This is a genomic window from Mesorhizobium sp. P2_C4, from assembly GCF_056404575.1.
In genome coordinates this window covers 112,568-168,737 of the sequence record NZ_JBFUDT010000003.1, presented here as the reverse complement: position 1 = coordinate 168,737, position 56,170 = coordinate 112,568, and the positions used below count along the sequence as shown (strand labels likewise).

Annotated in this window: 54 protein-coding genes and 1 tRNA gene (2 of these 55 cut by a window edge); 24 read left to right on the top strand and 31 right to left on the bottom strand. The window is 62.2% G+C overall.

The features are described 5' to 3' along the window. A protein-coding gene (locus AC1DX6_RS13330) for a glycosyltransferase family 4 protein (RefSeq protein WP_477314002.1) crosses the window boundary here: on the top strand, positions 1-137 show its 3' portion. 1,054 nt of this gene lie to the left of the window's left edge; 137 of the gene's 1,191 nt are visible here — the last part of the coding sequence; the start codon falls outside the window, past its left edge; it ends in the stop codon at positions 135-137. Here the strand turns inward: AC1DX6_RS13330 and AC1DX6_RS13325 are convergent. Next, on the bottom strand, positions 130-1,398 hold the full coding sequence (locus AC1DX6_RS13325; RefSeq protein WP_477314000.1) for a glycosyltransferase: 1,269 nt from the start codon (positions 1,396-1,398) through the stop codon (positions 130-132). The two genes, AC1DX6_RS13330 and AC1DX6_RS13325, sit on opposite strands and share 8 nt — an antisense overlap. Before the next feature lie 210 nt (positions 1,399-1,608). Here AC1DX6_RS13325 and AC1DX6_RS13320 point away from each other — a divergent pair, with 210 nt between their 5' ends. The 3 genes from AC1DX6_RS13320 (at position 1,609) to AC1DX6_RS13310 (ending at position 4,337) form a co-directional block, all read left to right on the top strand. Further along, positions 1,609-2,481, top strand: a complete 873-nt coding sequence (locus AC1DX6_RS13320; RefSeq protein ID WP_477313998.1) for a glycosyltransferase family 2 protein — start codon at positions 1,609-1,611, stop codon at positions 2,479-2,481. Between the two features lie 14 nt (positions 2,482-2,495). Next, positions 2,496-3,812, top strand: a complete 1,317-nt coding sequence (locus AC1DX6_RS13315; RefSeq protein WP_477313996.1) for a polysaccharide biosynthesis/export family protein — start codon at positions 2,496-2,498, stop codon at positions 3,810-3,812. Positions 3,813-4,106: 294 nt separating this feature from the next. Next, complete coding sequence (locus AC1DX6_RS13310; protein WP_477313994.1) at positions 4,107-4,337, top strand: hypothetical protein; 231 nt, start codon at positions 4,107-4,109, stop codon at positions 4,335-4,337. 12 nt (positions 4,338-4,349) lie between these two features. Here the strand turns inward: AC1DX6_RS13310 and AC1DX6_RS13305 are convergent, their stop codons facing one another. From AC1DX6_RS13305 to AC1DX6_RS13295, 3 genes are all read right to left on the bottom strand, one after another. Next, positions 4,350-5,144, bottom strand: a complete 795-nt coding sequence (locus tag AC1DX6_RS13305; RefSeq protein WP_477313992.1) for a sugar transferase — start codon at positions 5,142-5,144, stop codon at positions 4,350-4,352. Between the two features lie 170 nt (positions 5,145-5,314). Then, a complete protein-coding gene (locus tag AC1DX6_RS13300) occupies positions 5,315-7,153 on the bottom strand; it encodes a GumC family protein (protein ID WP_477313990.1) in 1,839 nt (612 codons plus the stop codon). A 174-nt stretch (positions 7,154-7,327) separates the two neighbouring features. After that, positions 7,328-7,663: a hypothetical protein gene (locus AC1DX6_RS13295; protein WP_477313988.1), complete on the bottom strand. Its 336-nt coding sequence runs from the start codon at positions 7,661-7,663 to the stop codon at positions 7,328-7,330. Positions 7,664-7,817: 154 nt separating this feature from the next. Here AC1DX6_RS13295 and AC1DX6_RS13290 point away from each other — a divergent pair, with 154 nt between their 5' ends. From AC1DX6_RS13290 to AC1DX6_RS13245, 10 genes are all read left to right on the top strand, one after another. After that, the gene (locus AC1DX6_RS13290; RefSeq protein ID WP_477313986.1) at positions 7,818-9,401 is read left to right on the top strand and encodes a phosphomannomutase/phosphoglucomutase; all 1,584 of its coding nucleotides are present in this window, start codon (positions 7,818-7,820) and stop codon (positions 9,399-9,401) included. A 13-nt stretch (positions 9,402-9,414) separates the two neighbouring features. Then, positions 9,415-11,715, top strand: a complete 2,301-nt coding sequence (locus AC1DX6_RS13285; protein WP_477313985.1) for an AGE family epimerase/isomerase — start codon at positions 9,415-9,417, stop codon at positions 11,713-11,715. Between the two features lie 265 nt (positions 11,716-11,980). Further along, positions 11,981-12,262, top strand: a complete 282-nt coding sequence (locus AC1DX6_RS13280) for a hypothetical protein (protein WP_477313983.1) — start codon at positions 11,981-11,983, stop codon at positions 12,260-12,262. Positions 12,263-12,515: 253 nt separating this feature from the next. Then, positions 12,516-13,160: a Crp/Fnr family transcriptional regulator gene (locus tag AC1DX6_RS13275; protein ID WP_477313981.1), complete on the top strand. Its 645-nt coding sequence runs from the start codon at positions 12,516-12,518 to the stop codon at positions 13,158-13,160. A 204-nt stretch (positions 13,161-13,364) separates the two neighbouring features. Continuing rightward, a complete protein-coding gene (locus AC1DX6_RS13270; RefSeq protein WP_477313979.1) occupies positions 13,365-14,246 on the top strand; it encodes a cytochrome c oxidase subunit II in 882 nt (293 codons plus the stop codon). Between the two features lie 21 nt (positions 14,247-14,267). After that, positions 14,268-16,031 (top strand): cytochrome c oxidase subunit I, encoded by a 1,764-nt coding sequence (ctaD, locus tag AC1DX6_RS13265; protein ID WP_477313977.1) that lies wholly within the window; start codon positions 14,268-14,270, stop codon positions 16,029-16,031. Then, positions 16,028-16,732 carry a cytochrome c oxidase subunit 3 gene (locus AC1DX6_RS13260; protein ID WP_477313975.1) on the top strand — a complete coding sequence of 235 codons (705 nt, stop codon included), beginning with the start codon at positions 16,028-16,030 and terminating at the stop codon, positions 16,730-16,732. The genes ctaD and AC1DX6_RS13260 overlap by 4 nt, the downstream gene beginning before the upstream one ends. A gap of 13 nt (positions 16,733-16,745) precedes the next feature. Next, a complete protein-coding gene (locus tag AC1DX6_RS13255) occupies positions 16,746-17,468 on the top strand; it encodes a heme-copper oxidase subunit III family protein (RefSeq protein WP_477313973.1) in 723 nt (240 codons plus the stop codon). A 9-nt stretch (positions 17,469-17,477) separates the two neighbouring features. Next, positions 17,478-17,876 carry a cytochrome C oxidase subunit IV family protein gene (locus tag AC1DX6_RS13250; protein ID WP_477313971.1) on the top strand — a complete coding sequence of 133 codons (399 nt, stop codon included), beginning with the start codon at positions 17,478-17,480 and terminating at the stop codon, positions 17,874-17,876. Positions 17,877-18,049: 173 nt separating this feature from the next. After that, a complete protein-coding gene (locus tag AC1DX6_RS13245; RefSeq protein ID WP_477313969.1) occupies positions 18,050-18,523 on the top strand; it encodes an aminoacyl-tRNA deacylase in 474 nt (157 codons plus the stop codon). Positions 18,524-18,578: 55 nt separating this feature from the next. Here the strand turns inward: AC1DX6_RS13245 and AC1DX6_RS13240 are convergent, their stop codons facing one another. The 4 genes from AC1DX6_RS13240 to tig form a co-directional block, all read right to left on the bottom strand. Beyond that, the gene (locus AC1DX6_RS13240; RefSeq protein WP_477313967.1) at positions 18,579-19,397 is read right to left on the bottom strand and encodes a DUF2189 domain-containing protein; all 819 of its coding nucleotides are present in this window, start codon (positions 19,395-19,397) and stop codon (positions 18,579-18,581) included. A 149-nt stretch (positions 19,398-19,546) separates the two neighbouring features. Beyond that, positions 19,547-20,485 (bottom strand): heme o synthase, encoded by a 939-nt coding sequence (locus tag AC1DX6_RS13235; RefSeq protein WP_477313965.1) that lies wholly within the window; start codon positions 20,483-20,485, stop codon positions 19,547-19,549. Positions 20,486-20,536: 51 nt separating this feature from the next. Continuing rightward, entirely contained in the window at positions 20,537-20,917 is a 381-nt protein-coding gene (locus tag AC1DX6_RS13230) for a c-type cytochrome (protein ID WP_477313963.1), read from the bottom strand. Positions 20,918-21,329: 412 nt separating this feature from the next. Continuing rightward, positions 21,330-22,796: a trigger factor gene (gene tig / locus AC1DX6_RS13225; RefSeq protein WP_477313961.1), complete on the bottom strand. Its 1,467-nt coding sequence runs from the start codon at positions 22,794-22,796 to the stop codon at positions 21,330-21,332. Positions 22,797-23,136: 340 nt separating this feature from the next. On the opposite strand from tig, the gene AC1DX6_RS13220 reads away from it, so the two are divergent. Beyond that, positions 23,137-23,221, top strand: a tRNA-Leu gene (locus AC1DX6_RS13220). Between the two features lie 5 nt (positions 23,222-23,226). Here the strand turns inward: AC1DX6_RS13220 and AC1DX6_RS13215 are convergent. From AC1DX6_RS13215 to AC1DX6_RS13205, 3 genes are read right to left on the bottom strand one after another with little or no spacing between them, the layout of a single operon-like run. Further along, entirely contained in the window at positions 23,227-24,675 is a 1,449-nt protein-coding gene (locus AC1DX6_RS13215) for an aromatic amino acid lyase (protein ID WP_477313959.1), read from the bottom strand. A 24-nt stretch (positions 24,676-24,699) separates the two neighbouring features. Further along, positions 24,700-25,284 carry a GDYXXLXY domain-containing protein gene (locus tag AC1DX6_RS13210; protein WP_477313957.1) on the bottom strand — a complete coding sequence of 195 codons (585 nt, stop codon included), beginning with the start codon at positions 25,282-25,284 and terminating at the stop codon, positions 24,700-24,702. Then, positions 25,281-26,399, bottom strand: a complete 1,119-nt coding sequence (locus tag AC1DX6_RS13205) for a DUF2157 domain-containing protein (protein WP_477313955.1) — start codon at positions 26,397-26,399, stop codon at positions 25,281-25,283. Before AC1DX6_RS13205 ends, AC1DX6_RS13210 begins: the two co-directional genes overlap by 4 nt. A gap of 239 nt (positions 26,400-26,638) precedes the next feature. On the opposite strand from AC1DX6_RS13205, the gene AC1DX6_RS13200 reads away from it, so the two are divergent. The 3 genes from AC1DX6_RS13200 (at position 26,639) to trmFO (ending at position 28,795) form a co-directional block, all read left to right on the top strand. Then, complete coding sequence (locus tag AC1DX6_RS13200; RefSeq protein ID WP_477247546.1) at positions 26,639-26,779, top strand: DUF1127 domain-containing protein; 141 nt, start codon at positions 26,639-26,641, stop codon at positions 26,777-26,779. 47 nt (positions 26,780-26,826) lie between these two features. Next, positions 26,827-26,967 carry a DUF1127 domain-containing protein gene (locus AC1DX6_RS13195; protein ID WP_477247548.1) on the top strand — a complete coding sequence of 47 codons (141 nt, stop codon included), beginning with the start codon at positions 26,827-26,829 and terminating at the stop codon, positions 26,965-26,967. Positions 26,968-27,376: 409 nt separating this feature from the next. Beyond that, on the top strand, positions 27,377-28,795 hold the full coding sequence (gene trmFO, locus AC1DX6_RS13190) for a methylenetetrahydrofolate--tRNA-(uracil(54)-C(5))-methyltransferase (FADH(2)-oxidizing) TrmFO (protein ID WP_477313953.1): 1,419 nt from the start codon (positions 27,377-27,379) through the stop codon (positions 28,793-28,795). A 45-nt stretch (positions 28,796-28,840) separates the two neighbouring features. Here trmFO and AC1DX6_RS13185 read toward each other — a convergent pair whose 3' ends face one another. The 4 genes from AC1DX6_RS13185 to yajC are packed head-to-tail and all read right to left on the bottom strand — an operon-like array spanning position 28,841 to position 33,050. After that, positions 28,841-29,689, bottom strand: a complete 849-nt coding sequence (locus tag AC1DX6_RS13185; RefSeq protein ID WP_477313951.1) for a phytoene/squalene synthase family protein — start codon at positions 29,687-29,689, stop codon at positions 28,841-28,843. Between the two features lies 1 nt (position 29,690). Next, entirely contained in the window at positions 29,691-30,080 is a 390-nt protein-coding gene (locus tag AC1DX6_RS13180) for an Mth938-like domain-containing protein (RefSeq protein ID WP_477313949.1), read from the bottom strand. A 14-nt stretch (positions 30,081-30,094) separates the two neighbouring features. Beyond that, positions 30,095-32,647 (bottom strand): protein translocase subunit SecDF, encoded by a 2,553-nt coding sequence (gene secDF, locus AC1DX6_RS13175; protein WP_477313947.1) that lies wholly within the window; start codon positions 32,645-32,647, stop codon positions 30,095-30,097. A gap of 52 nt (positions 32,648-32,699) precedes the next feature. Then, complete coding sequence (gene yajC / locus AC1DX6_RS13170; protein WP_477247557.1) at positions 32,700-33,050, bottom strand: preprotein translocase subunit YajC; 351 nt, start codon at positions 33,048-33,050, stop codon at positions 32,700-32,702. A gap of 275 nt (positions 33,051-33,325) precedes the next feature. On the opposite strand from yajC, the gene AC1DX6_RS13165 reads away from it, so the two are divergent. Both AC1DX6_RS13165 and AC1DX6_RS13160 read left to right on the top strand, forming a co-directional pair. Next, on the top strand, positions 33,326-34,201 hold the full coding sequence (locus AC1DX6_RS13165) for an ATP-binding protein (protein WP_477313945.1): 876 nt from the start codon (positions 33,326-33,328) through the stop codon (positions 34,199-34,201). Between the two features lie 120 nt (positions 34,202-34,321). Continuing rightward, a complete protein-coding gene (locus AC1DX6_RS13160; RefSeq protein ID WP_477315093.1) occupies positions 34,322-35,152 on the top strand; it encodes an isocitrate lyase/PEP mutase family protein in 831 nt (276 codons plus the stop codon). Positions 35,153-35,317: 165 nt separating this feature from the next. Here the strand turns inward: AC1DX6_RS13160 and AC1DX6_RS13155 are convergent, their stop codons facing one another. The 13 genes from AC1DX6_RS13155 to AC1DX6_RS13095 form a co-directional block, all read right to left on the bottom strand. Then, positions 35,318-36,859, bottom strand: a complete 1,542-nt coding sequence (locus AC1DX6_RS13155) for a peptidoglycan DD-metalloendopeptidase family protein (protein ID WP_477313943.1) — start codon at positions 36,857-36,859, stop codon at positions 35,318-35,320. A 261-nt stretch (positions 36,860-37,120) separates the two neighbouring features. Continuing rightward, positions 37,121-37,774, bottom strand: coding sequence for a protein-L-isoaspartate(D-aspartate) O-methyltransferase (locus AC1DX6_RS13150; protein ID WP_477313941.1), 654 nt, complete (start codon positions 37,772-37,774; stop codon positions 37,121-37,123). A gap of 26 nt (positions 37,775-37,800) precedes the next feature. Next, on the bottom strand, positions 37,801-38,562 hold the full coding sequence (gene surE / locus AC1DX6_RS13145; protein WP_477313939.1) for a 5'/3'-nucleotidase SurE: 762 nt from the start codon (positions 38,560-38,562) through the stop codon (positions 37,801-37,803). Further along, entirely contained in the window at positions 38,562-39,866 is a 1,305-nt protein-coding gene (gene serS / locus AC1DX6_RS13140) for a serine--tRNA ligase (protein WP_477313937.1), read from the bottom strand. Before serS ends, surE begins: the two co-directional genes overlap by 1 nt. Positions 39,867-39,973: 107 nt before the next feature. Next, a complete protein-coding gene (gene tatC / locus AC1DX6_RS13135; protein WP_477313935.1) occupies positions 39,974-40,846 on the bottom strand; it encodes a twin-arginine translocase subunit TatC in 873 nt (290 codons plus the stop codon). Then, positions 40,843-41,598, bottom strand: a complete 756-nt coding sequence (gene tatB / locus AC1DX6_RS13130) for a Sec-independent protein translocase protein TatB (protein WP_477313933.1) — start codon at positions 41,596-41,598, stop codon at positions 40,843-40,845. Before tatB ends, tatC begins: the two co-directional genes overlap by 4 nt. Positions 41,599-41,627: 29 nt before the next feature. Beyond that, positions 41,628-41,849 (bottom strand): twin-arginine translocase TatA/TatE family subunit, encoded by a 222-nt coding sequence (locus AC1DX6_RS13125; protein WP_013895102.1) that lies wholly within the window; start codon positions 41,847-41,849, stop codon positions 41,628-41,630. 179 nt (positions 41,850-42,028) lie between these two features. Beyond that, complete coding sequence (gene scpB / locus AC1DX6_RS13120; protein WP_477313931.1) at positions 42,029-42,796, bottom strand: SMC-Scp complex subunit ScpB; 768 nt, start codon at positions 42,794-42,796, stop codon at positions 42,029-42,031. Continuing rightward, a complete protein-coding gene (locus tag AC1DX6_RS13115) occupies positions 42,793-43,593 on the bottom strand; it encodes a segregation and condensation protein A (protein WP_477315091.1) in 801 nt (266 codons plus the stop codon). Before AC1DX6_RS13115 ends, scpB begins: the two co-directional genes overlap by 4 nt. 62 nt (positions 43,594-43,655) lie before the next feature. After that, positions 43,656-44,675, bottom strand: coding sequence for a beta-N-acetylhexosaminidase (gene nagZ / locus AC1DX6_RS13110; protein WP_477313929.1), 1,020 nt, complete (start codon positions 44,673-44,675; stop codon positions 43,656-43,658). 134 nt (positions 44,676-44,809) lie between these two features. Continuing rightward, positions 44,810-48,109 carry an SPOR domain-containing protein gene (locus AC1DX6_RS13105; protein ID WP_477313927.1) on the bottom strand — a complete coding sequence of 1,100 codons (3,300 nt, stop codon included), beginning with the start codon at positions 48,107-48,109 and terminating at the stop codon, positions 44,810-44,812. A 103-nt stretch (positions 48,110-48,212) separates the two neighbouring features. After that, positions 48,213-49,976: an arginine--tRNA ligase gene (gene argS / locus AC1DX6_RS13100; RefSeq protein WP_477313925.1), complete on the bottom strand. Its 1,764-nt coding sequence runs from the start codon at positions 49,974-49,976 to the stop codon at positions 48,213-48,215. Between the two features lie 62 nt (positions 49,977-50,038). Then, positions 50,039-51,253, bottom strand: a complete 1,215-nt coding sequence (locus AC1DX6_RS13095) for a deoxyguanosinetriphosphate triphosphohydrolase (RefSeq protein WP_477313923.1) — start codon at positions 51,251-51,253, stop codon at positions 50,039-50,041. A 76-nt stretch (positions 51,254-51,329) separates the two neighbouring features. Here AC1DX6_RS13095 and erpA point away from each other — a divergent pair, with 76 nt between their 5' ends. From erpA to AC1DX6_RS13075, 4 genes are read left to right on the top strand one after another with little or no spacing between them, the layout of a single operon-like run. Further along, complete coding sequence (gene erpA / locus AC1DX6_RS13090) at positions 51,330-51,677, top strand: iron-sulfur cluster insertion protein ErpA (protein WP_477313921.1); 348 nt, start codon at positions 51,330-51,332, stop codon at positions 51,675-51,677. A 2-nt stretch (positions 51,678-51,679) separates the two neighbouring features. Further along, on the top strand, positions 51,680-52,072 hold the full coding sequence (locus tag AC1DX6_RS13085) for a VOC family protein (protein WP_477313919.1): 393 nt from the start codon (positions 51,680-51,682) through the stop codon (positions 52,070-52,072). Positions 52,073-52,080: 8 nt separating this feature from the next. Then, on the top strand, positions 52,081-52,875 hold the full coding sequence (xth, locus tag AC1DX6_RS13080; RefSeq protein WP_477313917.1) for an exodeoxyribonuclease III: 795 nt from the start codon (positions 52,081-52,083) through the stop codon (positions 52,873-52,875). A gap of 53 nt (positions 52,876-52,928) precedes the next feature. After that, a complete protein-coding gene (locus AC1DX6_RS13075) occupies positions 52,929-53,264 on the top strand; it encodes a hypothetical protein (protein WP_477313915.1) in 336 nt (111 codons plus the stop codon). A gap of 52 nt (positions 53,265-53,316) precedes the next feature. Here AC1DX6_RS13075 and AC1DX6_RS13070 read toward each other — a convergent pair whose 3' ends face one another. The 3 genes from AC1DX6_RS13070 to AC1DX6_RS13060 form a co-directional block, all read right to left on the bottom strand. Then, on the bottom strand, positions 53,317-54,141 hold the full coding sequence (locus tag AC1DX6_RS13070; protein WP_477247588.1) for a tetratricopeptide repeat protein: 825 nt from the start codon (positions 54,139-54,141) through the stop codon (positions 53,317-53,319). Then, the gene (gene ilvD / locus AC1DX6_RS13065; RefSeq protein ID WP_477313913.1) at positions 54,128-55,852 is read right to left on the bottom strand and encodes a dihydroxy-acid dehydratase; all 1,725 of its coding nucleotides are present in this window, start codon (positions 55,850-55,852) and stop codon (positions 54,128-54,130) included. The genes AC1DX6_RS13070 and ilvD overlap by 14 nt, the downstream gene beginning before the upstream one ends. A 290-nt stretch (positions 55,853-56,142) precedes the next feature. Then, positions 56,143-56,170: the final stretch of an outer membrane protein transport protein gene (locus tag AC1DX6_RS13060; protein WP_477313911.1), read on the bottom strand. 1,214 nt of this gene lie beyond the right edge of the window; the window shows 28 of its 1,242 coding nt (coding positions 1,215-1,242); its start codon lies off the right edge, out of view — the gene reads right to left on this strand; its stop codon occupies positions 56,143-56,145.

Here is a 56,170-nt window from a genome sequence, read left to right as displayed (position 1 = left end):
AGATGAAAAGCAAGGGACGGGTGAGAGCCTCGGCATACAGCTGGAGAGCGACGGCCTTGCGCTATCTCAAGGCGATGGCGGCCGCAGACGGCGTCGACACGGAAACGAAGGTCGTCAGGGCTCGAGAGTTCACATGATCTCGTGCAGTGCCTGGACGGCCCCGAGCGATTCCAGGATGGCGCGGTCGAAATTATCTTCGGAAAAACGTTCTGCATTCCTGGCGCAAGCGCGGGGCGCGATGGCATGGCGGTTCTCTTCGAACCGCTCGACTGCCTCCTTGAGGTGGTCGACGGTTTGAGCCTTGAACAACACCCCTGTCGGTTCGGGCGATGACCCAAGGCGTCGCACAATGTCGACCGCTCCGCCGCGGCCGAAGGCGATCAGCGGCGTTCCGCAGGCCTGCGCCTCGGCCAGTGCTATGCCAAAATCCTCGCAGCCCGCAAAGACCATCGCCTTTGCGCGTGCCAGGGTGTTCACATAGTCTTGCCGGGGCAGATAACCCGAGAAGGTGACATTCGGGCCGGCAAGCGCCCGCAGGGTGGCTGATTGCTGCCCTTCGCCAACGATGACCAGCCGCCGCGACGGCATCTCGTTGAAGGCCCGGATGACGAGGTCGGTGCGCTTGTACGGCGCGAGGAAAGATGCCGAGACATAGTAGTCATGCTTGTCCTCGACACAGGGCAGTTCTGCGAGGGCAACCGGCGGGAAAACGACGCGGGCCTCGCGCCCGTAAATGTGCTGGATACGGGAGCGGACATAGTTCGAATTCGCCAGCATCAAGTCCGGACCGTGCGCGGTTCGCGTGTCCCACGTCCTCAGACGATGGAGCATGTACCGGTAGAGCATTCCCTTGGGGCCAAAGCCAAGGTGACCCTGCTCAAGATAGGAAAACTGCTCGTCCCAGGCGTAGCGGACCGGGCTGTGTACGTAGCAAAGATGCGGTTGGTCCGGCCTGGTGATCACGCCGCGCGAAAATGCGGCCGAAGACGAGATCACCGCATCGTAGCCTGTCACGTCGAACTGCTCGATCAGGAAAGGGCACAAGAAGAAGAGGGACCGATAGAATTTCTGCACCATCGGGATCCGGTTGGCAGCGGAGGTATGGAATTCCACGTCGCGGAAATATTGCTCCTTCACCTCGGCCGGCAGGAAATCGAAAAGCGTGAACACTTCTGCATTGGGGAACTGCTTGCAGATTTGCGCCAGAACCCGTTCACCGCCTCGGAAATTCGGGCACCAGTCGTGAACGACCGCTATCTTCGCGTACCTGTCGACGCGAAGCTCCGGCGCGGCCGGCAACTCCTCGATGGGCACATCGACCTTGGCCGCGACCGTCAGATCGGAAGAACGTTCGTGGAGCATGGGTCCCCTCGCACCAGCAGACCCGGCAGTCTCCATTCCACGTCATCGTCCCGGCAAGTTGTCCGATCGGCTACAGGCTGCTCCGGGCGCGCGCCAGCCTAGTACTTCCGGCTGTGTGTCGTCCGATGGGAATACTCCAAAAGCCGGTGTCAGGAGGTAGGCAAGCTCATTCCGTCCCCTTTTATGCAGGCTGTTTTGCTGCTCTCGTCGGTCTAGCGTCGGCGACAACCGAAACCTGGATCGAGCATGAAACTCGCAGTGATCATCGCGACTGTCGGCCGCAGGGAACAACTCACGCGCCTGATCGAGTATCTGGGCGGCCAGACGAGACTTCCCGACGAGGTCATTTTGTCGGCGCCCGACGCTGCGCATGTCGAGTTGCCAGAAAGCTGTCCTTTCCCGTTGTCGCTCGTTTTCGGACCAAAGGGATCGTCCGTCCAGCGGAACACGGCTCTCGTGCCTTCCCTGCAGCGCTTCGACGTCATCACATTCTTCGACGACGATTTCATTCCGTCCGCCGAATACCTGGAGCAGGTCGAGAAAGCTTTTGCGGAAAATGACGGATGGGCAGTGGTGATGGGAAGGGTCGTCAGAGACGGGGCCACGAATGCCGGCCTCACCTGGGAAGATGCCGAAACCGCCCTGCGCGAAGCCAAGGGCAAAACATATCATGGACCGCTGGTGGTCGACCATGTCGGAGCTTACGGCTGCAACATGTCCGTCCGTTCCTCGATTGTGGGCGATGTACGTTTCGACGAGCGCCTCGTCCTCTACGGCTGGCAGGAAGACATCGACTTCACCAGCCAGCTGAGGTGCAGAGGTCGTGTGGTCTGCGTGACCTCGATCACGGGCGTCCATCTCGGCATCAAGTCGGCGCGCACCAGCGGAACGCGGTTCGGCTACTCCCAGGTTGCCAACCCGATCTACCTGATCAGGAAAGGCACAGTTCCCGCCTCTTTCGCGCTGTCCCTGATGTTCAGGAACATAGCGGCCAACCTGGCAAAGAGCCTGCGGCCGGAGCCTTATGTCGACCGAAGAGGCAGGCTCAGGGGCAACATGCTGGCGATCCTGCATGTCGCCATGGGACGGATCGAACCCGAATACATCCTGAAAATATGACGGCGGGGAAGATAATGCGGAAATGGCTTGTGACGGTGGCGGCTTCATTGGCGGCGGCAACTGCCTGCGCCTTGCCGGCGGTGGCTGCCGAGTATCTCCTCGGACCTCAGGACAAGGTCCGGCTCAAGGTTTACGAATGGCGCGCCTCACGCGATGTGATCTTCGAGTGGACGGCTCTCAACGACAGTTTCGTTGTCGGTGCCGACGGCATGCTCTTCCTTCCATTTGTCGGTCAGATACGCGCGCAGGGCACCGCCCCCGGCGACCTCTCCCGCGCGATCGGCGACCGCCTGATGCAGAACATGGGCCTCGGCCGCCAGCCGGATGTCGCCGTCGAGATCGTCCAGTACAGGCCGTTCTACATAGTCGGCTACGTCACGCAGCCCGGCGAGTTTCCCTACAGGCCCGGCCTGACGGTGCTGCAGGCTCTAAGTATCGCCGGCGGCCTGCGGACACACGAAGAAGACATGTCGAGGCTCGAGCGTGAAGTCATCTCGGGCCAGGGCGACGTGGGTTTGTTGGCGCTGAGCAACGTCAATCTGCTCGCGCGCAAAGCGCGGTTGGAATCCGAACTCGCTGGCAGCGACGAAATCGCTTTCCCTGCGGACCTGAAAGACAGGGCTTCGAACGAGACGGTCGCGATGGCGATGGAGCAGGAGCGCAAGATCTTCGCCGTCCGCAAGGACGCGATGACGACGCAACTCCGTTCCCTCCACGAACTCAGGGATTTCCTGGAAAAGGAACTGGCTTCGCTCGAGGAGCAGCTGACCTTCCGCGACAAGCAGATCGAACTCATCCAGAAGGAACTTGCAGGTGTTTCGACCCTTGTCCAGAAGGGTCTGGCGGTTGCACCGCGGGAACTTTCTCTGGAGGGGACGGTCGCACAGATGCAGAGCGACAGGTTGGCTGCCGAGACCTCGCTTTTGCAAGCCAGGCAGGAGATAAGCAAGACCGACATCGAGATCCTCAACCTCGGCAACAGCCAAGCCAACGAAGTCGCCGCGGCCTTGCGCGAGACGCAGCTGCAGCTCAATGAAGTTACCAGCAAAGCCGACACCGCAGTGCAGTTGCTGCACGAAACCGAAGTCACCGCCCCTGCCCTGCTCGCCCTTAGGGAGCGCGCCGAAAGGGCCAAGCCGATCTTCAAGATCGTGAGGACGACGGACAGCGGCTCGGAAGAACTCGCGGCTGAGGAAACGACGCCGATCGAGCCAGGCGATACCGTGAAGATCGAGATCCCTCCGCCGCAGTCGGGCTTGGCCGCCTTCCCTGTAAGCGGCACAAGCGGCGGCATTCAGGCAGAGACGCTTCCGGTTCAGGGTACCAACTGATCAAGCTCGTATGGTTCAACCAGGGCGGCAGCTCGCGGCGGCCCGTTGGCATGGGCTTCTGACGCTGAAACCACGGCTGCTGGCAGCCGCGGGGAAGGACGAAGAACACGAGGGCGTAAGGCTAGGTTCGACCATCAAGCGGACCATCTGTGCACTACCCCTGGCAGCGCTTGCCTTGCACTTTGAGGCCGCATATCAGTGAGCACACACACTTGGCCCCTTGGACCCCTGCCGGAACCTTCCTGCCGCAGTGAGCCATCAGTCCTGCGGGCGCCACTGGAGATGTCAGTGCTCATGAGCATAATAGCCGTATCGGCAGCAGGCGTTCTGATGGGGCTGCGGTTCAAGGTTCCCGCCCTGATAGCAGCGACTGCTCTGCTTCTGATCGGAAGCTTTGCCTGGAATGGCCTTGGGTTGCCGGGCTATGTGACCGTCACCAGATTCCTGATCCTGGCGTTCGCGTTGGCTTGCGCCTACATCATCGGCCTGTCCCTGTCCGTCCATCGGAAGCGGGACGAAACGTAGCCCGTCGGGACTTCAGGAAGCCCTGTCGAAGCGCATCACAGCGAAGATAGTCCTGAACAAGATCACAATGTCGAGCCAAACTGACCAGTTCCGCACATACTGGCTGTCCAGCGCCACGCGGCTGGCGTAGTCCATGCTGCTCCTTCCGCTCACCTGCCAGAGGCCGGTGAGTCCCGGCCTTGTCCGAAGGTATTCCCCCAGATGGTCGCCGTAGCGGTTGAGTTCGTCCTTCACGATGGGCCTTGGGCCGACGCAGCTCATGTCGCCGCGGATGATGTTGAAGAGCTGGGGGAGTTCGTCGACGCTCGACTTGCGGAGCATCCACCCAAGGAGCGTGACGCGCGGGTCGTTCCTGATCTTGTGGGTCTCCTCCCACTCCACGCTGAGGTGCGGATTGGCTTCGAGATGTGCTTTCAGGACTTCTTCCGAATTGGCAACCATCGAGCGGAACTTGTAGCAATTGAACGGCTTTCCGCCGAATCCGACGCGGCTGTGCGAGAACACTGCCGGGCCTCCTGCCGTCATCCTGATCAGCAGGGCAACAACGATCATCACTGGCGCAGCCATGACAAGTGCCGTGACCGCTATGACCAGATCCATGATCCGCTTCAGGAGACCTCCCAGAGGAGGGTTCGTCGTTCCTGCCCTGATGGCAGGCGACATCTCTGTCAACACTGCCCCGGCGCTGTTGTGGTCGGGTGCAGGAACAACGTGCAGCACTGCCGTTCGGCCTTCCGCTGCCACGGGCACAGGCGTCTGAACCCAGATCGGGGTTTTCTGATGCGACTCGAAGGCGTTCGTTGTCATGGGACGGTTGCTGTTTCGAATTGTTCCCGACACTCTTCCAAGGTCGGGGCTTGTCGGCAAGAATGGCAAAGGAGGTAGCGTGACGCTCCGGGGCTATCCCCCTAATCCCAAGGAATGATCCCCCTGCACGCTTTTGCGACTTCCGAAGGAGGAATATCCCGCTACCTGTTTCATGCTTTGCGGTGGTTGGACGTCATCGTGCGGGCCTTGGTCAGGAGTACGCCAAGTACCGGCGTCCTGCTGGCCTGCAGCGTCCTGACAAGCCCCCGCAGCGTTTCGACATGTGTCTTACCCCACTCGGCAACGATCACGACGCCATCCAGGACCGATCCGACAGTCAGTTCATCGGCGCCCGAGGCAAGTGTCGGCAGGTCGACGATGACGATGTCGTAGGCGGCAAGTTCGTGGGCGGCAAGGTCGCAATCGGCAAGCTCCGAGAGGAACGCCTCCATATTGCCTGGGGCCAACAGGTGCTTGGCGTCCACGACCGAACTTGGAAGCATGTCGAACGGCCGCCCCGGGGCGCGGACGATGTTGAGCCGGACAGGATCCTGGAAGGATTGGAGGCTGCCCGACCAGCCGAGCAGCCGCGTGGTCATGGTCGGTCGCCGGACGTCGGCGTCAATCACCAACGTCTTCAGACCGGACATCGAGTAAAGCGTGGCAAGATTGCTGGCGACGGAACTCTTCGAACTGTCGTTGGATACAGCGGTCAACCCAAGGAACTTGATCGGGCGGCTGGTTTGCGCAAGGCTGATTTCGGTTCGCGCTTTCCTGAGACTGTGGCTGTATCGGGAGTGCGGGTATCTTACCACTTCGTCGACGTGGCCGGATTCCCTTCTCCTGCTGGTGGGCGGCAGTTCTCCGACGCATTCGATACCCAGATTGTCCCGGATGTGTCGTGGCGACCTTACGGTCCAGTCGAACGTATGCCTTGCGAACGAAAGTCCGACGCCGAAAATGAACCCGGCAACCGTCGCAAAGGCCAGCATCAGCTTCGGCCTTGGAGCGCTCGGATAGAGCGGCGCCGTCGCGGCCGTGATCACCCTTGCGTCGGCAACCGGATAGGATTGCTGGCTTACCGAGTTGGTGTAGGCCTGCAGGAAGCTCTCATACATCTTCTGGTAGGTTTCGGCAGTCACCTCGAGCTCTTCGAGCGTCGGCACAGCGCTTGTCCCGTCTTCCCCTGTGGCGTCACTCCCGACACTGTAGTCGTGCCGTGAACGGAACTCCTGCGCTTTCGCCATGGCCTCGTTCATCTGGGTGCGCAGCTGCTGCAGGCGCTTCTCGAGCCACGCGCCGCCTTCCTTTGCGGCGTCGGCCTTGGTTTCTATCTGCTCGCGCACGAAGGCATCGGCCGTGGCGTTCGCAACCGTGGCTGCCCCCTCCGGATCAGGAGAGGTGAAGGATATGTCTATCGCGTAGGAAACGCCGACCCTGCGGATGTCGAGGCCCTCGCGGAAAATCAGCATGGTGCGCCGGGCCTTTTGATACTCGGTCAGCGTCGCCGGCGTTTCAGGCGCGCTCAGGCCGAAACGCTCCCAAAGCGAGGTGAACCAGGCGCTATTCCGGAGCCCGAAAGCGTCAAGCAGGACCGCTCCGATCCTCCTGAACCTCTCCAGCAAAATCGGAGCCTGCGGACGGTTGAATTTGGGGTCGTCGACGAGTTTCAGCTGGTCGAGGACCATCGCAGCGATCTTTTCCGACTGCATCACTGCAATCTGGCTTTCCACTTGGGCGGTATCCAATGACAGATTTACTTCGCCGCCCTCCTGCAGGTGTTGCGGCAATTTCGGCTCGATCAGGATCTGTGTGCTGGCGGTGAACACCGGGTCGGTGGTCAAATTGTAGAACCCGGCCACCAGGAGCGCCGCGGCAACGCAGGCGATGATCGTCCCAACATAGCGCCGTAGAAATTCGGTTATGTCGGAGAGGCCAATGAACTCCTGGTCGATGGAAGCCTGCTGATCCGTTGTCAATGGCCATTGATTGGGGAACATGCGGTTCATTCAGCGTCTCCTGCAGGCGTGCGGGGAGATCCAGCGCGTACGCCGTCCCCGTGCAGGCGTCCATGGCATTCGGCCGATGTTTTCATTGAAAGCTAAGGCCCCGCGATCCCAGACTGCCGCGAAAGACTACGCCTGCGCCGCGCAAGGTAAACGCCGCCAATTGGCGTATGGGCCCTACGTCCCATGGGAAGGAACAATGCGCAGCAGCCCTTCTCTCGTCCTGTCGACAAATGACATCTGCTGTTCCAGCAAGACCTGCCGTCTGCGGTTGAGCGCCAGGTTCCGCGCCAGCGTATCGATCCGCGCGGACATGCGTTCGGGGCCCTCGCCATTTTCCATCGCCTCCGAAGAGAAGGCAGCGCAGTCCGTCATCCTTTCCACGGACGGACGGAGTTCCGCGGATTCCCTCTCGATTTCCACCTGAATGACAGTGAGAAGGCGAGCCAGGCGACCGAACCGCCTTTCGTCGACATTCTCGCGGAACGTGAGCCTGAATGCGGTCAGCGGCATCTTGCAGCCATCCTTGTCGCCGGCGCCCGACCGGGACGCACCCTCCCAGAATACAAGCCCCCCATGCCTGGACGAGACATCCTTTCGGCCATCGGCGGGCATGCTCCTATTGGATGAGGGGGCGCAAACCAGGGCGTTGGGGTTACTCGAATTCATGAAGAGGCCCGCGTCCGGCAGCGTGCTACGACTCTTCCCCGCAATTGCAGAGCGGGAACCCGCGACCGTGAACATAGTCGGCCAAGCCACGCCAAACACATTCACCTTCGAAACCAGTGCTCTCATCAAAGCCACTGGCTTCCGGGAGTACGACGCGCGCTGGTGGTTCGGGCATCCAGGCTCGGAGAAAGAACCCGAACTCAACCTGATGGGCGTACAGGCGATCGGCATGGGGCTCGGCACATTGATCCGCCGAATGGGTGTCGGCCCGGACATCGTCACTGGCCACGACTTTCGTAGTTATTCCATGGCCATCAAGATGGCACTGGTCTCTGGCCTGATGGCGGCCGGCGCGCGCGTCAAGGACATCGGTTTGGCACTTTCTCCTACAGCCTACTTCGCCCAGTTCGCACTCGACGTTCCGTCGGTGGCCATGGTGACGGCCTCCCACAACGAGAACGGCTGGACCGGAGTGAAGATGGGGGCGCAAAGGCCTCTGACATTCGGCCCGGAGGAGATGACAGCTTTGAAAGCGCTCGTGCTGGACGGCGATTTCGATCTCGTCGGTGGGGGAAGCTATGAACTCGTGCCGGGATTTCGCGAGAGATACATCGAGGACCTGACAGCCGGAAAGAACGTCGGCCGAAAGCTGAGGGTGGTGGCTGCATGCGGCAACGGCACCGCGGGCGCTTTTGCGCCGCAGGTGCTGGAACGCATCGGCTGCGAAGTGATCCCGCTGGACGTAGAGCTCGACCACACCTTTCCCCACTACAACCCCAATCCCGAAGACATGCAGATGCTGCACGCGATCCGGGACAAGGTTCTGGAGACGGGCGCCGATCTCGGACTCGGCTTCGACGGCGACGGCGACCGCTGCGGCGTGGTCGACAACGAGGGTAACGAGATTTTCGCAGACAAGGTCGGCGTCATGCTGGCGCGAGACATTTCCGGGCTGCATCCGAATTCCGTCTTCGTGGTGGACGTCAAGTCGACGGGACTTTTCATGACGGATCCCGTTCTGGCGCAAAACGGAGCAAGGACGGATTACTGGAAGACCGGGCATTCCTACATCAAGAGGCGCGTCGCCGAACTCAATGCCATAGCTGGCTTCGAGAAGTCGGGTCATTTCTTCTTCAACCCGCCGATCGGACGCGGCTACGACGACGGGCTGCTCACAGCGATCGCCGTCTGCGAGATGCTCGACCGCAACCCGGGCAAGACACTCGCGGACCTTTACCGCGATCTGCCGCTGACCTTCGGCACCCCAACGATGTCACCCCACTGCCCCGACGAGGTGAAATACGGGGTGGTCGCGAAAGTTGTCGGGGAATTCACAAAAATGAAGGGGGATGGGATCGAATTCGCCGGCCAGCCTCTGGCCAATCTCGTCACAGTGAATGGAGTGCGTGTCGTTGCCCAGGACGGCACGTGGGGTCTGGTCAGGGCCTCGTCAAACAAACCGGAAATTGTCGTCGTGGTGGAGAGCCCTGTCTCGTCGGAGCGACGTCGCGAGATGTTCGAGGCTCTCGATGCCGTGCTGCGCCACAATCCAGAGGTCGGAGTCTACAATCAGACATTCTGAGAGGAACTGGACCATGCCGGGCCGGATCGTAAGTTTTGTCATGAGCGGGGGCGTCGGCTCACGGCTATGGCCGCTCTCGCGCGAAGACAATCCCAAGCAGTTCCATGACCTTTCGGGCGACGGCTCCATGCTCGCCAAGACGGTCCGCCGCCTCAAGGCGCGGCCGGGAGATGAAACGCCGATCTACCTGATCGCTTCCGAACGACACGCCGACCGCGTTATCTCGGACATCGGTCCGCTCGGCCTGCACGGCGGCAAGCCGATTTTCGAGCCTGTCGGCCGCAATACCGCCGCAGCGGTCGCCATAGCCACCTTGCAGACGATCTCCGAGCATGGCGGCGACGCGCTTGTGCTGGTGGTTCCCTCCGACCATGAGATATCGACCGAAACGCAATTCTGGGAAACCGTCGAGGCGGGCAGGCCTGCCGCCGATTCAGGAAGCATTGTTGTGTTCGGCATCAAGCCGACACATCCCGAAACCGGGTACGGTTACATCGAGGTTTCGGCGAATGGTGGTGGAGTTGCCGCCGTTTCGCGTTTTGTCGAAAAACCCAATGCCGAGACAGCCGCCCAATATGTGTCTTCGGGAAGATTCTACTGGAATGCCGGCATCTTCCTGTTTCGCGCCGATACGATGCGGCAAGCATTCCTCGACCTCCGACCCGACATCTGGGAAAGCGCGGAACGCGCCTACAGGACCGCACGGACCGATGTCTCGGGCATCTACCTGCCCCAGGGCTTCTACTCGGCTGTCCCTTCGACATCGATCGACTACGCAGTCATGGAGCGTGCACAAGGCATCGCGATGGTCACGGCCTCCTTCCGCTGGAACGACCTCGGATCGTGGCAATCACTACTCGAAGCCAGCCCGACGGACCGCGACGGCAATGTCGTCATGGGCGACGTCGTCGCCATGGATTGCGGCAGCTCCTACCTCAGAAGCCAGGGCAGGCTACTGACCGTTATCGGAATGAAGGATGTGGCGGTGGTGGCGACACCCGACGCGGTATTCGTCGCTCCCGTCAGCCACAGCCAGAACGTGAAGAAAGTCGTCGAACAGTTGGAGAAGAGCGGACGCCTCGAGACGAAGTTCACGGCGTCGGAAGACCGGGTCATTATCAGCGGGTCATGGCGCAAGCGCGTCGACCACTGGCTCTTCGAGGAGACCCTGCCGCTGTGGTCCACCGCAGGTGTCGACGATGTGCACGGTGGCTTCCACGAGGCTCTCGGTTTCGATGCAAGGCCGTTGGGCAAACCCAAGCGCATGCGCACGATGGCTCGCCAGATCTACGCTTTCGCGGTGGCCAAGGAACGCGGCTGGGACGGACCTGCCGACAGGCTGATCGACCACGGCATCGACTTCATCGCCAAATACGGCCGGACCGACCGCGGCGGCTGGGTGCGGACGCTGAATGCAGACGGCAGCGTGGCCGACCGGGCCGAGGACGCCTACGACCATTCCTGCGTGCTACTGGCGCTTGCCCATGCTCACCGTTGCGGTCATCAGGACGCCCTGCGGCTCGCAGAAGAGACATTCCAATTCATCGACGCCCATCTTGAAGACGACAGCCTGAACGGTTTCCTCGAGACCCCGGGTTGGAAGGGGGTGCGGTTCTCGAACCCGCACATGCATATGCTGGAATCCTTCCTTGCCTGGCATGGCGTCACCGGCGACCGCGCATATCTGCGTCGAGCGGCACGTGTCATCGATCTCTTCCGGTGCCATTTCTTCGACCAGGAAAGCTGGACGCTTGGGGAACATTTCGATGTCGATTGGCTGCCATTGCCGGGTGACAAGGGACAGTGGACCGAACCAGGGCACCATTTCGAATGGGCCTCGCTCCTCGTCGATTTCGCGCGAGCGAGCGGGCAGAAGGACTTGGCAGCCTACGCAAGGAAGCTCTATTCGTCGGCGGTCGCCAGCGGATTGAACCGGGCCACAGGTCTGGCCTATGCAGCGGTATCGCGGCAGGGATTGCCCCTCGACCGGCTCTCCCGCAGTTGGCCACAATGCGAGGCCATCAAGGCGGCAGTCGCCCTGGACGGCATTGGCGGCCCGGATCTGAAACCCGAGATCGAAGCTCGTGTCGCCCGCCTCTTCCGATGGCACATCGATCCGGCACCGCTCGGCTTGTGGGTCGACAGGATTGACGAGCGCGGAAGGTCACTGGCGACGGAGGTCCCCGCGAGCATCTTCTATCATCTGGTGACGGCGTTGATGCAGTATCTGGACAAGACTGGAGGACAGGTCGCACCTTTCCCTCTGCCTGCTTTGGAAAAGGGCGAGACGCTTCCGAAGCAGATTTACGGCTGACTGGAACTGGGCTGCTTTCTTCGACGGCGGAACCCTGCGCCGGCTGTGACCGCAGTGATGCTCCAAGGGGTAGGGAAGTAGTAGCTACGGCGAATTCGGTATCCCCTGCCCCTGTGTCGCGGCTGCAAACCGGGATAGTATACTCATGAGAAATGCCAAAAAGAGAGCATCGAACGCCCCCCAATCCTGGAACTCTGGTCAGCTCGTCGAGGCGTCGCAATTTTGAGCCTGTGAACCTTCTTGTCCGAACGGTTGAGACGCAACTATGGCAAAAAAAAAATCGCGTGCCAGACCCAGCGGTGATCTCCTGAAACTGCTTGCTACCAGGCCGAGAGCGGTTGCGCTTGCTGCGCTGCACGTGAGTGAATCCGTGCTGCTGGAACTCGAAGCATCCCATCTGTTGTCGGCAGCAGAGATCAGAGGATTGCTCAAGGACGCGTCAACGACGCTACGCAACGCCGCAGATCAAGTGGACAACCGCAGCTGTGCCGTTGCCAGCGAAATAGTCGAGTCCATGCGGGAAAATTTCAAGAGAAATAAAGCCTGACCAGTGCCCGGAGCGATTTCAAATCGTGCCTTCGGCAAGCAAGCGGAACTGTCCATTGCAACGAAAAGTGGCGGTAACGACACCTTGCACTCGAAAGTTACCATTGACCGGATACTCATCGCATCAAATCTGATGTACATTCCATCGGAGGGGAAAGGAAATTTGGGCGGGGTGGTAAATGACGTATGCTTCACATCCTCCTTTGCGCGGAAGTGAAAATCGTCCAACGTACGTCGGTCTCAACGACGACGATATGGCACTTATCAAGGCACTGGGGTTCACGCCGAAGCGCTATTCGGCGGAGACGGTCATCGTCAGTCAGGGCGAGGACAGCGATCGCGTATTCATAGTCGAGTCGGGCTGGGGTTGCATTTCTCATGAGCTCGCGGGCGGGCAGCGGCAGATTCTGGACTTTGCGCTGAGAGGCGATATCGTCCTGCCTCAGTCATACCCAGGCAGCGCTCTTGAAACGTTTGTGGCTCAAACCGACCTTTTGGTTTTGGTGGCTTCGACCAAGACATTTACCCTTGCTGCGATGAAGTCGCCCCACCTCTTTTCCCTTATTCTCGAAACGCTCGTGCACCACGGGGCAGTTGTCGCTCAACATCTCACCAATGTGGGACGACGCAGCGCCTTGGCGCGGACGGCGCATCTGTTCCTCGAACTGAGGGCGCGTCTGGAACGGATCGGCTCTGTCACCCGCAACAGCTATGAATGCCCCCTCACCCAGTACGATCTCGCCGACGCTCTCGGCCTCACGCCTATTCATGTCAATCGAATGCTGCGGGAACTGCGCGAGCGCAAATTGCTCGAATTCCGCCAAGGCCATGTTCGCGTGCTCGATCAACCGGGCCTGACGAAGTTTGCTGGATTCGAGCACGATTATATCGAAAGTTGAGGCATACCGGCCCCGCTCGATCTACCCCGGGCTTCCATCCCTGATGCAGCATTCGAAACGGGGACAGTCGGTTCCGTGTCCCGCAAAAAGCGATTTTTGCGCCTTCCACAGCCGGCTCTAGAATTTCGATTGCAAATCACGCATGATGCTTGCGGCATTCGCCGGGACGGCTTCGCGCCCCCTCGAATGCCGGGAGGACGGGACATGCCCATCGTGGTTGTACTCGTTTTGATCGTCGTGGGCTCAGTGGTGTTCCACTTCCTGAGCCCATGGTGGTGGACCCCGATTGCCTCCAATTGGGACTATATCGACAACACCATCATCATCACCTTCTGGATCACCGGCATCGTCTTTTCCGCCGTCGTGCTGTTCATGGCCTATTGCGTCTTCCGCTTCCGCCACCGGGAAGGCAGCCGGGCTGCCTATGAACCGGAGAACAAGCGCCTCGAATGGTGGCTGACGATCGTCACCGGAGCCGGCGTCACCGCCATGCTGGTCCCCGGCCTGTTCGTCTGGAGCCAGTTCGTCAACGTTCCCAGCGACGCAACCGTGGTCGAAGTTGTCGGCCAGCAATGGCAGTGGAGTTTCCGCTTGCCCGGCAAGGACGGCAAACTCGGCACGTCCGACACGCGCGACGTCACCGCCGAAAATCCGCTGGGCGTGATCGCCAAGGATCCCAACGGCCAGGACGATGTCGTGGTCGAAGCGGCCGACCTGCATCTGCCGGTCGGCAAGCCGGTCAAGATGCTGCTGCGCTCGATCGATGTGCTGCATGATTTCTATGTGCCGGAATTCCGCGCCAAGATGGACATGATCCCGGGCTCGGTCACCTATTTCTGGTTCACTCCGACCAAGACCGGAACCTTCCAGGTGCTGTGCGCCGAGCTTTGCGGCCAGGGTCATCCGATGATGCATGGCGTCGTCATGGTCGACACAGAGCAGGACTATATGGCCTGGCTTGGCCAGCAACAGACGTTCGCGCAATTGTCGGCACCCGAGCAGACTGGCTCGACGCAACAGTCGGGCAACGCGACGGTGTCAGCTCTTAAAGTTGCGGCAAAACTCGAAACTGTCGGGTCCCGCTAAAAAGGGCACGGAGGTGCTCCTATGGTCGATGTCACGCCTGCAGATGCCGTACCGCCCGCCGAAGTCGCGGAGATGGAACTCTACCATCCGCACAGTTGGTGGACGAAGTATGTCTTCTCGCAGGACGCCAAGGTCATCGCCATCCAGTATTCGGCAACCGCTACGGCCATCGGCCTGGTCGCGCTGGTGCTGTCCTGGCTGATGCGGCTGCAGCTCGGCTTCCCCGGCACCTTCAACTTCATCACCCCGGAGGCCTACTACCAGTTCATCACCATGCACGGCATGATCATGGTGATCTACCTGCTCACGGCGCTCTTCCTCGGCGGCTTCGGCAACTACCTGATCCCGCTGATGGTCGGTGCCCGCGACATGGTCTTTCCCTATGTCAACATGCTGAGCTACTGGATCTATTTGCTCGCCGTGCTGGTTCTGGTGTCGAGCTTCTTTGCGCCCGGCGGACCGACGGGGGCCGGCTGGACGCTCTACCCGCCGCAAGCCATCATGACCGGCACACCGGGTGGCCAGGAGTGGGGCATCATCCTGATGCTCGTCTCGCTGATCCTGTTCATCATCGGCTTCACCATGGGCGGCCTGAACTATGTCGTGACGGTGCTGCAGGGCCGCACGCGCGGCATGACACTGATGCGCCTGCCGCTGACCGTCTGGGGCATCTTCACCGCCACCGTCATGGCGCTGCTCGCCTTCCCGGCGCTGTTCGTCGCCTGCGTGATGATGCTGCTCGACCGCGTGCTCGGCACCTCCTTCTTCATGCCGGCGGTGGTCGAGATGGGTGAACAGCTGCAGCACAATGGCGGCAGCCCGATCCTGTTCCAGCATCTGTTCTGGTTCTTCGGCCACCCAGAGGTCTACATCGTCGCGCTTCCGGCCTTCGGCATCGTTTCCGACCTGATCAGCACGCATGCACGCAAGAACATCTTTGGCTACCGGATGATGGTCTGGGCCATCGTCGGCATCGGCGCACTGAGCTTCGTGGTCTGGGCGCACCACATGTATGTCAGCGGCATGCACCCCTATTTCGGCTTCTTCTTCGCCACCACGACGTTGATCATCGCCATCCCGACCGCCATCAAGGTCTACAATTGGGTGCTGACGCTGTGGCGCGGCGACATCCATCTCACCATACCGATGCTTTTTGCCATGGCCTTCATCGTCACCTTCGTCAATGGCGGGTTGACCGGGTTGTTTCTCGGCAATGTCGTGGTCGACGTTCCGCTGTCGGACACGATGTTCGTCGTCGCCCATTTCCACATGGTCATGGGCGTCGCCCCGATCACCGTGATTTTCGGGGCGATCTATCACTGGTACCCGAAGGTCACCGGCCGGATGCTGAACGAAACGCTGGGCCGGTTCCATTTCTGGGTCACGTTCCTTGGCGCCTATCTGATCTTCTTTCCCATGCACTATCTCGGCCTGATGGGCGTGCCGCGGCGCTACAACGAACTGACCGACATGGCGATCATGACGGAGTCGGCCCACCATCTGAACTCCTTCATCAGCATCATGGCGTTCATCGTCGGCTTTGCTCAGATCGTCTTCCTGTTCAATCTGATCTGGAGCATCCGCCATGGCCGGGATGCCGGCGGCAATCCATGGCGGGCGACCACGCTCGAATGGCAGACGCCACAGACACCGCCGGCACATGGCAATTTCGGCAAGGACCTGCCGATCGTCTATCGCTGGGCCTATGACTACAGCGTGCCGGGCGCCAAGGAGGACTTCATCCCGCAGAACATGCCAGGCGGCCCCTCGAGGGAGCCGGCATGAGCGTCATCCTGGTCTTCCTCCTGGTGATTTTCGGCATTGCCGGCTGGTGGCTCTCCCACCAGCGGCTGATGGCAAAGCCATGGCTTGAGCAAGGCATGGCCGGCGACTATATCGCCCTCGACCGCTCGGCGCTGCCGACCGCCAAGATCGGCCTCGGCGTCTTCCTTGCCGTCGTCGGCTGCCTGTTTGCGCTGTTCACCAGCGCCTACTTCATGCGCATGGCACTGTCGGATTGGCAGCCAATGCCATTGCCGCGCATCCTCTGGCTCAACAGCGGTGTGCTGGTCTTGAGCAGCATCGCGCTGCAATGCGCTGCGGTCGCGGCGCGCAAGGGCCAACTGGACACGGTCCGGCTCGGCCTTGCCACGGCAGGGCTGACCGCGCTGGCCTTCCTGATCGGACAGCTTATGGCTTGGCGGGAACTGACCGCCGACGGCTATTGGCTGGCCTCCAATCCTGCCAACAGTTTCTTCTACCTGATCACCGGCATGCATGGCCTGCACATCGTTGGCGGGTTGGTGGGCCTGAGCCGAACAACCGCCAGTGCCTGGAACGGAGCGCGGCCGCAGCGGCTGCGTCTCAGCGTCGAACTCTGCGCCATGTATTGGCATTTCCTGCTGTTCGTCTGGTTCGCCATCTTCATTCTTCTCGCCGGCTGGGCCGCGACTTTCATCGACATTTGCCGACAGTTACTGACCTAGGAGGTCTGGGAGCATGGCAGAGACGACACTGACGCATATCGGCCAGACCGAGCCGCGGCCGGCGGGCTGGCAAGGCATCGCCGCCGACTGGTCTTCGGACCAGCGGGCGTTCAAGAATGTCTCCTGGGGGAAGGCCATGATGTGGATCTTCCTGCTCAGCGACACCTTCATCTTCGGCTGCTTCCTGATTTCCTACATGACCGCGCGCATCTCCACGCGTGTGCCGTGGCCAAATCCGAGCGAGGTCTTCGCGCTGCGCATCGGCGGCCAGGAAATCCCCCTGATCCTCATCGCCATCATGACCTTCGTGCTGATCTCAAGCAGCGGAACGATGGCCATGGCGGTCAATTTCGGCTATCGCCGCGACCGCCGCAAGACGGCGATCCTCATGCTTTTGACCGCGGCACTCGGCGCGACCTTTGTCGGCATGCAAGCCTTCGAATGGACCAAGCTGATTACCGAAGGGGTGCGGCCCTGGGGCAATCCATGGGGTGCTGCACAGTTCGGTTCGTGCTTTTTCATGATCACCGGCTTCCACGGCACCCATGTGACGATCGGGGTGATCTTCCTCATCATCGTGGCGCGCAAGGTCTGGCGCGGAGACTACGACACCGAGAGGCCCGGCTTCTTCACCAGCCGCAAGGGCCGCTACGAGAATGTCGAGATCATGGGGCTCTACTGGCACTTCGTCGACCTGGTCTGGGTGTTCATTTTCGCATTTTTCTATCTTTGGTGAGAGGACGATATGGCTGAAGCAACCGCAAACGGCCTGGGGCAACACGCTCTTCACGGCGCACATGACGCGGCAGCGACCGGCGGCGCCCATGCAGAGGTTCATCAGGAACACCCGATCAAGCTCTACATGGTGGTCTGGGCGTGGCTGTTCATCCTCAGCACCTGCTCCTATCTGGTCGATTATTTCGGCCTCCACGGCTATCTCAGATGGTCGCTGATCCTGATCTTCATGATCCTCAAGGCCGGGCTGATCGTCGCCGTTTTCATGCACATGGCCTGGGAGCGGCTGGCGCTGATGTACGCGATCATCCTGCCGCCGGTTTTCGTACTGGTGTTCGTGGCGCTGATGCTGTTCGAAGCGGATCACACGCTTCTCACCCGTGTGACGTTTTTCGGCGCCGGACCCTGACGCGCAACCTGGATTTGAGGCTTGGTCGACAGAGGCTGCCTGCAATTAGGGTCGGGCCGCTGCTGCCTTGAAACGAGCGGCGGCTGATCCATCTTGCTATTATCGGAAACGATCGGAGGAGAATGATTGCCCTCGTTTCTAATGCGCCGCGAACTCCAGCAGGGAGGCCGAAAATGACGATCGCAAACAGACTGAAGGACTACATTGACGGGAGAGGAATCTCCTACGACACCGTCGCCCATCATCGCACATCGACGAGCAGGCAGTCCGCCATCGCCGCGCATGTGCCCGGCAGCATGATGGCCAAATCCGTGGTCGTTCACCACGAGCTCGGTTATGCGCTGGCCGTGGTCCCAAGCACGCACAGAATCGAGCTCGGCACACTGCAGGACGTCATGGACAGGCGTCTTGGACTCGCCTCCGAAGACGAGGTGGTCTCACTCTTCGGCGATTGCGACACCGGCGCCATTCCGCCGATCGGCGCGGCCTATGATGTCCCGGTGATCCTCGACGACAGCCTCGGCGGGGCCACCGACATCTATTTCGAGGGCGGCGACCACAGGACGCTGGTACATGTCAGCGGCAAGGATTTCCGCAACCTGACCATGGACGCACGTCACGCCCGCTTCAGTCACGCTGCCTACTGAAAAAAATCAACCGGCTGCACCGGCACTCGCGCCGATGCAGCCGGGCCGGATTTCGTCAGCTCGCCGGCCTGACCGACGCCGGCGCTTCCACGACTTTGCGGTAGACATGCCAGGTGGCATGACCAAGGATCGGCAGTACCACCGCCAGCCCCGCGAACACCGGCACCGAGCCGATGATCAGGCAGACGGCGACGATCAGTCCCCAGACAGCCATCGGGATCGGGTTGGCCAGAACGACGCGCACCGAGGTGTGGATGGCCTCGTAAGCGCCAACGTCGCGGTCGAGCAACAGCGGGAAAGCGACGACCGTGGTGCACAGCACAACGGCGGCGAAGACGAAGCCGATGGCGTGCCCCAGGATAATCAGCGTCCAGCCGCGCCCGGTGGCGAATATCTCGTTGATGAAACCGGATATCGATGTCGGCGGCGCCGGGCCGAAGAGATACTGATAGAACATCTGGGCCGTCAAAAGCCAGGCGATGAAGATCGCAAACAGCATGATCCCGACCGCCGCGATGGCCGGCAGCGCCGGAGAGTTCCTGACTTCGAAAGCGTGGCTCCAGGAGGTGTCGATCCCGGCTTCCCGTCGCCGGCTGATCTCATAGAGGCCGATCGCCGCAAACGGACCGATCAGTGCAAAACCGGAGACCAGCGGAAACAACAACGGCAACGCATTGGCGCCCGACGTCCAGGCAGCCAGCACAACGCCGACCAGCGGATAGATCAGGCCGAGAAAAACGATGTGCGATGGTTTGACCATGAAATCGTCGACGCCGCGTCTGAGCGCATCAAAAAGGTCGGAAACACCGATTTTTCGAATTTTGGTGTGTTCCAGCGTCTCGCTGGCGCCTGCTATCACGTGAAAACTTGTCATGCCGTTCCTCCAGATCAGGTCCGGTAAGGTCGCGGTTTCACGGTGCTGCCGTTTTGCATGACTGGCCACGCAAACCGCGGACCTGCACCGTGATCAACATACTCTTTTGCATGGGGTTTGTCGCCCTTTTGTCGGAAGGGCCGGCAGGGTCATGCACCGGTTGCAACTGGCATGAACGCGCGCATTGCAATGGTGTCGGCAAGCAGCATGGCAAAGGTCGCGAAGAGATAGAGAATCGAATAGGCAAACAGCGCCTTTGCCGGTTTCATGTCCTGGTCGGCAATGACCAGAACCTTCCAGCCATGCCAGATAAATCCCACGCCCAGTGCGGCTGAAACAATTCCGTAGAATCCGCTAGCGAATCCGAAGGCCCAGGGCAGCATGCCGATGGGCGCCAGAAGCAGTGCATAGGCGAAGATCTGCTTTCGCGTCGAAGCATGGCCGGCCACGTTCGGCATCATAGGGATGCCGGCCGCGGCATAGTCGCCGGTCTTGAACAGCGCCAGGGCCCAGAAATGCGGCGGCGTCCAGAGGAAAATGATCAGAAACAGAATGATGCTTTCAATGCCGACGGCGCCGGTGGCCGCCGCCCAGCCGATGACAGGAGGCAGCGCGCCTGCGGCGCCGCCGATGACGATGTTTTGCGGCGTCGAGCGTTTCAGCCACATCGTATAGATGACAACGTAGAAGAAGATGGTGAAGGCCAGCAGCGACGCCGCCAGCCAACCCACCAGGAGGCCGAGCGTCACCACCGAAAACGCGGAAAGCACCAGGCCGAAGCCGAGCGCCTCGCCCGGCTCGACACGGCCTGACGGAATCGGCCGTTTTGAGGTGCGCGACATCAGCGCGTCGATATCGGCATCGTACCACATGTTGAGCGCCCCGGCCGCGCCCGCTCCAACCGCAATAGCGCCGATAGCGATCACGGCGATGACCGGGTTCATCCCGCCGGGCGCCACCATCAGACCGACGAAAGCGGTAAAGATCGCCAGCGCCATGACCCGTGGCTTCAAAAGCGCAAAGAAATCACCAGCCGTCGCTTCCGAGAGGCGGATGCCGGTATCCTTGAGGCTTTCCTTGACCGACATTTGAGACGACCAGCGATGGAAACCGGCAGCCCAGCCGGCTGAAGAGCCAGGCTATTTTGAGAATTGCTTCAGATAGGCGATGACGTTGGCGATGTCCTCGTCCTTCTTCAGGCCGGGAAACGCCATCTTCGTACCTTGGACCAAGGCCTTTGGATCGTGAAGGTAGGTAGTCAGCGTCGGTTCATCCCATTTGACGCCGGATGCGCCGGCCGCGATCATGGCCTCGGAGTATTTGAAATCCGGATGCGTGCCGGCCGTCCGGCCAATCACACCGTGCAACGACGGACCGATCTTGTTCGTGTCCTCTTCCGCGATGTGGCAGACCTTGCATTTGGTAAAGACCTTCTCGCCCGCCGCGGCATCCTGTGCCTGCGATGAATTCGAGATGAAGGTCGCAACGGATATGGTGGCTAGGAATGCTATTGCACGCATGGCATCTCCTCACTGATCGCCAGTATTGCCCAAGACGATCTGCGCGCGCCGGCACATGGATGCACCGACATGCGCACTGCGCCACAGAACGGAATATCGGCTCCTCCCTTGTGGCCCTACGACATCTCAGTACCACAGAATTTGGCCGGCAGATAGAAGATGCCAGCCTTACGCCACGGCCCTGCCGTCGGCCTCACGGTGGCCGGCCAGCAGGTCGCAAGGACTTTCGTCGACACGTTCGGCTGGTTTCGCCTGTCACAGCGGTTTTGTGTCGGGCATGCGGCTCGCCGGCGTCGTTCTATTCCTGGCCGGCTGCATCATCATCATCAAGGCGCTCTGATCCCGCCGCCATCCCGCCACAACGAAAAAGGCCGCCCATAGGGCGGCCTTTTCTAATCCTGTCGTCAGGCGCTTATTCGGCGTCCTTGGCGGCCTTCTTCTTCGGTGCGGCCTTCTTCTTGGGCTCTTCAGCGTCGTCGGCCTTTTCAGCCTTCTTGGCAGCGGCCTTCTTCGCCGGCTTCGCCTTGGCGGTCTCGCCCTCTTCGTCGTCTGCCATCAGCTCTTCCTTGCTGACCTTGACGTCGGTGACCGAGATCTGGCCGAGCAGATGGTCGACCACCTTCTCCTCGAACATCGGCGCGCGCAGCGTGTTCAGCGCTTCGGGATTGCTGCGGTAGAATTCAAAGGCTTCCTGCTGCTGGGCGGCCGGGTAGCGGCGCACCTGCTCGAACAGGCCGCGCTGCAATTCCTCGTCCGTCACGGTGACGCCGGCCTTCTCGCCGATTTCGGCGAGAACCAGGCCGAGACGCACACGGCGCTCTGCAAGGCGAAGATATTCGGCGCGTGCCTCTTCTTCCGTCGTCTCCTCATCGGCGAAGCTGCGGCCGGCAGCTTCGAGATCGCGGTTGACCTGGGTCCAGATGTTGTTGAACTCGGCGTCGACGAGCTTCGACGGCGCCTCGAACGAATAGGAGGCGTCGAGCTGGTCGAGCAGCTGGCGCTTGACCTTCTGGCGCGTCATCGAACCGAACTGGTTCTCGATCTGGCCGCGCACGATTTCGCGCAGGCGTTCCAGCGACTCCAGGCCGAGGTTCTTGGCCGTCTCGTCATTGATCTCGAGCGCGCCGGGCTTGGATACTTCCTTGACCGTGACGTCGAAGGTGGCTTCCTTGCCGGCCAGATGCGCCGCCTGGTAGTTCTCCGGGAAGGTGACCGTCACCTGTTTCTCGTCGCCGGCCTTGGCGCCGATCAGCTGATCTTCGAAGCCGGGGATGAATTCCTTGGAGCCGAGCACCAGCGGCTGATCCGTGCCGGCGCCGCCAGAGAAGGCCTCACCGTCGATTTTGCCGACATAGTCGATCGACAAGCGGTCGCCTTCGGCGGCCTTGCCGGTCTTCGGCTCATAGCTGCGCGCCGATTCGGCAACGCGCTGGACCTGCTCGTCGATCTCGGCATCCGGCACGTCGAACACCTGGCGTGTCACCTTGATGTCGGAGAAATCCTTGATCTCGATCGCCGGAATGATCTCGTAATTGATGCTGAACTCGAAGTCGGCGCCGCCGGCCAGGATCTTCTCGGCTTCCTTCTCGTCCTCGGTCATGATCACTTCGGGCTGCATGGCGGCCTTTTCGCCGCGCCCGGTGATGATCGAGCGGGTCGAATCGTTGAGGATCTCGTTGACCACTTCGGCCATGAACGACTTGCCATAAACCTTGCGCAGGTGCTGCACTGGCACCTTGCCGGGGCGGAAGCCGTTGATGCGGACCTTGTTGCGGGCGTCCGACAGCCGCGCCATCAGCTTGGCTTCCATGTCACCCGCCGGCACGGTGATCTTGATCTCGCGCTTGAGACCGGAGTTGAGCGTTTCGGTGACCTGCATCGTAAAACCTTTTTTTCACCAATGAGGCTGCCAAACGGCTCCTGCCGTTTACAGCCTGCCGGTATAATCTTGCCGGGAATGGCTTTTGGTACGGAACCTGGCGATTTGACCGCAAAAGCGGCTCAAATTCTCCCAAACTGCGCTCCAAAATGTGAATAAGTCTTTGTTTTTCCTACTTCTTATCACATTCTGCAGAAGCGGATCGTCGCGTCCCGTCACATTTGACACGCCTTTTGTCACAGGCGCGGCTAATTTTCAACCATCTTCGCGTTGCAGCGAATGACCGCCATTTTGACCCCGACATTGACAGAATGATGGCTACATGGGATTGCCGGTTCATGCGGATGTGGCGGAACTGGTAGACGCCCTGGATTTAGGTTCCAGTGCCGAAAGGCGTGGGGGTTCGAGTCCCTTCATCCGCACCAGCAGCCTATTCCTCAAAGACCTGACGCGTGAGCCATTCCGTCAGCTTCGCAAGGTCGGACCCCAACACGCGGTCATCACCGACCGGCGGAACGATCCTTCTGATATCCGCGACAAATGACTGCAGCGCCGGTGGTGCTTCGCGCCCTGTGACATGCAGTGCCTGCGAGGCGATCATCGCCAGCATCGCCATCGCCGCGTCGACGCAGCGGCCGGCGGTCGCCTCCTTGGTCCAGGCGAAGAACGCCGTGGTGGCGACATCGTCCTGCCCAGCGCCAGCCGATTCCGTTCCCGGAATGAAGGTGCGTTGCGCCGCAAGCTTGGCTTGCTCGAGATAGCCGGTGATCGCCATCGGCACATAGCCGACATTGCCGTGGCCGTCGCTGTCCGCCCAATGCCGCCCTGTCATCAGGAGGTCAGGCAGCAGCGACACCTTGCCGTTCAGAAGCTTTGAGGCGTGGCGATCGCAGAGCAGGCAGAGATCGGCCCAGATCGCCGCCAGATCGTCGAGCGCTGGCGTTGCCATGGCGTTGTGATAGCCGCCGGTGCTGATGCAGCGGCCGAACGGGTGCACGTCATCAGGCGGGATATAGACCGGGTTGTCCGAGATCGAAGCCAGCGAAACGGTCGCCGCCCGCTCGGCTGTCGACAGAGCGCGATGCGCCTGGCCGAGGATGCGCGGCACGATCCGGTAGCTGACCGGCGCCTGATAGTTGCGCCGCCCGTCTCCGGCGCCGACGAGGAACTCGCGCAATCCGCGCAGGGCGGCAGCTTCGTGTTCGTCGCCCCAAAGCGTGTCGAGCGCCTCGTCGTAATGTTCGAGCGGCGCGCGAAACGCTTCGATCGACAGCGCAAAGACCTTTTGTGTCATACGGACGCGGCGGCGGGCCGCCAAGGCCGCATCGGCAACCAGGGCCGCAGCGCATGGCGAGCCATTGATCAGCGAGCCGCGTTCCTTGACCTCGAGATCAAAGCGCGTCGAAAGCTCTGCGAACAGCGGATAGAGGGCGAGGATTTCACCGGCGCCACCCTGACCTTGGGATGGCACCGCGGGCATCGGTCCGCCGTCGAGCATCGCTGCGACGGCGAGCGCCATGCGCGGCGTGGTGGCGGCATTTCCTTCAAGGAAATTGGTCAAGCGGGCGAGCACGATCGCCCTGACCACGCGCTCCGGCAACGGATCGCCAAAGGAGGTGGCAGCCGCGAACGCCTTGATGCGCGCATGGCGATCCCGCTCGTCATGTTCGAGCTTGCGGCTCGCCAGTTCCCCCATGGCGGTGGTGACGCCGTAGATGACCGGTGGAGGGTCGGATTCAATCAGCTTCAGGAACGATGCGCGGCATTCGGCGATGCGCAGCAAGGCCGCGTCACTGATTTTGACGGCGTCCTTCTTCCAGGCGACGCGGAAAACAGTGTCGAGATTGACGTCTTCCCGTGTCGTCAGGGTCGCTGGCATGCTTCGTACCGTCAGGTGGGAGGGTTAGTAGAGCGGTTCCTCGAACAGCGTCTTGTCGCCATCCATCAGCGCCTTGATCTGCGCGCTGCCGTCGGCCGCGATGGCGGCGCGGATGCCGAACGGCCGCACCCGCATGTCGTTCTGGATCGCCATGCCCTCGCCTTCCGGCAGATAGAAGCGCTCGATGCCGTAGTCAGGCGCGATCGTCGCTTCCGGCTCGCGCAGGCCCCAGCCATCCGCGACATGCCCGACGATGTCGACCTCATCGGAGGCCGCCGGCGTCGGTGCGGCATCGAACCAGGCCGCGCTCGGCTGCCAGTAGCCCTCAGCGCCCTTCTTCAGCCTGACGACGAGTTCGGAGTCATTGCTGGTGGACCTGTCGGGTGGAATGTTGGCGATCAGCTTCACCGGGATGCGCGAGATCTCGTAGCCAAGCACAACATAGTCGCCGCGCAGGAGATCGCGCGGGTCGATCGGCTCGACCTTCAGCAGGACTTCCTTGCCGTCGCGCAGAATCGCCGCCCGGCCGGCGATGATCCAGCAGAGGAAGCCGATCTGGACGAGCGCCAGCAGCAGCGCCGAGATGATCAGTCTTTTGCCGGTCATCATGCACTCGCTCCTTCGCCGCGCGGCGCGTTCATGCGTTTTTCGACGCGGATGATGACCAGCGCCAACGTGCCGAGCAGCAGTGCGGCAGCCAGGAAGAAGCCGGCGGTGCCGAGCATCGAATGCAGCATCACTATATAGATGATGGCGAGCTCGAAGGCGAAACCGGCATAGGCAACCCAGCGCAGGCCCCTGCTCTCACGGCCGCCGAGCATGATCGCTGCGACGATGCCGGCGAGCGCAACCGCCGAGGCAATGGCGAAGCCGGCATTGTAGCTCGCCTCGTCGGCCAGTTCGAACTGGATCATCGCCATGCCGGTGAGGAAGCCGATCAGGGCATGCAAGGGCAGCCGGCCGCCAAGCTGCACGATCCGCTCGACCGGTTCGGCCGCGAAGATAGCCGCTGCAAAAAGCAACGCCGAGACCACCACCAACGGAGTGGCGACCTGCAGCGTGTCGTGGTCCATCACGAGCAGCACGAGATAGGCGATGACCGACAGGATGATCAGGTGCCGCGCTGCCTGGCTGCGGGTCCAGAACGAAATGGCGAAGAGTACCAGCGCCATGGGGGCGAAGAGATGCGGAAACTCGGCACGTCGGAAAAAGCCGCCCCATTTGAGGAACAGCCAGGCGTCGGCGATGCCGACGGAAGCGAGGGTGAGCGGGTTGGAGCGCAACGCGACCGCCGCCAGCGCCGTGCCGGCGCCCCAGGTGATCAAGGCCGACGCTTCGTCGCCGGACAAATGATACATCTGGCCGATCAGCGCGATCGATCCGCCGAACGCTGCCGCGGCCACGATCCACAGCGCCTCGCCGATCGCTGCATGGTCGCGCGTCTTCAGCACAGCACCGCCGACATAGCCGGCGATAATGATGGCAAAGAGCGCCACGACGCGCGCCAGCCGTGGAATGGCTTCCCAATTGGCGGCGACGAAGATCAGGATCGCGGCGCCGAACAAGAGCGCCGCCATCATCGCCAGGATCGAACCGAAGCTCAGCGATTTGCGCTCGTTTGCTTCGACGTCGCGCGCCAGCGCATCGGCCGTTGGCGCGTCGATCAGGCCGCCCTCTCGCCAGCGCGCGATATCCGCCCTGACCCGTGACGAATAGCTCGCCATACCCCTATCTCCCCCAGCCTGGTCTTTTTTTCAGCCGATCCGGCCAAACCGTTGACGCAACGGCATTTTCCGATTCGGGTTTCTTTGTGTCGAAGCCGTGAACGCGCGTTAATGTTGCATTGCACAATTTGCATTGCTGCCATGCACCAATAGCGCTTTTAAATCGTTTTTAGCCCACCTATGTTCAGGTCGTACTGAAAGACGGAATGATCCGAAAGAAAGACGAAACGAGAAATACCATGAACCTGATCCGCAACTACCGCAACTGGCGCCGCTACCGGGAAACTGTTTCCGAGCTGAGCCGCCTGAGCAACCGTGAACTGAACGACCTCGGCATCGGCCGCAGCGACATCCACTACGTCGCCCGCAAGGCGGTCTAATCCTTCGGACCGTAAATGGTCCGAACCAGTTTTAAGAGAGAACGACAATGAACCTGATCCGCAACTATCGTAACTGGCGCGTCTACCGCGACACCGTGAACGAACTGGGTCGCCTTTCGAACCGCCAGCTCCATGATCTCGGCATCGTCCGCGACGAGATCAAGCACGTCGCCCGCAAGGCGATCTGAAGCTAAGGAATTTCGCCAGGGTCGACCTCCTCCCCGACCCTGACGGATACGGTCAGCCTTCACCTCCTCCCGAGGGTTGACCACCAAAACGGCGCCCGCCGCACCTCCTCCCGCGGCGGGCGTTGTTCCCAAAGCGAACGCAGTTCGTCTTTCAAAGCGAACGTAGTTCGTCTTCCCAGGGGTTTCGCCCCCCTTGATCCGGCGAAAGAGATTTCGTCAAAGCCGACCTCCTCCCCGGCGATGACGAATACGGTCGATCTTCACCTCCTCCCGAGGATCGACCCCAAAAACGACACCCGCCGGACCTCCTCCCCCGGCGGGTGTTGTTGTTTTTGGGGGTAGGCTTCCCCCTCGCCGGACTGTCGCGCGGCAATTGCAATCGCCGCCGCAAGCGATTATTCCGGCGCTCATGAGCAAAAATCCAATCCACATCATCGGCGGCGGCCTCGCCGGATCCGAAGCGGCATGGCAAGCGGCTGAAGCCGGCGTGCCGGTCGTGCTGCATGAAATGCGCCCGGTGCGCGGCACCGACGCGCACAAGACGGACGGCTTGGCCGAACTCGTCTGCTCCAACTCCTTCCGCTCGGACGACGCCGAAAACAATGCGGTCGGCCTGTTACACGCCGAAATGCGGCTGGCTGGCTCGCTGATCATGAGCGCCGGCGACGCGCACCAGGTGCCGGCCGGCGGCGCGCTGGCGGTCGACCGCGACGGGTTTTCACAAGCCGTGACCAGAAGGCTCGAGGCGCATCCGCTGATCACCATTGAGCGTGAGGAAGTTCCCGGCCTGCCGCCAACGGACTGGGACCAGGCGATCATCGCCACCGGCCCGCTGACCGCACCCGGGCTCGCCCAGTCGATTGCCGAGGCCACCGGCGCCGATGCGCTGGCCTTCTTCGACGCCATCGCACCGATCATCCACTTCGACACGATCGACATGGACACCTGCTGGTTCCAGTCGCGCTACGACAAGGTCGGCCCCGGCGGCACCGGCAAGGACTACATCAACTGCCCGATGGACAAGGAGCAATATTTCGCCTTCGTCCAGGCATTGATCGATGGCCAGAAAACTGAATTCAAACAATGGGAAGGCACCCCCTATTTCGACGGCTGCCTGCCGATCGAGATCATGGCCGAGCGCGGCGTCGAGACGCTGCGCTACGGGCCGATGAAGCCGATGGGGCTGACCAATGCCCACAATCCGACGGTCAAGGCCTATGCCGTCGTGCAGCTGCGCCAAGACAATGCGCTGGGTACGCTCTACAACATGGTCGGTTTTCAGACCAAGCTGAAGCATGCCGAGCAGGTGCGCGTGTTCCGCACCATTCCGGGCCTGGAAAACGCCGATTTCGCCCGCCTCGGTGGCCTGCATCGCAACACCTACATCAACTCGCCGACCTTGCTCGACGCTTCGCTGCAGCTGAAGTCGCGGCCCGGCCTGCGCTTTGCCGGCCAGATCACCGGCTGCGAAGGCTATGTCGAGAGCGCTGCGATCGGCCTGCTCGCCGGCCGCTTCGCCGCTGCCGAGCGGCTCGGCCATGCGCCGTCGCTACCGCCGCTGACCACAGCCTTCGGCGCCTTGCTCAACCACATCACCGGCGGCCACATCGTCTCCGACGACGAGCCAGGAAAACGCTCCTTTCAGCCGATGAACGTCAATTTCGGCCTGTTCCCGCCGGTGGAGGCGCCGAAGACCGAGGGCAAGCGGATGCGCGGCAAGGACAAGACCGTCGCCAAGCGTCATGCCATCACATCGCGCGCTCGTGCCGACTGCCGGCAATGGCTGGGGCTGCCAGCGCAAACGGAAACGGCCGAAGCGGCGGAATAAGGGTCCGCTACTCCGCAGCCTTGATGCTCGCCTGAAGGATTCCTGTTACGATTGACGTCTGGCTGGCCAGCCTTGCGAGGCGCGGCGCAACAGCAGCCAATGCCGGCGCAACGCCGAAAGTTGCGCCGGGCCATTGAACGGTGAATGGCTTTCCATCTTGCCGAGATAAGCGCGCGTCAGCGTCAGCGGCAGGAATGCCGGGCGCAGCGAGACCGGCAACGCCGATGCTCCCTGCTCGAAGGCGGAAAGATGCTCCCGCGCCAGCGCGATCATTGCCGCCACCGCACGTTTCGCGCCCGGGCCGCCATCGCCGGTAACAAACTCTTCCGGCGACGATCCTGCTGCCGCCAGAATATCGGCCGGGACAAAGCACTGTCCCCGCTTGCGGTGCAGCGGCAGCAGAAGCAGCAGGCCGGTCATCGCTTGTGCGCAACCTGCCCTGCCGGCAAGTTCGGCAAAGCGCGGCGCCTCGACGGGGTCGAGCACCATTGCCGCGAACTGGATGAGGGCGGATGCCGTCTCGCCGCAATAGCCTTCGAGATCGGTGCGCGACGGCATCGGATCGTCATAAAGATCGAAGATGCGCGCTTCGAGCATATTGTCGAATGCTGGCCTCGGCAGGCTGTGGGCGGCAATCGCCGCCTTCAAGGCATCGGCGACAGGATGGCCGACCCCATCATCGTCCGCTGCGATGACATCGCGCCACCATTGCAGCCGCACTTCACCCGGCAATGCCTCATGGATGCGGTCGCGAATGCCTGCAATCTCAGCGTTGAAGGCATAGAGCGAAAACAGCGCGTCGCGTCTGTCCGCCGGCGCATAGAGCGCTGTGAGATAGCGGTCGTGGTCGGCGGTGCGCACCGCGTCCATGACGATCTTGCTGGTAACAGCCATGTCAGTCGACGGCGATCAGCGCGGCGGCCACGGCGCGGTCTTCCGCCAGAAGCACATTGTAGGTCCGCACTGCCGCCCCGGTCGACATCGGATCGGATGAAATGCCTGCTGCTTTCAGTGCCGCGCGCAGTGCAACCGGCAATGGCCTGAGATCCTTGCCGCAACCGACCAGCAAGATCTCGACCGTGCCGGCCTCGGCCAGCAACTTTTCGAAATCCGCCGCGGTCAGGGCCGCCGGATCGGCCGGCTCCCAGCCGTAAATGCCGGTGGGCAGGCACAGCAGCGAGCCGCGATGCGACATGTCGGCGAAGCGGAACCCGCCATTGCCATAGGCCTCGATCGGCGCGCGGCCGGGGAAATGCGCCTCGCGGATGACGATGCCTTTTGCCACGAGCGCAGCGTTCGTCAGGTCGCCACGGCTTTGCCGCCGCCGACCGGCTTTTCATCGTCAGCGGTCGTGGTCTGCGGCCGCAACTTGAACAGGATCAGCAGCGGCGCAGCGATGAAGATCGACGAATAGGTGCCGAAGACAACGCCGAACAGCATCGCCATCGTGAACGAGCGGATCACCTCGCCGCCGAACAGCACCAACGCCAGCAGCGCCAGGATCGTCGTCACCGAAGTCAGCGTCGTTCGCGACAGCGTTTCGTTGATGGCGTTGTTCAACAATTGCGGCAACGGCATGCGCTTGTATTTTCGCAGATCCTCGCGAACGCGGTCATAGACGACGATCGTATCGTTCAGCGAATAGCCGATAATGGTCAGGATCGCCGCCAGCGATGACTGGTTGAATTCAAGCCCGGTGATGACGAAGAAACCGAGCGTCATGACTACGTCGTGGACCGTCGCGACGATGGCGCCGACCGCGAACTGCCATTCGAAGCGGAACCAGACGTAGACCAGGATGCCGAGCAGTGCGACCAGCATGGCGATCGTGCCTTGCTTGGCCAATTCGCCGGAGACCGTCGGCCCCACCACTTCGACGCGGCGGAAGTCGTATTGGTCCTGCAGCTCGCCGCGCACCTTGTCGATGACGGTCTGCTCGGCGTTCTCGCCGCCGTCCTGCGTGCCGACGCGGATCAGCACGTCGTTCGGCTCACCGAACTGCTGCACCTGCACTTCGCCGATGTTGAGTTCCGTCAGCCTGCCGCGGATGTCGGCAAGATCGGCATTGCCGGTCTTGGCCTGCACCTCGATCAGCGAGCCGCCCTTGAAGTCGATGCCGTAATTGATGTCGACGGTCAGGAACAGCACCACCGAGAGAATCGAAAGCGCGCTCGACAGGGCGAATGTCCAGCGGCGAATGCCCATGAACGGGATCTTCGTGCCGGCCGGAATGAACGTCACCGGCGCCCGCGGCAACTCCTTCGGGCGCGCCCGGCGCAGCCAGATCGACACCAGCAGACGGGTGAAGGTGAAGGCGGTGAAGACGGTGGTCAGGATGCCGATGGCATAGGTGATGGCAAAGCCCTTCACCGGCCCGGTGCCGAGATAGAACAGCACCACGGTTGCAATCAGCGAGGTGATGTTGGAATCGACGATGGTCGCCAGGGCTTTGGTGAAACCGGTGTCGATCGCCTGGATCACCGAGCGGCCATTCCGTCGCTCCTCGCGGATACGCTCATAGATCAGCACGTTGGAATCGACCGCCATGCCGATGGTCAGCACGATACCAGCGATGCCCGGCAAGGTCAGCGTCGCGCCTAGCAGCGACAACAGCCCGACGATCATCGCCACATGGACTGCCAGAGCGATGTTGGCGAGGAAGCCGAGGAAGCCGTAGGCCACGAACATGAAGGCGACGACGAGGATCGAACCGATGATGCCGGCAACCTTGCCCGCATGGATGGAGTCCTGGCCAAGACCCGGACCCACAGTGCGCTCTTCGATCACCGTCAGCTTGGCCGGCAGCGCGCCGGCGCGCAGCAGCACGGCGAGGTTGTTGGCGGTCTCAGCGGTAAAACTGCCTGAAATCTGGCCGGTGCCGCCCAGGATCGGTTCGCGGATCTGCGGCGCCGAAATAACCTGGTCGTCGAGCACGATGGCGAACAGCTTGCCGACATTCTGTGAGGTCGCCTGGCCGAAGCGCGCCGAGCCTTTGGAGTCGAAGCGGAACGAAACCACCGGCTCGTTGGTCTGGGAATTGTATGTCGCCTGCGCATCGACGAGGCTCTCACCCGAGACGATGACGCGGTTCTCGATCAGATAGGGAACCGGAGGATCGTCCTGCGAGTAGAGGATGGAGGAACCTGCCGGCGGACGACCGTTGAGCGCGTCCTGCACCGACATCGACTGGTCGACCATCTGGAAGTTCAGCTTGGCGACCGTGCCGAGCATGTCCTTCAGCTTCTGCGGATCCTGCAGGCCTGGCACCTGGACCAGGATACGGTCGTCGCCTTGCCGCTGCACGATCGGCTCGGTCGTGCCCAGCGCGTTGACGCGGCGTTCGACGACCTCGATCGACTGCGCCAGCGCCGTCGCCGTGCGGTATTTGATGCCGGCGTCGGTGACGGTGAATTTGAGCAGGCCGGGCTCGCTGTCATCCAGCGTCATCTCCTGGATGGAGCCGCCGCTGAACAGGCCCGCGGCAACAGGATCGGTCAATGACTTCAGCGCCGTCTTGGCGGCTTCCACCTGCGCGGGATCGGTGATGCGGACCTGCACGGTCCGGCCCGATCCGGCAAGGCCGGTATAGCCAAGCTTGGCATCGCGCAGCAGCGTCCGGATCTCGTCGCGCGTCGTCTCCAGCCGGTCCTTGATCAGGTCGTTTGGATCCATCCTCAACAGGATGTGCGAGCCGCCCTGCAGATCGAGGCCGAGCGTCATCTGCCGCTTCGGCACCCAGCTGGGCAGTTGGGCCAACGTGCTGGCGGGGAACAGATTGGGCGCCGCGAGAAGCACTGTGATGGCCACGGCCACCCAGATCAGGATCATCTTGAAGCGCGAGAAATATAACATTGTCTATCGTCCGTTCAGGCGTACAAGCGGCTGCGTTCCGCCTACAATTGGGTTATTTCTTGGCGTTCTGGTTGGCTACAGGCTCGCCCTTGACCCGCACATCGACGATCGTCGAGCGCAGCGCCGTCACCTTGGTGCCGCCGCCGAGGTCGACTTCGAGCTCATGGTCATCGATCACCTTGGTCACCTTACCGATAAAGCCGCCGCCGGTGACGACCGTGTCACCGCGACGAACCGCCGCCAGCATGTCGGCGCGCTTTTTCAATTGGGCGCGCTGCGGCCGGATGATCAGAAAGTACAAGATCGCGAAAATCGGGATAAACGGCACGATGAGGTCGAACATCGGGCCGAGCGGGGTCAGCGAGGGTGCCGCAGCCTGGGCGAATGCCGGTGTGACGAACATCAAGAACTCCTGAATACGGAAAAAAGGCCACAAAGCGGCCCCGCCAAATTTGGCCGGAATATAGTCGGTAAAGTTGCCAATGCAACTGCGCGAGCCGGCAAATCGGCTGCTTTTCCGACCGGTTGACCCGTGTTAGAGCTTGAACCCGAACAGCGGTGTCAGGTTTCCGGAAAAGAGCACGCACAAACAAAAGGTTGGAGCTGGTTTTTATGCCACCGGCATCGACCGGATTACCGCCTCACACGCCCCTGAATGCAAAAAATAAAGATGCGAAAATGACCGACAGCACCATCGACGCCCTGAACGACAAGCTCGATCGCCTGATCGAGGCGGTCTCCCGCCTCGCCCCGCCGCCGGTGCCGAAAACCGACCTTGCCGAGGCCGATTGCTTCGTCTGGCAGGCCGATCCCGGCTATCTCGAGCCGGTGCGTAAGGTCAATCGCGTCGACATCGGCCTGATCCGCGGCGTCGACCGCGTCCGCGACATCCTTGTCGACAACACCGAGCGCTTCGCCGCCGGTTTTGCCGCCAACAACGTGCTGTTGTGGGGCGCGCGCGGCATGGGCAAGTCCTCGCTGGTCAAGGCAGTACACGCCGCGATCAACGCGTCTTCGAAACTCGATCTGCCGCTCAAGCTCATCGAGATCCACCGCGAGGACATCGACACGCTGCCCAAGCTGATGGGTCTGCTGAAGGCCGCGCCCTTTCGCGTCATCCTGTTTTGCGACGATCTGTCGTTCGACCATGACGACACCTCCTACAAGTCGCTGAAGGCGGCGCTTGAAGGCGGCGTAGAAGGCCGGCCGGCGAACGTTATCTTCTATGCTACCTCGAACCGGCGCCATTTGTTGCCGCGCGACATGATCGACAACGAGCGTTCGACCGCCATCAACCCGTCGGAAGCGGTCGAGGAGAAGGTGTCGCTGTCCGACCGTTTCGGCCTGTGGCTCGGCTTCCACAAATGTTCGCAGGATGAGTATCTCGATATGATCGACGGCTATGTCCGCCATCACGGCCTCGCCATCGACCCCGAGACGTTGCGCGCCGAGGCGCTGGAATGGGCGACGACGCGCGGCAGCCGCTCGGGCCGTGTCGCCTGGCAGTTCACCCAGGATCTGGCGGGAAGGCTGGGCAAGCCGCTCAATGACTAGCAACCGCCATCCGAAACCGAAGGCGTGTGGCCAAGCTGTCACCTGCCAAAAGCACTGTTCTTTATTTGTTCCGAGATTCATGTCATTTTCCCGCTCCGGCAACTCGAAGGCCAAAGGGGAGTGCAATTGGAGAGCAAGGGCGCAGCGTTTCGCAGGCTTCATGAGGAACCGGGCGCGTTCGTCATCCCCAACCCTTGGGACATTGGCACGGCGCGGATTCTCGCAGCCATGGGTTTTCGTGCCCTCGCCACCACCAGCGCCGGCATGGCGTTCTCTCTCGGTGTCGCCGAGGGACAGGTCTCGCGGGCGGACACTCTAAGCCACTGCCGGGCCATAGCGGCCGCGACACCGCTCCCCGTCTCCGCCGATCTCGAAAAAGGCTTTGGCGACAGTCCGGAAAGCGCTGCCGAGACGATCCAGGCCGCTGCCGGCATCGGCCTGGCCGGATGCTCCATGGAAGATCATACCGGCCGGCGCGATGATCCGATCTACGACTTTGGGCTCACGGTCGAGCGCATCGAGGCGGCCGCGCAAGCACGCCGGGCACTGCCGGACGATTTCGTCCTTACGGCGCGCTGCGAAAACTTCTTGTGGGGGCGCCCCGATCTGGATGACACCATTCGCAGATTGCAAGCTTTCGAGAAGGCCGGAGCCGATGTGCTTTATGCGCCCGGCCTGCATGACCTCGACATGATCCGCACCGTTTGCAGCGCCGTGACGAAACCGGTCAATGTCGTCATGGGCATGCCCGGCGCAACGTTCGGTGTGGCTGAGCTGGCGGACGCCGGCGTCAAGCGGATCAGTGTCGGCTCGGCGCTGGCGCGGCTCGCGTTTGGCAGGTTCGTCCGCGCCGCGCGGGAGATGAGATCGGCAGGGACATTCCGGTTTTCCGAAGAAGCCATGGGTTTTGCGGAGCTGGAGGGCTTCTTTACCGGATCGACGAAGGCTTGAGAGCCCGCCGAGGGTCTGCCCGGTAACTGCCTCTTTTGCCGAATGGCTCCGAGCCGCGAACCACTGAAAAAGCCCGCTCCTCACGGAGCGGGCCGAGCCGGCGGGCCGGACTGGAGGTCAGACGGCCTGCAAATGCTTTTTTTTCTTCTATTCGAGATAGCCCGCCTATTCGAGATAGCCAGAGGGATCGACCGGGGCCGAATTCTTGCGCACTTCGAAGTGCAGTTTCGGCGAGTCTGTGGTGCCGCTCATGCCCGACAGCGCGATTTCCTGGCCGCGCTTGACCTTCTGGCCGCGCTGCACCTCGATCGAACTGGTGTGGCCGTAGACGGTGACCAGCCCGTTTTCGTGGCGCACCAGCACCGTGTTGCCGAATTCCTTGAGCCCGTCGCCGGCATAGATGACGACGCCGTTCTCGGCCGCTTTCACCGGCGTTCCCTCCGGCACGGCGATGTCGACACCGTCCTTGCCGCCGCCGAACCCGGAGATCACGCGGCCGCGCACCGGCCAGCGCATCTTGCCGATGCCGGTGGCGTCCGGCGCCACCGCATCGTCGTCCTCGGCCTGCTGGATGACCTTGGAGTCTTTCTTCGGCGGCGTATAGGACGCCAGCGTTTCCGTCGGTTTGGCCGCCGGCTGGGTGGTAGCCGTCGTCACCGGGTCAATTTTGGCCGGCTTGGCGCTGGCAACCGTTGCCGTACCGCCGGCTGGAACCTTCAGCGTCTGGCCGATCTTGAGCAGTCCGTCCTTCATGCCGTTCGCCTGCTTCAGCGCAGCGGTGCTGACGCCAGTCTTCCGGGCAATGGCCGAGAGCGAATCGCCCTGCTGGACCGTGTAGGTGCCGGCGGCCGCCTTGGGCGCAGCCGAAGCCACCTGTGCTGCGGGCTTGCCGTCCTTCGGCTTTGCCGCGGATGCATCCACCTGCGCGGCGGCTTTGCCGTCCTTGACCTTCGGCTGCTGCGGCAGCACGGCCACCTTGTCCGGCGCTGTCGCCGGCTGGTCGTGCTTGCCATTTGCGGGCTTGGCGTCGGCAATCTTCGGCGCCGATGTCTGATCCTTGCTCGAATAGGCATAGGCCGGGATGACCAGCTTCTGGCCGGTCTTCAGCCCCTTGGTGGCGCTCAAGCCGTTGACCTTCATGATCACGTCGGCCGGCACATGATAGTGCTGCGCCAGGCCAGAAATGGTCTCGCCGTCCCTGACGATGATCTCGGTGGCATGCGGCGTTCCTGCCGCCGTCGCCATCTTTGGCGCGTCGGGCTGCGCGTTCTTGAACGGCTTTGCCGCCGGCGCGACGGTGCCAGTAGCTGTTTTGTCGAGATGCCTGGCGGGAGGCGCCAGAACCGGAGCCGAGGCTGCACGCACAGGACTTGCGGCAGGCGCCAGTGCCGGCTGCGACTGGGCGACCGGTGGCAATTGCTGAACGGTAACCGGCTCCAGGCTGGAACGGCTGACCGACTGGGTGTGGCTGCCGTCGACCGGCGCTGCGGCGACCGGCGCGGCGCCGACATCGCCCGGATAAGGCTGGGCGGCGTCCTGCTTGTCGATGATGGCGCGCTGATTGTTGGTCGAGGAGGTGAAGACGTCGTCGACACCGTTGAACCGCGAGACCTGGGAGCTGCACCCTGCAGCGGCGCCTGCGACCATGAGGACGGCGCAGCCACGCGCCAGATTACGCCCGTTTGCCTTCAAAACACTGAATTGCATCGCACTAACCCGCACATACCCGGTACAAACTAGGCATGATTAAAGCGCGTTAATGTTACTGGTCGGTTAACCCCTTAGAATCAGACGCAAATTTTCTTAAAATATTTTGGGCCTGGTCGGGTTTGTTGAGATTCAGGTCAGGCCGAGCCGAGAATGGCTGACACCGAGAACCGGAACGCAGCGGACATTTGGGTCCGTGTGTACCGGAAGCGCAGGAAGCCGCCATTCGCAGGCCGGCATCACCTGAATATCGACAAACCCCTAGATCACTGCCGCAACACTGCGCAGGATCGGCTGCAGGCGCACGCTGCCGATGTCCTCGCGCTCGAAACGGCTGCCGACCTTGGTCAGCTTGGCCAGCACCTGCTCGTCCTCCTCAGGGCCGATCGGCGCGATGACGATGCCGCCGCTCGACAACTGGTCGAGCAGGAAGCGCGGCAAGCTGTCGAACGCCGCCCAGGCGACGATACGGTCGAACGGACCCTCATTGGCGAGCCCGTTGGAACCGTCCGCCTGGCGCACAATGACGTTGCCGATGGCGAGTGCCTCGAAACGCTGCCTGGCCTGCTCGGCCAGCGTCTTGTAGCGGTCGATGGTGACGACCCGCGATGCCAGCCGCGACATCACCGCCGCCGTATAGCCGGACCCTGTGCCGATCTCGAGCACGCGGTTGCCCGGCTCTATTGCCAAGGCTGCGATCACCGCCGCCTGCAAGTCGGCGCCTTCGATTGCTTCGCCGCATTCGATCGGCAGCATGCCGTCCGACCAGGCGATCGAATGGAACTGCCCGGAGATGAAGCCGCGCCGCGGCGTCGCCTCAAAGGCGGCTATCAGCGCCTTTGGCACCGCGCCCTGGCCACGCAAGCGCAGCAGAAAGGCGGCAAAACCTTCTCGGTCGTCGACAGCCATGCTCATGCCAAAACCTTGCTCATGCCAGAACCCTATTCAGACAGTGCCTTGGTCAGTTGGTCGCGGATTTCGTGGGCGGTGAGATCGAGTTGCAGCGGCGTCACCGACACCAGACGGTTACGCAGCGCATGGAGATCGGTGCCTTGCTTGCCTTCGACCGACTCGCGACCGAAGCGCAGCCAGTAATAAGGCAGGCCGCGCCCGTCGCGGCGCTCGTCGACCCATAGGCTGTGCACCAGCTTGCCCTGCGATGTCACGACAGTGCCGGCGACCTCGTCGGGTGCGCAATTGGGAAAGTTGACGTTGAGCAGCACGCCGTCCGGCAGCGGCATGGCGACCAGCTTCTTGAGCAGCGCCAGCGCCAACGCCTCCGTCGTCTCGTAGGGAACGACGCGGTCCTCGCCGACGTAGGAATAGCCCTGGCTGAGCGCGATCGAGCGGATACCGAGCAGCGCGCCCTCCATGGCGCCGGCGACGGTGCCCGAATAGGTGACGTCGTCAGCGATGTTGGCGCCGGAATTGACGCCGGACAGGATCAGGTCGGGAGCGCCGGGCAGTATCTTTTTCACCCCCATGATGACGCAGTCGGTCGGCGTGCCGCGCACGGCAAAATGCTTGTCGCCGATCTTGCGCAGGCGCAGCGGCTCCGAGATCGACAGCGAATGCGCGTAGCCGGATTGGTCCTGCTCCGGCGCCACCACCCAGACGTCGTCCGACAGCGTGCGGGCGATGCGCTCGAGCGACGCCAGGCCCTCGGCATGGATGCCGTCATCATTGGTCAGGAGGATGCGCATTATTTCGCTTCGATCTTCGTCAGGCCACCCATGTAAGACCGCAGCGCTTCAGGAATGGTTACGCTGCCATCCTCATTCTGGTAGTTTTCGATGACAGCGATAAGCGCGCGGCCGACGGCGGTGCCCGAACCGTTGAGCGTATGGACAAAGCGGTTGCCCTTGCCGTCCTTGTCCTTGTAGCGGGCGTCCATGCGCCGCGCCTGGAAATCGCCGCACACAGAACAGGACGAGATTTCGCGATAGGCGTTCTGGCCCGGCAGCCAGACCTCGATGTCGTAGGTTTTGCGCGCGCCAAAACCCATGTCGCCGGTGCATAGCGTCATGGTGCGGAACGGCAATTCAAGCCGCTTCAGCACTTCCTCGGCGCACTCTGTCATCCGTTCATGCTCGGCGAGCGAAGAATCCTGGTCGGTGATCGAGACCAGCTCGACCTTGTAGAACTGATGCTGGCGCAGCATGCCGCGCGTGTCGCGGCCGGCCGACCCCGCTTCCGAACGAAAGCACGGCGTCAGCGCGGTGTAGCGCAGCGGTAGCTTTTCATGCGCCGTGATTTCCTCGCGGACAAGGTTGGTCAGCGGCACCTCGGCGGTGGGGATCAAGCCAAGCCGCCCATCGCCATGCTGGACAAAAAAGAGATCTTCCTCGAACTTCGGCAGCTGATTGGTGCCGAACAGAACCTCGTCACGCACCATCAGCGGCGGGATCACTTCCTCATAGCCATGCTCGGTCGTGTGCAGATCCAGCATAAACTGGCCGAGCGCGCGTTCCATGCGCGCCAGCCCGCTCTTCAGCACGGTAAAGCGCGATCCCGACAGCTTTGCCGCCCGCTCGAAATCCATCATGCCGAGCGCTTCGCCGATCTCAAAGTGCTCCTTCACCCAGTTCGGGCGTGTCGGCAGCTTGCCGACGGTGCGCTTGAGGACATTGTCGTGCTCGTCCTTGCCGACCGGAACGTCGTCGAACGGCACGTTGGGCAGCACCGCCAGCGCGTCGTTCAGCGCCTTGTCGAGTTCGCGTTCACGCGCCTCGCCATTCTGGATGAAAGTCTTGATCTCGCCGACTTCGGCTTTCAGCTTCTCGGCAAGGGCGGCATCGCCCGAACGCATGGCGTTGCCGATCTCTTTCGAGGCGGCGTTGCGGCGCTCTTGCCTGGTCTGCAGCTCGGTCACATGCTCGCGCCGCGCTTCGTCGCTGGCGATCAAATCATCGACCGTGGACTGCGCAGCCTCGGCCGACCACGAGCGCTTCTGCAGCGCTTCGACAAGGGCCTTCGGGTTGTCGCGAATCCATTTGATGTCAAGCATGTTTGTTCGTCCTCAAGTAAGGCCTGAGGGCGTAAACCGCATCCTTGATCGATGCAAGATCGGGCTTGGCGACCGCAGCCTTTTTCCGCTGGCGCGAACGCTATGGCCTACGAAGGAGTCTGCGTCGGAGGCGTATCCGCCTTCTCCGCCGCTTCGTCCGCGGCGTCCTTCGCCTCGCGCGCCAACTTTTGCTTGTTCTGGTCGCGCTCGATCAGCCGGGCCGCCCAGATGGAAACCTCGTAGAGCAGAATGGTCGGAATGGCCAAACCGATCTGGCTCATCGGATCGGGCGGCGTCAGCACCGCCGCCACCACGAAGGCGATGACGATCGCCCATTTGCGTTTCTCGGCCAGCGCCTTCGACGACAGCATGCCGACCCGCGTCATCAGGCTGGTCACCACCGGCAGTTGGAACACCAGGCCGAAGGAGAAGATCAGCGTCATGATCAGGCTGAGATATTCCGACACTTTCGGCAGCAGCGAAATCTGCACCTGATCGTCGGTGCCGGCCTGCTGCATGGCGAGGAAGAACCACATCACCATCGGCGTGAAGAAGAAATAGACCAGCGATGCGCCCATCAGGAACAGGATCGGCGAGGCAATCAGGAACGGCAGGAAGGCGTTGCGCTCATTCTTGTAGAGGCCGGGCGCGATGAATTTGTATATCTGCGTGGCGATCAGCGGGAAGGCGATGACCATGCCGCCGAACATGGCGAGCTTGACCTGGGTGAAAAAGAATTCCTGCGGCGCCGTGTAGATCAGCTCGACCTTGTGCGGGTCGAGGCCTGCCCATTTGGTCGCCCATTTGAACGGGATGACCAACAGGTTGAACAGCCGCTTGGCGAAGAAGAAGCAGACCAGGAAGGCGACGAAGAAGCCGCCGATCGACCAGATCAGCCGCCGGCGCAGTTCGATCAGATGCTCCATCAGCGGCGCTGACGACTTTTCGATCTCGTCCTTTTCCGTATCCGAAACGCTCACTTGGCGGCTCCCGCCGTCTTCTTGGCTGCAGGCTTTTTCGCCGCTGCCGGCGCAGGCTTCGGTTCAGCCTTTTTGACTGCTGTCTTGGTTACAGCCGGCTTGGCGGCCTTTGCCGGAACTGCCGCCACCTTGGCTGCTGCCTTCGCGACGGGCGCAGCCTTTGCCGGCGTCGCCTTCGTCGAAGGCGCGACCGTGGCTTTGGTTGCCCTCGGTTCAGCCGGCTTGGGTTCAGCCGGCTTCGGTGCAGCTGGCTTGGCGGTTTTCTTGGCCGCCGACGCCTTTTGCGGCGCAGCCGCGACCGAGCTGTCGGTCATGACAGGAAAGATTGGCGTGGCCGGCAACGCTTCCGCTGCGTTGAGACCCGGCATATCCGTGGCGCCGTTCTTCAGCGGCTCGGCCGGCTGCGGCGTCGAAGCAGCAGGCGTCGCCGGATCGGCCGCCGGCTTCGGCTTCATCGCCGCGTCGACGCCGGAACGAACATCGGCCGCGGCTTGCTCGAACGGATTGAGCTGCTTGCGGATTTCGGCCGCCGGATTGAGGCTTCTGAGCGAATCGACCGACTTCTTGACGTCGTCGAGTTCGGCCTCTTTCAGCGCCTCGTTGAACTGTTTCTGGAAGTCGGCCGCCATGGCGCGCAGCTTCGCCGTCGTGCGGCCGAAGGTGCGCAGCATATTGGGCAAATCCTTGGGCCCGACGACCACGATCATGACGATCGCGATCACCAGCATTTCGGTCCAGCCGACGTCAAACATGGCACTGTGTTCCGACTAGAACCTTGGGCTCAGCTCTTGCTGGCCTTTTCCTTCACCGCCGAAACGGTCTCGTCGGCGCGGTGCTCGACGGTGCGCTTGTCTTCGGCAACGTCGTCGTCGGCCATGCCCTTCTTGAAGCTCTTGATGCCCTTGGCCATGTCGCCCATCAGTTCGGGAATCTTGCCACGGCCGAACACCAGAAGCACGATCACCAGCACGATCATCCAGTGCCAAATCGAAAATGAACCCATTGTAACTCTCTCTCGAATGTTTTCCCTGGCGATGATCTATGCGTTTTCGCGTTGGGATTCAAACACAACCGCGACAAAGTTTATGAAGGCGCGGCAGATGTCACGCATTTTCGGCGATGCGGTCCGCTACCAATCGGCGCATCTACAGCCGCAAGCCGCTTTTTGACAGTGGCTTGCGGTCAATCTTCCGTGACGCGCGGCGTCAACAGACCGAGTTCCTCGAGGTCGATGTCGGTCAGCGGATCCTCATCGTCGGTCAGCGCATCGGGGTCCGACGGCGGCAGCGGAATGGAGAAATTCGACGGCATGCGGCCGGAAAGCAGGCCGGCGCCCTTCAGCTCCTCCATGCCAGGAAGATCACGGATTTCCTCGAGCGCAAAATGGTCGAGGAAGGTTTCGGTGGTGCCGTAGGTGACGGGACGGCCCGGCGTTTTGCGGCGGCCGCGCATCCGCACCCATTCCGTCTCCAGCAGCGTATCCAGCGTGCCCTTCGAGGTCTCGACGCCGCGGATATCCTCGATCTCGGCGCGCGTCACCGGCTGGTGATAGGCAATGATGGCCAGCACTTCGAGAGCCGCGCGCGAAAGCTTCTTTTGTTGAACGGTGTCGCGGCTCATCAGGAAGGCAAGGTCGCCGGCGGTGCGGAACGCCCAGGCATCGCCGACGCGAACCAGATTGACGCCGCGGCGCGCATAGATCTGCTGCAGCTCAGCCATGGCGGCGGCAATGTTGATGCCGTCGGGCAGCCGCGCGGCAAGCTGCTTTTCGCTGACCGGCTCGGCGCTGGCAAAGACGATCGCCTCGGCCATGCGCACGGCTTCCGCCATATGCAGCCGCTCGCCGGGATTCTGGGTCATAGTCTCAGCCGAATCCTGGACAATGGCGCCCTCCTCGGTTTCTTCATCGACCTTGAACGGAATGACCGATGCGTTGGCGCGCTCGCTCATGATGCCACCTCGACTGCCCTGATGCCCGGAGCTCGGCCGCGCAGATAGAGCGGCGCGAACACCTCGTCCTGCCGCATTTCGATGCTGCCTTCGCGCACCAGTTCCAGCGTCGCCGCAAACGAGCTGGCAATCGCGGTGCGCCGCTCTTCCGGACTGGTCAGATAGTTGATCAGAAAACCGTCGAGCGCCGTCCAGTCGCGCAGCGACCCGATCAGCCTGGTCAGGATATCGCGCGCATCCTTGAGCGACCACACACCGCGCCTGGCGATCGTCACATTGGTGATCGCCTGTTTCTGCCGCTGCTGGGCATAGGCGGTCAACAGGTCGTAGAGCGAGGCCGAATAGGCGTTGCGCTTCTCGACGATGACCATTTCCGGCATGCCGCGCGCGAACACGTCGCGGCCGAGGCGGTTGCGGTTGACCAGCCGTGCCGAGGCGTCGCGCATGGCTTCCAGCCGCTTCAGCCGGAACTGCAGCACCGCCGCCAGTTCCTCGCCACTCTCGCCATCGTCGCCGGGCTGCTTGGGGATCAGAAGCTTCGATTTGAGGAAGGCGAGCCACGCCGCCATCACCAGATAGTCGGCGGCAAGCTCGAGCCTTAGCGCCCTCGCCGTCTCGACAAAGGTCAAATATTGCTCGACCAGCGCCAGGATCGAGATGCGTGACAGATCGACCTTCTGGTTGCGGGCAAGATGCAGCAGAAGATCGAGCGGGCCTTCGAACCCGGCCACGTCGACAACCAGCGACGGGTCGCCGGTGACGCGTGAATCGTCATTTTCGGCCCACAGACGGTCCATCGGTGCAGCCTTTGCGGCCTTGCTTTCCAATGTCTCCGCCACTTGCCCCTTTTCCTTCTGGTCTAGGCCACCGCGTCGAAATAGGTGGCAAATTCAGCGCGTATCTCGGTTTCGTCAGCCCGATCACGGTTCTTTATATAGGTCAGCGCCCGCTTTGCACGCTCCAGCGACTTGCCTTCAAGCCCGGTGGTGCGCGATGCGATGCCGGCCATCTCCTCGAAAACCCCGTTGCAGTGAAGGACCAGATCGCAGCCCGCCGCAAGGATAGAGGCTGCCTTTGTCGGGAAATCCCCAGAAAGTGCCTTCATCGAGGTGTCGTCGCTCATCAACAGCCCATCAAAGCCGATCTCGCGGCGGATGATCTCGTCGATCACCTTGCCCGAGGTGGTCGCCGGGTTCTTCGGGTCGATGGCGCTGTAGACGACATGCGCCGTCATCGCCATCGGCAGATGGTTGAGCTCCCGGAACGGGGCGAAATCATGCCGCTGCAATTCGCTCATCGAGGCATCGACCGTCGGCAACTCGAAATGCGTGTCGGCAAAAGCCCGCCCATGCCCGGGAATGTGCTTCATCACCGGCAGCACGCCGCCCGCCATCAGCCCCTCGGCAGCAGCGCGGCCGAGTTCGATGACCGGACGAGGGTCCTTGCCGTAGGCGCGCGCGCCGATGACGTCGCTGGCGCCTTCGATCGGCACGTCGAGCACCGGCAGGCAATCCGCCGTGATGCCGTAGCGCAGCAGGTCGAAGGCATGCAGCCGCGCCATCAGCCAGGCGGCACGGGCGCCGGCATCGTGGTCGTCTCGCCACAAGGCACCCAGCGCGCCGCCGGCTGGATAGTTCGGCGCCAATGGCGGCCGCAGCCGCTGCACGCGGCCACCTTCCTGGTCGATGAACACCAGCGCATCCGGGCGCCCGATACAGTCGCGCATCGAAGCCACCAGATCGCGGATCTGCTCGGTCTCGCCGATGTTGCGTGCAAACAGGATGAAGCCCCACGGGCATTCGTTGCGATAGAAACGGATTTCGTCGCGAGTGAGCGATTTCCCGGCGCAGCCGAGGATCATGGATTTTGATTCGGTCATGGGCAGGAGTTTAGAGCTTCACGGTGACAAAGGGAATCGTGCCGAGCCGCAAGCCCTCAAGGCTAAATCCAATTCCACACAAAAAAGCCGGCGCGGTCTGGGACCGCGCCGGCTTTGATTGGTTGGACCAGACTTTAGCGCGACACGAAGCAGTTGCCGCCGGCGGCCTTGTAGCTGGTGCACAGATTGATCGCATCGTTGCGCGACTGCGCCGGAACGCGGACACGGTAGAAGGTGCCCTTGCCTGCGATCTCGGCCTTGACGATGTTGGCGGTGCGGCCAGCGAGCACGCTGCCATAACGACGCTGCAGGTCCGCATAGTTGGCCTGGGCGCTTTCAACCGTCGGCTGCGATGCGATCTGCATCGACCACGAGCCACCGGCAGCGGTCGAAGCGGTCGCCGGAATGGAAGCAACCTGATCGGGCTTGACCTCGCCAACCACGTCGACCGGCTGGTCGGACGGGCGTTGCGGTGCAAGCGGAACCGACGCCGGCGTGTTGGCGGATTGAGCCTTGGCTTCCGCCTTTGGCGCGGCTGCCGGCTTGACCGGCTTAGCGGTCTCGGTCTGATCGGCATTTGCCTGATCATCGCTGGCCTGTTCCGTCGCGGCCGGCACGGTGCCGGTCTGCTCCGCGTCGGCCTGGCCCGTCGGGGCCACATGCTGCGGCGCCGGATCGAGCGGCTCGGTGGCCGCCACCGCTGCAGGTGCCGGATCCTCGCGCGCAACCAATGAACCGTCGGGCTTGACCACCATGGTTTTCACCTTGCGCGGCGCGATGGCGACAACATCGGAATTCGTGCCCTTGTCGGCTTCCTGCAGAACCTGCGCTATGCGGTCCTCGGATTTGGGCGCGGGTGCCGCGGCGGCATCGGTGTTGCCGGTGGCATCGGTGCCAGCAGCAGCATCGGTGCCAGCAGCGGCATCGGTGTTATCGGGTGAAAGATCGACAACTCGGCTCTGCGGTTCCTTGGCGATGACATCCACCGGCTCTTCGGTGTTGGTGACCAGCTTCTCCTGCACGGGTTCGGCCGGCTTCGTGCCCTTGACCACCGCGTCATAGACCTTGTTGTCCTGGTTCGGCACGACAGTGCCGCCCGGATTTTCCGGCTTGACCTTGATCGGTGCGTTATCGGCCTTGACGATCACCGGCGCATCGCTGCCGCCCTTACCGCCAAAGGACAAGGCAAAGGCGCCAATACCGCCGGCAATGGCCACCGCACCGACAACCGCCGCGATCAGCAGGCCGCTCCGGCGCGGCTTCCTGGCAGCCTCCTGCCCGGCCAGGCCCGGAACCGCCATCGCCTCGTCCAGTTCGGGATCGTAGTCGAGTTCGTCGACAGCGAAATCGTCGGCCTGCGAAGCCGGCGGGTTGCCAGGCAAGTCGTCAATGTCGAAGCCGTTTGCGGCGTCGGCATAGGAACTGGTGGCTGCTTTGGCAGGCACTTCCGCCGGCCGCGCCGCATAGGCGCGCTGATCGTTGCGCTCATAGCCCGGCTTGAAACCAGCGCTGTAGGAATCGTCGTCATAGGCCGCGTTGCGTTGCGGCGCTGCAGCCACTTCCGTCGTGTTCATGTCCGAGAGAAGGCTGGAGAACTCGGCGTCGAGATCGTCATAGGCCGCCGCTGCCGGCTCGTCCTCATCGAAGTTGAGTTCCGGAATATCGAGGTCGTCCGCCAGCGCGACGACGCGCTCGGGCACATCGACCGTCTCGACATCCGGCATCTCGTCGTAGCTCTGCGGCGGTTCGGGCAGCGTCGGTTCGGGCTGCGCATAGGTGGGAGCTGTTTCGACCGGCCGATAGGACGGCACTGCCGCGGCCGGCGGCGGGGCCATCGGCTGGGTTGCAAATGACGGTTGCGACTGGGCGACGGGCGTCATCCGGCTCCACGAACGAGCTGGCTCCGGTGGCGTCGAGCGTGCCGACAGAGCGGCTGCTGCGCCGGCACCGAGATCGATACCCTTGGCAAAAGCGGCATCGAACGCATCGTCATCGAAATGAATGTCGGTGGCAGCCGCGGTCGCGGGCGCTGCTTCACCAGTCTCGAAGTCGTGACCTTCGAACTCGTCGAGGAGAAGATTGTCGAGATCGGCTGCCTGGGCCACTTCGGCGTGCAGCGGCTGCCCAGGCTCGTGCTCATCGAGATCCCAATCGAGATCATTGACAGGATCCGTCGACTGGCCGGCGGTTCCTTGCACCGGTGCAACTGGCTGCTGAACCACGGCAGGCTCCTTGACCATCGGAGCCGTCCGCGCCTTCATCGTGCCCAGCAGCGCGTTCAGCTCGTCTTCCAATGTCCGTTCATCTGTCGCGGCGACGGGTGCTGCGACCGGCTCGGCCACAACGGCAGGAGCCATGATTGGCTGGGCCGGAACGGCGGCGATCTGCGCAACAGGCGCTTCGATCTCTTCGGCATCGTCAAAGGTCAGGTCGAAAGCGTCAAATGCCTCTTGTACCTCTTGCGGAGCAAGGTCGTATGTTTCTCGCGAAGCGGCGTCGTAAGCGTGGTCCTCGGCATAGACGGGCTCGGCCGGCGTTTCGTGCACCAGCGGGGCGTCGACCGCGGCCGGCTGCTCGGCGCGAACCTCGAAGTCCATGTCGACATCGGCCATCGCATCATCGAAATGGCCGGCAAAATCTTCCTCGGAAACCCCTTGATCCACATCGGCTGCGGCCTCGACCGGTGCAGCCTGATATGCGGCAATCTCGGCAGCGACGGGACCGGCATTGTGGTCCTCATCAGGTGAATGGCTGTCGAGTGTCAGCTCATCCTCGAGCGACATCGAGACGGCATTGTCGAAATCGTCATGGTCGAAATCAGCGTCGACCGCGGCCTCCGCGACCGGCGCGGAAACCTCGGCGGCAGCCATGTTGTGCTCGTCGTTGTCAGTCGCATCGTTATCGAGCAGGAACCCTTGCTCGAGCGACGCTGCAAGCTCGTCGTCCATCGGCAGATCGTCTTCGAACGGCGACACGTCTTCTAGCGAACTGGCGACGGCATTGTCGAAATCTTCATCGAAAGCAGCTTCAACGGCCGGAGCCTCGGGAGCAGCGGCAAAACCATGAACGGCCTCGTTAGCCGCATCATCGTCGAGCAGGAAATCCTGTTCGAGCGAAGCGGCGAGCGCATCGTCCATCGCATCGGCCGTTTCGAAAGCCGGCTCGTGAACCTCGGCGGCAGGTTGCTGAATCTCGGCAACTGCATCGACGACGTCGTCGTCGCCGAATTCGCCCATCAATTCCTTCTCGAGGTCGATGTCGAAATCGCCCTCGTCCGCGAGTTGAACGGCGGGGGCGGCCTTCTGTTCAGCTGGCGCCTGCGGCTTTACCGGCTGACGCGGATCGAAACCCATGATCCTGGTCAGTTCCGCGAACGGATCATCCTCGGAGATGTCGTTGTGGTCGGCTGCTTTCAGCTGGGTTCTGTCTGCCATTATTGTTCCCGAACTCGCACTCATTCGGACGCCATGGACGTCGCGTAGGGTTGGCCCTTACCAGCGCAATGTGGGCAAAAGGTGACAGGTTATTTAGTCAAACCTAACGCATTTCGGTAGGCGCATCAGCTCCGATCAGCGTCAGGCCGGACGTCAGAACGTCCGAAACAGCCTGCACCAGCCCTAGTCTGGCATGCGTCAATTGTCGGTCGTTAACCTTAACAAAACGTAAGTCAGGATTATCCGTGCCCCGGTTCCAGTGTCCGTGGAAGCTGGAGGCAAGGTCGTAGAGGTAGAATGCCAGCCGATGCGGCTCCAGCGCAAGGGCCGCCGATTCGATCAGCCGCGGATATTCCGCCAGCTTCCGGATCAGGCCAATCTCGCCCTCATCGGTCAAAGACGCCGCGCCCGCCGCCAGCCTGTTGCGGTCGAAATTGGCCTCGCCCAGCTGCTCGCTCGCCTGCCGGAAGACCGAATGGCAGCGCGCCGAGGCGTACTGCACATAGAACACCGGATTGTCCTTCGACTGCTCGGTCACCTTGGCGAAATCGAAATCGAGCGGCGCGTCGCTCTTGCGATAGAGCATCATAAAGCGGATCGCATCGCGACCCACCTCCTCCACCACTTCGCGCAGCGTCACAAAATCACCCGAACGCTTCGACATGCGCACCGGCTCGCCATCGCGAAACAGCTTCACCAGATTGCAAAGCAACACGGTAAGCTGGAGCTTCAGATCATCGCCGGCAATCGCCCGCGCCAGCGCTTCCAGCCGCTTGACGTAGCCGCCATGGTCGGCGCCGAGCACATAGATCAGATCCACGAAGCCGCGATCGACCTTGTCCTTGAGATAGGCGACGTCGGCTGCGAAGTAAGTGAAGGTGCCGTCCGACTTGGCCAGCGCCCGGTCCATGTCGTCGCCGACCGCGGTCGAGCGGAACAGCGTCTGCTCGCGATCTTCCCAATCGTCCGGCTTCTCGCCCTTGGGCGGCGGCAGCTTGCCCTTGTAGATATGGCCCTTCAGCGTCAGATCGTTGATCGCCGAGCGGATCTTCTTGGCATTGTCGGCGTGCAACGTGCGCTCGGAGAAGAACACGTCGTGATGCACGTTGAGCAGCGCCAGATCCTCGCGGATCATCGCCATCATGGCATCGATGGTCCGGTCCTTGACCATGGCCAGCGCCTCGTCGTCCGGCATCTGCAGCAGCTTGCGGCCGAATTCAGCGACGAGTGCCTGGCCGACCGGAACCAGATAGTCGCCCGGATAAAGCCCGGCCGGGATCTCGCCAATGTCCTCGCCCAGCGCCTCGCGATAGCGCAGGAAGGCTGAACGTCCGAGCACGTCGATCTGCGAGCCGGCATCGTTGATGACATATTCCTTGGTCACGTCGTAGCCGGCGAACGCCATCAAATTGGCGAGCGTGTCGCCGACCACCGCGCCCCGGCAATGGCCGACATGCATCGGGCCGGTCGGGTTGGCCGAGACATATTCGACATTGGTCTTCCGCCCGCCGCCAATGTTCGAGCGGCCATAGTTGCGGCCTTCGCCGAGCAGCGCGGTCAGATGCGCCTGCCAGAAGCCGTCCTTGAGCCGCAGATTGACGAAGCCCGGGCCGGCCACGTCCACGGCGGCGACATCGGCGTCAGTGCGCAGTGCCTGCGCCAGCCGTTCGGCGAGCGCGCGCGGATTCTGCCCGGTCGGCTTGGCCAGCACCATCGCCGCATTGGTCGCCAGATCGCCATGGCTGGCGTCGCGCGGCGGCTCGACGGCGATGCGCGACAGGTCGGGCGAAACGCCGTCACTGTCTTTCAAATCAAGCGCTTCGACGGCTTTTGTGATTCGCGCGCTAAAATCGGCGAAGATGTTCATGGGTCTTGCTCTGGCGGACTGTGAAGGACACCAGCTCGTTGGCCGGCAAAATCGAGCCCGCCCTAGCTTAATTCAGGCGTGTGGTCAAACAAACGCCTGTGCTCCTTGAGCGCGTAGGTGTCGGTCATGCCGGCTAGGAAATCGGCAACGCTGCGCGCCTTGATGCGGTCTTCGGCCCGGTCGAGCCCCTCCCGCCAGCCATCGGGCATGGCGCGCGGATCGGCGAAATAGGCGTCGAACAGGTCGCGCACGATCTGCTCGGCGTCGATGCGCACTCGCATGACCTCGCTGTGCCGGTAGAGATGCTTGTAGAGAAAGGCCTTCAATTCCTTCTCGGCCGCCGCCATCTCGGTGGAAAAGGTCACCAGCGTCTCGCCAGCCGCCCGAACCGCATCGGCGCTTTCCGGCTTGATACGCGTCAGGTTGGCGGTGGTGGAGACGATGACGTCCTCAACCATCATGGTGATCTGCCGGCGCAGCAGTTCGTGACCGGTGCGCACGGCATCGAGCGCAGGATAGCGCGCACGCACGCCGGCGAGGATCGACCCCGGCAGCGCCACCTTTTCCAGCATCTCCAGCGTCAGGAAGCCGGAGCGCAGGCCATCGTCGATGTCATGCGTGTTGTAGGCGATATCGTCGGCAATCGCCGCGCACTGCGCCTCGATGCCGGCGAAACGGTCGAGTTCGAGGTCATGCAGCTCGGAATAATCACGGATCGCCTGCGGCACCTGGCCTTTCAGGCCCTTGCCGCTGGCGTCGGTCAGCGGTCCATTGTGCTTGACCAGCCCTTCCAGCGTCTCCCAGGTCAGGTTCAGCCCATCGAACTCGGCATAACGCCGCTCCAGCCGCGTCACCACACGCAGCGACTGCGCGTTGTGGTCAAAACCGCCCCACGCCGCCATCTTCTCGTTCAGCGCCTCCTCGCCGGTATGGCCGAAAGGCGTGTGGCCGAAATCGTGCACCAGGGCGACAGCCTCGGCAAGATCCTCGTCGCCGCGCAGCGCCCGCGCCAGAGCGCGCGCAATCTGCGCCACCTCGATCGAATGCGTCAGCCTTGTACGGTAATGGTCGCCCTCATGCGCGACGAACACTTGCGTCTTGTGCTTCAGCCGGCGGAAAGCCGTCGAATGGATGATGCGGTCGCGATCGCGCTGGAACGGCGTGCGGGTCGGGCTCTCCATCTCGTCGAACAGCCGTCCGCGTGAGCGCGCCGGGTCACTGGCATAGGCCGCGCGCGGCCGGTAGCCGAACCCAATGTCGCCAAGCTCATTTGTCATGGCTGATGCCGCCGCAGTTGACTTGCCCCTTCCCGCTTCATACCTATCATGTGAAACCGAAAGCAAGGTGACGCCCATGGGCGCTGATGCCAAGACTGCCATGAAAGTCGAGATGACCGACTCCGCCGCCAGGCGGATCGCGAAAATCGTCTCTGGCGAAACCGGCAAGACGGCGCTGCGCGTTTCCGTCGAAGGCGGCGGCTGCTCCGGCTTTTCCTACAAGTTCGACCTCGTTGACACCCGCAACGACGACGACGTCGCCATCGAGAAAGACGGCGCCACCGTGCTGATCGATGATCTCTCCCTGGTCTATATGGGCGGCTCGGTCATCGACTTTGTCGACGATCTGATGGGCCAGTCGTTCCAGATCAGGAACCCGAATGCGGTCGCCTCCTGCGGCTGCGGCACCAGCTTCTCCGTATAACCATGCCTGCCATCGGCGCGGTCCGTCAGGTCGCGCTGTCGGCCGGGCGCGATCTCGACGTCACGCTCGCCTTCTGGCGTGACGTGCTCGGCCTCAGCGTTCACGCTCGCTACGATCCGCCGGGCATCGCCTTCATCATGGCCGGTGACGTGCGTTTGTTCTTCACCGACGGCGTGCCGGCCGGCACCGTCTATCTCGATATATCGGATCTCAAAACCTTCCACGCCTCGGCAAAGGCCAACGGCGTTCCCTTCACCGCGCCGCCGACACTCGTGCACAAGGACACCGAAGGCCAGTTCGGTCCGGCGGGGGAAAGCGAGTGGATGGCCTTCCTAAAGGACCCCGCAGGCAATACGGTCGGCCTCGTCGAACGTCTAGCGCCGGAAGATCATTGAGGCTGCCCATGAAAATCGTCACCTGGAACATCAACGGCGTCCGAGCCCGCATCGGCAACCTCACCCATTGGCTGAGCGAAAGCGCCCCTGACATCGTCTGCCTCCAGGAGATCAAGACGGTCGACGAGCAGTTCCCGCGCGCCGAGATCGAGGCGCTGGGCTACAATGTCGAAACCCACGGCCAGAAGGGTTTTAATGGCGTCGCCTTGCTGTCGAAGCTGCCCTTCGACGAGGCCAACAGAGGCCTGCCGGGCGACGATACGGACGAGCAGGCGCGTTTCATCGAGGGCGTGTTTTCGACCGACCAGGGCGCATTGCGCGTCGCCTCGCTCTATTTGCCCAACGGCAACCCGATCGATGACGAGAAAAAGTTTCCCTACAAGCTGGCCTGGATGGAGCGGCTGCATCGCTGGGCCGAGCAGCGCCTGCTTTTGGAAGAGGCGCTGGTGCTGGCCGGCGACTACAACGTCATCCCCGAGCCAATCGACGCGAAATTCCCGGAGAACTGGCTGGGCGATGCCCTGTTCCAGCCGCAGACGCGGCAAGCCTTCCGCCGGCTGAAGAATCTCGGCTTCACCGAAGCGGTGCGCTCCGTCACCGACGCCGCCGGTGTCTATACTTTCTGGGATTATCAGGCCGGCGCCTGGCAGAAGGACAACGGCATCCGCATCGATCATCTGCTGCTCTCGCCGGAAGCCGCCAACCGCTTCTCCTCGGCGTCGATCGAAAAGCACGTGCGCGCCTGGGAAAAACCCTCCGACCACGTGCCGGTGGCGATCGATCTGGCCCTGCAGCCGGCCTGAGGCTGAAGCGGACCTCTTATCGCCACAAACCGCGCGTTTGATGAGAGATCATCATGGCGGCTGGGGTTCCCATGACTATCCGTATTGCCCGTATTGCTCTCTGCCCGATTGGCTGCGCCGTGGCGATAGCCGCCGCGCCGCCGGCCTTTGCCGCACAGGAATGCCTTGCCAACGGCAAATCCTTCCAGGTCGGCCAGGTCGCCTGCCTGACGCTTGCCGGTCAGAGCCACCTCGCCCGCTGCGACATGGTGCTCAACAACACATCGTGGACAAAGATCCAGGACGGTTGTCCGGAAAACACGCTGGCGCCGCATTTGCAAAGCACGCCGATCTCGACACCGGCGCCAACCCTGCCCTCGGCCGAACCAAGCGAGCCGACTGCCAACTGAGCCGTCGAGGCCATCGGTCTCTGCTACAATTTTTGACAGTTCGGCGGTTCGACTACTGGTCGCCGCCGCCCTTGGTGAGGATGTCGTCGGCCAGCGAAATCGCGGTGCGGCGGTCGGCTTCGCCGGCTGCGGCAAACGCCTCTTCCTGCATGCCCCGGATCCATGGCTGATCGGCCGGTGAGGCGCGTTCGAGGGCCGCGGTCATCATCGCCAGTCCGCGAACGATCTTGCCGCTCTGGAACAGCAAATTTCCGAGCGTCGCCTGCGCGCCGGCATGGCCCTTTTCGGCGGCAAGCTGGAACCAGCGCCCGGCCTGCTTGACGCTGGCCTTGACCCCGCCCTCGCCCTTCAGGAACATCTGGCCCATTTCGAACTGGGCATTGGGATTGCGGTAGTTGGCGGCGGCGCGCATGTAATATTCCTGCGCCGCCACTTCGTTTTCCTCGACCGGGCTGCCGGGAATGCCTGTCCTCAGATAGTCGCCCAGCGCCACCAGCGCGTCGGAGACATAGCTTTCCTCCGGCGAACCGGGTTCGACGTCCTGATCGACGATTTCGGAGAAGAACTTGAAGGCCTCGTAATCGTCGCGCGCCACGCCGTCGCCCTCGGCATACATGCGCGCAAGCTTCCAGGTGGCGCCGATCTGACCGTTCTCGGCGGCATATTTGTAGGCCTCGGCCGCCTGTTCCTTGTGGCCGCTCTTGTAGGCGGAGAAGCCGAACTGGAACACCGCCCAGGGGCTGGACTGCGGCTTCACGCCGGTCTTGTCGTCGAACACCTTGTCGTCGAAGGCCATGGCCTGGCCCACGGCGCCCAAGGTCGCAACCGCGACCAGTGCCGAAAAGACAGACGACCTCAACACCTCAGATATCCGCATAACAATGTGTTTCTTTCGCACCGCCCGGATGGGTGACCGCGCCATCGCGGGCAGGCCCTACCGTCTGCGCATATTTCCATATCGCGCCCGACTGATAGTCGGTCGTGCGCGCCTTCCATCCCTTTGCCCTCGCCGCCAGTTCAGTGTCGGACAACGCCACCTCGATCGTGCCATTCACCGCATCGATCGAGATCACGTCGCCGTCTCTCAACAGCCCGATCGGGCCGCCAACAGCGGCCTCCGGCCCGACATGGCCGATGCAGAAGCCGCGCGTCGCGCCGGAAAAGCGACCGTCGGTGATGAGGGCCACCTTGCCGCCCATGCCCTGGCCGTAGAGAGCCGCCGTCGTCGACAGCATTTCCCGCATGCCCGGGCCGCCACGCGGACCTTCGTAGCGGATGACGAGAACCTCGCCTTCTCTGTAGTTGCGGTGCGTAACCGCTTCAAAACATTCCTCTTCCGAATCGAAGCAGCGCGCGGGACCTGAGAATTTCAGCTCCGACATGCCGGCGACCTTCACGATCGCGCCTTCGGGGGCAAGGTTTCCCTTCAAGCCCACAACACCGCCGGTTTGGGTGATTGGTCGGTTGGCGGGACGGACCACATCTTGATGCTCATTCCAGGCAACGTGTTCCATATTTTCGGCCAAAGTGCGGCCGGTTACCGTCAGGCAGTCACCGTGTAGATAGCCGTGGTCGAGCAAGGTTTTCATCAGCAGCGGAATGCCGCCGGCCTCGAACATATCCTTCGCGACATATTTGCCGCCCGGCTTCAAATCGGCGATGTAAGGCGTCTTCTCAAAAATCTTGGCGACGTCGAACAGGTCGAACTTTATCCCGGCCTCATGCGCGATGGCCGGCAGGTGCAGCGCCGCGTTGGTCGAGCCGCCGGTCGCCGAAACCACGGTCGCGGCATTCTCCAGCGCCTTCAGCGTGACGATGTCGCGCGGCCGGATGTTCTTGGCGATCAATTCCATGATTTTTTCGCCGGAGGCGAAATTGAAACGATCGCGCATCTCGTAAGGCGCCGGGGCGCCGCAGGAATAGGGCAGCGCCAAGCCGATCGCCTCGGCGACGGTGGCCATGGTGTTGGCCGTGAACTGGGCACCGCAGGAGCCGGCCGACGGACAGGCAGCCTGTTCGATTTCAAGCAGTTCGGCATCGCTGACCGTGCCGACCGAGTGCTGGCCGACCGCCTCGAACACGTCCTGCACGGTGATCTGCCGGCCGCGATAGCTGCCGGGCAGGATCGAGCCGCCATAGATGAAGATCGACGGCACGTTGAGCCGCACCATGGCCATCATCATGCCTGGCAGCGACTTGTCGCAGCCGGCAAGGCCGACCAGTGCGTCGTAGCAATGGCCGCGCATGGTGAGTTCGACTGAATCGGCGATGACCTCGCGCGACACCAGTGACGACTTCATGCCCTGGTGGCCCATGGCGATGCCGTCGGTGACGGTGATGGTGCAGAATTCGCGCGGCGTGCCGCTGGCGGCGGCAACGCCCTTCTTGACCACTTGCGCCTGGCGCATCAGCGAAATGTTGCAAGGTGCCGCCTCGTTCCAGCAGCTGGCGACGCCGACCAGAGGCTGCGCGATCTCGGCCGCCGACAGTCCCATCGCATAGAGATAGGAACGGTGCGGCGCACGCGCCGGACCAACGGTCACATGGCGGCTGGGCAGCTTGGCCTTGGAAATGACTCTGGCGTCCATACTCTTCCTTGCCGCGGGCGGTGCGGCCTGTCCCATCGCCGAGCCTTCTGGCGCGTGTCCCGAGACAAATTCGAGGTGCGCCGGGTTTATGGCGGGAAATGGGCAATTCCCCAGAGTCACTTTGCGGCGCGAGGGTTGTTCAGAAACTGTTGCCAAAACGTCACAATAGCGTGGGGCGAAGGTTGTGCTATGGATTTGCAGCGCGAATGCGCGGCGGCTGTGTACGACACTGCCTCTGCAAACGAAAAAGGCCGGGCAATGCCCGGCCTTTTGGTCGTATTTTCAGAGGCTTAGAACTTGATCTTGACGCCGCCAGAA

Excerpts from the sequence above, each read along its gene's own strand:
- AC1DX6_RS13325 (WP_477314000.1), bottom strand. The coding sequence starts at position 1,398 with ATGGAGACTGCCGGGTCTGCTGGTGCGAGGGGACCCATGCTCCACGAA.
- AC1DX6_RS13125 (WP_013895102.1), bottom strand. The coding sequence starts at position 41,849 with ATGGGTTCATTTTCGATTTGGCACTGGATGATCGTGCTGGTGATCGTG.
- AC1DX6_RS13270 (WP_477313979.1), top strand. The coding sequence starts at position 13,365 with ATGCCCATCGTGGTTGTACTCGTTTTGATCGTCGTGGGCTCAGTGGTG.
- surE (WP_477313939.1), bottom strand. The coding sequence starts at position 38,562 with ATGCGCATCCTCCTGACCAATGATGACGGCATCCATGCCGAGGGCCTG.
- ctaD (WP_477313977.1), top strand. The coding sequence starts at position 14,268 with ATGGTCGATGTCACGCCTGCAGATGCCGTACCGCCCGCCGAAGTCGCG.
- erpA (WP_477313921.1), top strand. The coding sequence starts at position 51,330 with ATGGGCGCTGATGCCAAGACTGCCATGAAAGTCGAGATGACCGACTCC.
- AC1DX6_RS13095 (WP_477313923.1), bottom strand. The coding sequence starts at position 51,253 with ATGACAAATGAGCTTGGCGACATTGGGTTCGGCTACCGGCCGCGCGCG.
- AC1DX6_RS13320 (WP_477313998.1), top strand. The coding sequence starts at position 1,609 with ATGAAACTCGCAGTGATCATCGCGACTGTCGGCCGCAGGGAACAACTC.
- AC1DX6_RS13165 (WP_477313945.1), top strand. The coding sequence starts at position 33,326 with ATGACCGACAGCACCATCGACGCCCTGAACGACAAGCTCGATCGCCTG.
- AC1DX6_RS13230 (WP_477313963.1), bottom strand. The coding sequence starts at position 20,917 with ATGCGTGCAATAGCATTCCTAGCCACCATATCCGTTGCGACCTTCATC.
- AC1DX6_RS13300 (WP_477313990.1), bottom strand. The coding sequence starts at position 7,153 with ATGAACCGCATGTTCCCCAATCAATGGCCATTGACAACGGATCAGCAG.
- AC1DX6_RS13150 (WP_477313941.1), bottom strand. The coding sequence starts at position 37,774 with ATGAGCATGGCTGTCGACGACCGAGAAGGTTTTGCCGCCTTTCTGCTG.
- secDF (WP_477313947.1), bottom strand. The coding sequence starts at position 32,647 with ATGTTATATTTCTCGCGCTTCAAGATGATCCTGATCTGGGTGGCCGTG.
- AC1DX6_RS13290 (WP_477313986.1), top strand. The coding sequence starts at position 7,818 with ATGAAGAGGCCCGCGTCCGGCAGCGTGCTACGACTCTTCCCCGCAATT.
- AC1DX6_RS13105 (WP_477313927.1), bottom strand. The coding sequence starts at position 48,109 with ATGGCAGACAGAACCCAGCTGAAAGCAGCCGACCACAACGACATCTCC.
- tatB (WP_477313933.1), bottom strand. The coding sequence starts at position 41,598 with ATGTTTGACGTCGGCTGGACCGAAATGCTGGTGATCGCGATCGTCATG.
- trmFO (WP_477313953.1), top strand. The coding sequence starts at position 27,377 with ATGAGCAAAAATCCAATCCACATCATCGGCGGCGGCCTCGCCGGATCC.
- AC1DX6_RS13250 (WP_477313971.1), top strand. The coding sequence starts at position 17,478 with ATGGCTGAAGCAACCGCAAACGGCCTGGGGCAACACGCTCTTCACGGC.
- AC1DX6_RS13200 (WP_477247546.1), top strand. The coding sequence starts at position 26,639 with ATGAACCTGATCCGCAACTACCGCAACTGGCGCCGCTACCGGGAAACT.
- xth (WP_477313917.1), top strand. The coding sequence starts at position 52,081 with ATGAAAATCGTCACCTGGAACATCAACGGCGTCCGAGCCCGCATCGGC.
- AC1DX6_RS13205 (WP_477313955.1), bottom strand. The coding sequence starts at position 26,399 with ATGGCGAGCTATTCGTCACGGGTCAGGGCGGATATCGCGCGCTGGCGA.
- AC1DX6_RS13310 (WP_477313994.1), top strand. The coding sequence starts at position 4,107 with ATGAGCATAATAGCCGTATCGGCAGCAGGCGTTCTGATGGGGCTGCGG.
- yajC (WP_477247557.1), bottom strand. The coding sequence starts at position 33,050 with ATGTTCGTCACACCGGCATTCGCCCAGGCTGCGGCACCCTCGCTGACC.
- AC1DX6_RS13255 (WP_477313973.1), top strand. The coding sequence starts at position 16,746 with ATGGCAGAGACGACACTGACGCATATCGGCCAGACCGAGCCGCGGCCG.
- AC1DX6_RS13075 (WP_477313915.1), top strand. The coding sequence starts at position 52,929 with ATGGCGGCTGGGGTTCCCATGACTATCCGTATTGCCCGTATTGCTCTC.
- AC1DX6_RS13115 (WP_477315091.1), bottom strand. The coding sequence starts at position 43,593 with ATGGACCGTCTGTGGGCCGAAAATGACGATTCACGCGTCACCGGCGAC.
- AC1DX6_RS13185 (WP_477313951.1), bottom strand. The coding sequence starts at position 29,689 with ATGGCTGTTACCAGCAAGATCGTCATGGACGCGGTGCGCACCGCCGAC.
- AC1DX6_RS13215 (WP_477313959.1), bottom strand. The coding sequence starts at position 24,675 with ATGCCAGCGACCCTGACGACACGGGAAGACGTCAATCTCGACACTGTT.
- AC1DX6_RS13210 (WP_477313957.1), bottom strand. The coding sequence starts at position 25,284 with ATGATGACCGGCAAAAGACTGATCATCTCGGCGCTGCTGCTGGCGCTC.
- ilvD (WP_477313913.1), bottom strand. The coding sequence starts at position 55,852 with ATGGACGCCAGAGTCATTTCCAAGGCCAAGCTGCCCAGCCGCCATGTG.
- scpB (WP_477313931.1), bottom strand. The coding sequence starts at position 42,796 with ATGAGCGAGCGCGCCAACGCATCGGTCATTCCGTTCAAGGTCGATGAA.
- AC1DX6_RS13285 (WP_477313985.1), top strand. The coding sequence starts at position 9,415 with ATGCCGGGCCGGATCGTAAGTTTTGTCATGAGCGGGGGCGTCGGCTCA.
- AC1DX6_RS13295 (WP_477313988.1), bottom strand. The coding sequence starts at position 7,663 with ATGCCGCTGACCGCATTCAGGCTCACGTTCCGCGAGAATGTCGACGAA.
- AC1DX6_RS13245 (WP_477313969.1), top strand. The coding sequence starts at position 18,050 with ATGACGATCGCAAACAGACTGAAGGACTACATTGACGGGAGAGGAATC.
- AC1DX6_RS13280 (WP_477313983.1), top strand. The coding sequence starts at position 11,981 with ATGGCAAAAAAAAAATCGCGTGCCAGACCCAGCGGTGATCTCCTGAAA.
- serS (WP_477313937.1), bottom strand. The coding sequence starts at position 39,866 with ATGCTTGACATCAAATGGATTCGCGACAACCCGAAGGCCCTTGTCGAA.
- AC1DX6_RS13305 (WP_477313992.1), bottom strand. The coding sequence starts at position 5,144 with ATGACAACGAACGCCTTCGAGTCGCATCAGAAAACCCCGATCTGGGTT.
- AC1DX6_RS13240 (WP_477313967.1), bottom strand. The coding sequence starts at position 19,397 with ATGACAAGTTTTCACGTGATAGCAGGCGCCAGCGAGACGCTGGAACAC.
- AC1DX6_RS13275 (WP_477313981.1), top strand. The coding sequence starts at position 12,516 with ATGGCACTTATCAAGGCACTGGGGTTCACGCCGAAGCGCTATTCGGCG.
- AC1DX6_RS13315 (WP_477313996.1), top strand. The coding sequence starts at position 2,496 with ATGCGGAAATGGCTTGTGACGGTGGCGGCTTCATTGGCGGCGGCAACT.
- AC1DX6_RS13085 (WP_477313919.1), top strand. The coding sequence starts at position 51,680 with ATGCCTGCCATCGGCGCGGTCCGTCAGGTCGCGCTGTCGGCCGGGCGC.
- AC1DX6_RS13195 (WP_477247548.1), top strand. The coding sequence starts at position 26,827 with ATGAACCTGATCCGCAACTATCGTAACTGGCGCGTCTACCGCGACACC.
- AC1DX6_RS13235 (WP_477313965.1), bottom strand. The coding sequence starts at position 20,485 with ATGTCGGTCAAGGAAAGCCTCAAGGATACCGGCATCCGCCTCTCGGAA.
- AC1DX6_RS13070 (WP_477247588.1), bottom strand. The coding sequence starts at position 54,141 with ATGCGGATATCTGAGGTGTTGAGGTCGTCTGTCTTTTCGGCACTGGTC.
- nagZ (WP_477313929.1), bottom strand. The coding sequence starts at position 44,675 with ATGACCGAATCAAAATCCATGATCCTCGGCTGCGCCGGGAAATCGCTC.
- AC1DX6_RS13155 (WP_477313943.1), bottom strand. The coding sequence starts at position 36,859 with ATGCAATTCAGTGTTTTGAAGGCAAACGGGCGTAATCTGGCGCGTGGC.
- AC1DX6_RS13260 (WP_477313975.1), top strand. The coding sequence starts at position 16,028 with ATGAGCGTCATCCTGGTCTTCCTCCTGGTGATTTTCGGCATTGCCGGC.
- argS (WP_477313925.1), bottom strand. The coding sequence starts at position 49,976 with ATGAACATCTTCGCCGATTTTAGCGCGCGAATCACAAAAGCCGTCGAA.
- tig (WP_477313961.1), bottom strand. The coding sequence starts at position 22,796 with ATGCAGGTCACCGAAACGCTCAACTCCGGTCTCAAGCGCGAGATCAAG.